Origin of the sequence: Colwellia sp. C2M11 (assembly GCF_018860915.1) — a bacterium.
GTDB lineage: Bacteria > Pseudomonadota > Gammaproteobacteria > Enterobacterales > Alteromonadaceae > Colwellia.
On the sequence record NZ_JAHKQD010000044.1, the window covers coordinates 115,344 to 173,014 of the forward strand.

Annotated in this window: 45 protein-coding genes and 4 tRNA genes (2 of these 49 cut by a window edge); 33 read left to right on the plus strand and 16 right to left on the minus strand. The window is 35.8% G+C overall.

The window, feature by feature from the left end; genetic code table 11:
• Positions 1-2,085: the 5' portion of a hypothetical protein gene (locus tag KO509_RS12350; protein WP_215973581.1), read on the minus strand. Its footprint begins 12 nt before the window's first position; the window shows 2,085 of its 2,097 coding nt (coding positions 1-2,085); its start codon is at positions 2,083-2,085; its stop codon lies beyond the left edge, outside the window.
• An 825-nt stretch (positions 2,086-2,910) separates the two neighbouring features.
• Entirely contained in the window at positions 2,911-3,081 is a 171-nt protein-coding gene (locus KO509_RS12355) for a hypothetical protein (RefSeq protein ID WP_215973582.1), read from the minus strand.
• A 746-nt stretch (positions 3,082-3,827) separates the two neighbouring features.
• Between KO509_RS12355 and KO509_RS12360 the strand changes: the two genes are divergently transcribed.
• From KO509_RS12360 to KO509_RS12370, 3 genes are all read left to right on the plus strand, one after another.
• Complete coding sequence (locus tag KO509_RS12360) at positions 3,828-4,055, plus strand: hypothetical protein (RefSeq protein ID WP_215973583.1); 228 nt, start codon at positions 3,828-3,830, stop codon at positions 4,053-4,055.
• Between the two features lie 422 nt (positions 4,056-4,477).
• The gene (locus KO509_RS12365) at positions 4,478-4,777 is read left to right on the plus strand and encodes a hypothetical protein (protein WP_215973584.1); all 300 of its coding nucleotides are present in this window, start codon (positions 4,478-4,480) and stop codon (positions 4,775-4,777) included.
• A 43-nt stretch (positions 4,778-4,820) separates the two neighbouring features.
• Positions 4,821-5,129, plus strand: coding sequence for a helix-turn-helix transcriptional regulator (locus KO509_RS12370; RefSeq protein WP_215973585.1), 309 nt, complete (start codon positions 4,821-4,823; stop codon positions 5,127-5,129).
• Between the two features lie 535 nt (positions 5,130-5,664).
• Here the strand turns inward: KO509_RS12370 and KO509_RS12375 are convergent.
• The 5 genes from KO509_RS12375 to mutY all read right to left on the minus strand — a co-directional run bounded on the left by KO509_RS12375 (position 5,665) and on the right by mutY (position 7,952).
• A tRNA-Thr gene (locus KO509_RS12375) sits at positions 5,665-5,740 on the minus strand.
• 170 nt (positions 5,741-5,910) lie between these two features.
• A tRNA-Thr gene (locus tag KO509_RS12380) sits at positions 5,911-5,986 on the minus strand.
• A 102-nt stretch (positions 5,987-6,088) separates the two neighbouring features.
• Positions 6,089-6,164: transfer RNA gene (locus tag KO509_RS12385), tRNA-Phe, on the minus strand.
• A 328-nt stretch (positions 6,165-6,492) separates the two neighbouring features.
• Complete coding sequence (locus KO509_RS12390) at positions 6,493-6,768, minus strand: oxidative damage protection protein (RefSeq protein ID WP_215973586.1); 276 nt, start codon at positions 6,766-6,768, stop codon at positions 6,493-6,495.
• A 62-nt stretch (positions 6,769-6,830) separates the two neighbouring features.
• On the minus strand, positions 6,831-7,952 hold the full coding sequence (gene mutY / locus KO509_RS12395) for an A/G-specific adenine glycosylase (protein ID WP_215973629.1): 1,122 nt from the start codon (positions 7,950-7,952) through the stop codon (positions 6,831-6,833).
• Positions 7,953-8,167: 215 nt separating this feature from the next.
• Between mutY and KO509_RS12400 the strand changes: the two genes are divergently transcribed.
• Together KO509_RS12400 and trmB are read left to right on the plus strand one after the other, a co-directional pair.
• Positions 8,168-8,506 (plus strand): YggL family protein, encoded by a 339-nt coding sequence (locus tag KO509_RS12400; RefSeq protein WP_215973587.1) that lies wholly within the window; start codon positions 8,168-8,170, stop codon positions 8,504-8,506.
• A 140-nt stretch (positions 8,507-8,646) separates the two neighbouring features.
• On the plus strand, positions 8,647-9,384 hold the full coding sequence (trmB, locus tag KO509_RS12405; RefSeq protein ID WP_215973588.1) for a tRNA (guanosine(46)-N7)-methyltransferase TrmB: 738 nt from the start codon (positions 8,647-8,649) through the stop codon (positions 9,382-9,384).
• A gap of 9 nt (positions 9,385-9,393) precedes the next feature.
• Here trmB and KO509_RS12410 read toward each other — a convergent pair whose 3' ends face one another.
• The gene (locus KO509_RS12410) at positions 9,394-9,750 is read right to left on the minus strand and encodes a hypothetical protein (RefSeq protein WP_215973589.1); all 357 of its coding nucleotides are present in this window, start codon (positions 9,748-9,750) and stop codon (positions 9,394-9,396) included.
• Between the two features lie 292 nt (positions 9,751-10,042).
• Here KO509_RS12410 and KO509_RS12415 point away from each other — a divergent pair, with 292 nt between their 5' ends.
• The 9 genes from KO509_RS12415 (at position 10,043) to KO509_RS12455 (ending at position 24,265) form a co-directional block, all read left to right on the plus strand.
• Positions 10,043-11,593: an ATP-binding protein gene (locus KO509_RS12415; RefSeq protein ID WP_215973590.1), complete on the plus strand. Its 1,551-nt coding sequence runs from the start codon at positions 10,043-10,045 to the stop codon at positions 11,591-11,593.
• A 222-nt stretch (positions 11,594-11,815) separates the two neighbouring features.
• Entirely contained in the window at positions 11,816-13,372 is a 1,557-nt protein-coding gene (locus KO509_RS12420) for a SulP family inorganic anion transporter (RefSeq protein WP_215973591.1), read from the plus strand.
• Positions 13,373-13,423: 51 nt separating this feature from the next.
• A complete protein-coding gene (locus KO509_RS12425) occupies positions 13,424-13,744 on the plus strand; it encodes a DUF1289 domain-containing protein (RefSeq protein ID WP_215973592.1) in 321 nt (106 codons plus the stop codon).
• A 111-nt stretch (positions 13,745-13,855) separates the two neighbouring features.
• A tRNA-Phe gene (locus tag KO509_RS12430) sits at positions 13,856-13,931 on the plus strand.
• Positions 13,932-14,176: 245 nt separating this feature from the next.
• On the plus strand, positions 14,177-15,364 hold the full coding sequence (locus KO509_RS12435) for an amino acid aminotransferase (protein ID WP_215973593.1): 1,188 nt from the start codon (positions 14,177-14,179) through the stop codon (positions 15,362-15,364).
• Positions 15,365-15,798: 434 nt separating this feature from the next.
• Positions 15,799-20,700 (plus strand): response regulator, encoded by a 4,902-nt coding sequence (locus KO509_RS18300; RefSeq protein ID WP_215973594.1) that lies wholly within the window; start codon positions 15,799-15,801, stop codon positions 20,698-20,700.
• A 15-nt stretch (positions 20,701-20,715) separates the two neighbouring features.
• Positions 20,716-21,549: a CheR family methyltransferase gene (locus KO509_RS12445; RefSeq protein WP_215973595.1), complete on the plus strand. Its 834-nt coding sequence runs from the start codon at positions 20,716-20,718 to the stop codon at positions 21,547-21,549.
• 17 nt (positions 21,550-21,566) lie between these two features.
• Positions 21,567-22,145 carry a chemotaxis protein CheB gene (locus KO509_RS12450; RefSeq protein ID WP_215973596.1) on the plus strand — a complete coding sequence of 193 codons (579 nt, stop codon included), beginning with the start codon at positions 21,567-21,569 and terminating at the stop codon, positions 22,143-22,145.
• Positions 22,142-24,265, plus strand: a complete 2,124-nt coding sequence (locus KO509_RS12455; protein WP_215973597.1) for an EAL domain-containing protein — start codon at positions 22,142-22,144, stop codon at positions 24,263-24,265. Before KO509_RS12450 ends, KO509_RS12455 begins: the two co-directional genes overlap by 4 nt.
• A 24-nt stretch (positions 24,266-24,289) precedes the next feature.
• Here KO509_RS12455 and KO509_RS12460 read toward each other — a convergent pair whose 3' ends face one another.
• On the minus strand, positions 24,290-24,952 hold the full coding sequence (locus KO509_RS12460) for a hemolysin III family protein (RefSeq protein ID WP_215973598.1): 663 nt from the start codon (positions 24,950-24,952) through the stop codon (positions 24,290-24,292).
• Positions 24,953-25,103: 151 nt separating this feature from the next.
• A complete protein-coding gene (locus tag KO509_RS12465) occupies positions 25,104-25,322 on the minus strand; it encodes an EF-hand domain-containing protein (protein ID WP_159818065.1) in 219 nt (72 codons plus the stop codon).
• 357 nt (positions 25,323-25,679) lie between these two features.
• Here KO509_RS12465 and KO509_RS12470 point away from each other — a divergent pair, with 357 nt between their 5' ends.
• From KO509_RS12470 to KO509_RS12550, 17 genes are all read left to right on the plus strand, one after another.
• Complete coding sequence (locus tag KO509_RS12470) at positions 25,680-27,125, plus strand: alpha/beta hydrolase (protein WP_215973599.1); 1,446 nt, start codon at positions 25,680-25,682, stop codon at positions 27,123-27,125.
• A gap of 43 nt (positions 27,126-27,168) precedes the next feature.
• The gene (locus KO509_RS12475) at positions 27,169-27,924 is read left to right on the plus strand and encodes an ATP-binding cassette domain-containing protein (protein ID WP_215973600.1); all 756 of its coding nucleotides are present in this window, start codon (positions 27,169-27,171) and stop codon (positions 27,922-27,924) included.
• Complete coding sequence (locus tag KO509_RS12480) at positions 27,921-29,117, plus strand: ABC transporter permease (RefSeq protein ID WP_303495260.1); 1,197 nt, start codon at positions 27,921-27,923, stop codon at positions 29,115-29,117. Before KO509_RS12475 ends, KO509_RS12480 begins: the two co-directional genes overlap by 4 nt.
• A gap of 129 nt (positions 29,118-29,246) precedes the next feature.
• Positions 29,247-29,765 (plus strand): sigma-70 family RNA polymerase sigma factor, encoded by a 519-nt coding sequence (locus tag KO509_RS12485; RefSeq protein WP_252727541.1) that lies wholly within the window; start codon positions 29,247-29,249, stop codon positions 29,763-29,765.
• Positions 29,758-30,477 (plus strand): hypothetical protein, encoded by a 720-nt coding sequence (locus KO509_RS12490; protein WP_215973601.1) that lies wholly within the window; start codon positions 29,758-29,760, stop codon positions 30,475-30,477. The genes KO509_RS12485 and KO509_RS12490 overlap by 8 nt, the downstream gene beginning before the upstream one ends.
• Positions 30,478-30,850: 373 nt before the next feature.
• Positions 30,851-32,107 (plus strand): serine hydroxymethyltransferase, encoded by a 1,257-nt coding sequence (gene glyA, locus KO509_RS12495; protein ID WP_215973602.1) that lies wholly within the window; start codon positions 30,851-30,853, stop codon positions 32,105-32,107.
• Positions 32,108-32,245: 138 nt separating this feature from the next.
• Positions 32,246-32,725: a transcriptional regulator NrdR gene (nrdR, locus tag KO509_RS12500; protein ID WP_215973603.1), complete on the plus strand. Its 480-nt coding sequence runs from the start codon at positions 32,246-32,248 to the stop codon at positions 32,723-32,725.
• 43 nt (positions 32,726-32,768) lie between these two features.
• Positions 32,769-33,947, plus strand: coding sequence for a bifunctional diaminohydroxyphosphoribosylaminopyrimidine deaminase/5-amino-6-(5-phosphoribosylamino)uracil reductase RibD (ribD, locus tag KO509_RS12505; protein ID WP_215973632.1), 1,179 nt, complete (start codon positions 32,769-32,771; stop codon positions 33,945-33,947).
• Positions 33,948-34,013: 66 nt separating this feature from the next.
• Complete coding sequence (locus KO509_RS12510; protein WP_215973604.1) at positions 34,014-34,685, plus strand: riboflavin synthase; 672 nt, start codon at positions 34,014-34,016, stop codon at positions 34,683-34,685.
• An 80-nt stretch (positions 34,686-34,765) separates the two neighbouring features.
• Complete coding sequence (gene ribB, locus KO509_RS12515; protein WP_215973605.1) at positions 34,766-35,875, plus strand: 3,4-dihydroxy-2-butanone-4-phosphate synthase; 1,110 nt, start codon at positions 34,766-34,768, stop codon at positions 35,873-35,875.
• 222 nt (positions 35,876-36,097) lie between these two features.
• The gene (locus KO509_RS12520; protein ID WP_252727543.1) at positions 36,098-36,469 is read left to right on the plus strand and encodes a hypothetical protein; all 372 of its coding nucleotides are present in this window, start codon (positions 36,098-36,100) and stop codon (positions 36,467-36,469) included.
• Positions 36,470-36,592: 123 nt separating this feature from the next.
• Positions 36,593-37,978, plus strand: a complete 1,386-nt coding sequence (locus tag KO509_RS12525; RefSeq protein WP_215973606.1) for a TolC family protein — start codon at positions 36,593-36,595, stop codon at positions 37,976-37,978.
• Positions 37,975-39,543 (plus strand): efflux RND transporter periplasmic adaptor subunit, encoded by a 1,569-nt coding sequence (locus tag KO509_RS12530; protein ID WP_215973607.1) that lies wholly within the window; start codon positions 37,975-37,977, stop codon positions 39,541-39,543. Before KO509_RS12525 ends, KO509_RS12530 begins: the two co-directional genes overlap by 4 nt.
• A gap of 17 nt (positions 39,544-39,560) precedes the next feature.
• Positions 39,561-42,728: an efflux RND transporter permease subunit gene (locus KO509_RS12535; protein WP_215973608.1), complete on the plus strand. Its 3,168-nt coding sequence runs from the start codon at positions 39,561-39,563 to the stop codon at positions 42,726-42,728.
• A 111-nt stretch (positions 42,729-42,839) separates the two neighbouring features.
• On the plus strand, positions 42,840-45,491 hold the full coding sequence (locus KO509_RS12540) for a TonB-dependent receptor (protein WP_215973609.1): 2,652 nt from the start codon (positions 42,840-42,842) through the stop codon (positions 45,489-45,491).
• Between the two features lie 36 nt (positions 45,492-45,527).
• Complete coding sequence (locus KO509_RS12545; RefSeq protein WP_215973610.1) at positions 45,528-46,250, plus strand: PepSY domain-containing protein; 723 nt, start codon at positions 45,528-45,530, stop codon at positions 46,248-46,250.
• Entirely contained in the window at positions 46,247-46,978 is a 732-nt protein-coding gene (locus tag KO509_RS12550) for a PepSY domain-containing protein (RefSeq protein ID WP_215973611.1), read from the plus strand. The genes KO509_RS12545 and KO509_RS12550 overlap by 4 nt, the downstream gene beginning before the upstream one ends.
• A gap of 200 nt (positions 46,979-47,178) precedes the next feature.
• On the opposite strand, the gene KO509_RS12555 is transcribed toward KO509_RS12550, so the two are convergent.
• The 4 genes from KO509_RS12555 to pepA form a co-directional block, all read right to left on the minus strand.
• The gene (locus tag KO509_RS12555) at positions 47,179-47,388 is read right to left on the minus strand and encodes a cold-shock protein (protein ID WP_159818093.1); all 210 of its coding nucleotides are present in this window, start codon (positions 47,386-47,388) and stop codon (positions 47,179-47,181) included.
• 494 nt (positions 47,389-47,882) lie between these two features.
• Positions 47,883-50,738 carry a valine--tRNA ligase gene (locus KO509_RS12560; RefSeq protein WP_215973612.1) on the minus strand — a complete coding sequence of 952 codons (2,856 nt, stop codon included), beginning with the start codon at positions 50,736-50,738 and terminating at the stop codon, positions 47,883-47,885.
• 73 nt (positions 50,739-50,811) lie between these two features.
• A complete protein-coding gene (locus tag KO509_RS12565; RefSeq protein ID WP_215973613.1) occupies positions 50,812-51,285 on the minus strand; it encodes a DNA polymerase III subunit chi in 474 nt (157 codons plus the stop codon).
• A gap of 24 nt (positions 51,286-51,309) precedes the next feature.
• Positions 51,310-52,818: a leucyl aminopeptidase gene (gene pepA / locus KO509_RS12570; protein WP_215973614.1), complete on the minus strand. Its 1,509-nt coding sequence runs from the start codon at positions 52,816-52,818 to the stop codon at positions 51,310-51,312.
• A 218-nt stretch (positions 52,819-53,036) separates the two neighbouring features.
• On the opposite strand from pepA, the gene lptF reads away from it, so the two are divergent.
• The gene (gene lptF, locus KO509_RS12575; RefSeq protein ID WP_215973615.1) at positions 53,037-54,188 is read left to right on the plus strand and encodes an LPS export ABC transporter permease LptF; all 1,152 of its coding nucleotides are present in this window, start codon (positions 53,037-53,039) and stop codon (positions 54,186-54,188) included.
• Positions 54,188-55,255, plus strand: a complete 1,068-nt coding sequence (gene lptG / locus KO509_RS12580; RefSeq protein ID WP_215973616.1) for an LPS export ABC transporter permease LptG — start codon at positions 54,188-54,190, stop codon at positions 55,253-55,255. Before lptF ends, lptG begins: the two co-directional genes overlap by 1 nt.
• 96 nt (positions 55,256-55,351) lie before the next feature.
• Here the strand turns inward: lptG and KO509_RS12585 are convergent, their stop codons facing one another.
• Together KO509_RS12585 and KO509_RS12590 are read right to left on the minus strand one after the other, a co-directional pair.
• On the minus strand, positions 55,352-55,852 hold the full coding sequence (locus KO509_RS12585) for an RDD family protein (protein ID WP_215973617.1): 501 nt from the start codon (positions 55,850-55,852) through the stop codon (positions 55,352-55,354).
• 148 nt (positions 55,853-56,000) lie between these two features.
• A protein-coding gene (locus tag KO509_RS12590; protein ID WP_215973618.1) for an efflux RND transporter permease subunit crosses the window boundary here: on the minus strand, positions 56,001-57,671 show its 3' portion. Its footprint extends 1,380 nt past the window's final position; only the last 1,671 of its 3,051 coding nucleotides appear in the window; its start codon lies off the right edge, out of view; it ends in the stop codon at positions 56,001-56,003.

The window sequence follows — 57,671 nt, forward strand, 5'->3', positions numbered from 1 at the left end:
CTTATTTTTATATTCACCGTTAAGGAATAATTTGCCGTCATCAGATATTGAAAAGTAAGGGCGTTTTCCCTTTTTAGCCCTTTTGATTAATTCAAAATTTGTGAGTTTACTACTTTTGCCTGTGCTATAACCTATTGATTGATAAGACCTGTCTAATTCATCACCAAGATCTGTTGCTGTTAGATCAGGTTTGTTTTTTAAAGTGTTTAAGACTTCGTATTCTTTAGGCGGAATTTGAACGTTTCTCTCTATAATCTCTTTATGCTCATGATTAATTATAGGCCTCAGTAAAACTTCACCTTGGCATTTTTGGCATGGAAAGTTATGTTCTATGAATATTGCTTTCTTTTCAATATCGTAAACTTCACCACATTTACTACAGATTAATTCTTTAGAACTCTTCATCCAATCTGCAATGACTTTGTTATAGTCAAAAACTCTTTCAATTCTAAACTTTCGGTCGCTTTTATCATCGAAAATTATATTGTGATCCATGCACAAACCATAATTAAGAGAGAATATACTGATATTTTCGCCATCTTTATCTTTTTGTTGTGAGTATTTAGTAATGAAAAAATTAAATTCTAATGTTTTTAAAACTTCTTCCATTCCTTCTGAAACGTGTAAATAATTCGAGGGTGCTGTATTTGTCGTATATGCTTCAAATATTTTTGCTGGAGATGCACCTATTTGCCTTTTATTTGCGTTTGCTTTTTCAATAATACGCTTTAGTAGTTCGAGTAAGTGATATTGTTCAAAGGATTCATCATAGCTTTTGTATTCAATATATTCGCTTTTAGTCAAAATGTACTCAATATCATTTTTATAATGTTGTCGTGCGGACTCCTGTATTATTCTTTTGGTTATTTTTTTCTCTAAACTGTTTGTTTTTTGAAGAGCTATTTCTAATATTTTCCCCATAATTCGAGGCACGTTTGAGCTTACTTGAAATAGTAGTTTATAAAAATCCCCCATAGAAAAAGAAGACGAAACATCAAAGAATTCCGACAGTTTTTTATTTTTAAAGTAGTAATCAAACCTTGCTTCGATTAATCTTTTTGTGTATTTAATTGCAGATTCTTCAGCTTTATCTACACTGCCAAGAGAATATAAATCATAATAATCTAGCGGATAGGTCTTTACTTTTTGCCGATCAATGGAAGGTAAAAAATCTCTTCCTGGGTACAACGATATTTTGAATTTAAAATATTCATCAGAAAGGTTATTTAATGGACCAACTATAAAGTCTGTAAATACCTCCATCGAGTCTTTGTCTATTTCAGACATATCATCAAGGCAAATGAATACGTTATTAATAGGAATGCGTTGTAGAAGGGCTTTTAAGTCATCCATGAAACCTATGATGTCGAAAAAGCGGCTTAATACTTTAACCATTTCATTAGAGTCAATATCTTCGCATTGATTTGATTCTGCCATTTGACCAGAAAGGTTAGCTGAATCATTGGATAATTTGAATCCAATGGTATTATTCTTTGCTGTATTTTGTTTACTCGAAGTTGATTGTGATATTTGTTGTGAAGCAGTTGTGTCTCTATAAAGAGGCTTCTTAACACTTTCAAACAATTGGTTAAGTTCTAATTCAAATTCTTCTTTAGTAATACCGTTTGAAGAGAAAAAGCTCACCAGTTTGTTTTGAAAAACGCCTTTTTTGATTTCCTTTTTTAATTCATTGATTATTTTTTCTATAAAAAAAGCATATAAGTTCAACTTTTCTTTACTCTGATTAGAAAGACCAATGTCGACATTTTGAATACTTAGATCTGACTTTTTTGTTTGCTCAAAAAGCGCCTTAACATCCACGTATAGAGATAGTTTATCTTTAGTTTTTCTAACTTCGTGCTGAAACCTGTTAATGATTGTTGATTTACCAGTACCTTTCCGCCCCAATAAAAGGGTTGTGTTGTTTTTCATCATTGATTTTAAAATTAGGTCTTTACCTAGTGGATCAACATACAAATCTTCAATGATATTTGCACCAGTTGAGCTTTTTAATTCAGCTCTACGATATTTACTTAATGAATCTGTAAGTTCTAAAAAAGTATCTGAAAAGGTATTTGATAGCATGTTGTTAGTTTTTTGCTGAATAAATTAGTGAATATTTGAATGATGTTGGGGAGAAAATTAAATAATTCAATAGCTAATAATCTATCTATCCGATTATTTTTAAATCAATAAGTAAATATGAATATTTAAATGGTAAAAATTTAATACCTTATAATCAGTTTAGATAAGGTAACTACCGTTGTATTTTATCATTAAATCGAGTTATTACCATATCCGTACTAAACAACTGAACTCTAATAATCGACTTGGTTACGTGGTAGGTGATTGATATTAGCTTGAAGCATTAATACTTACCCTAGTGAATCAGAGCAAGTGACACTCAATCCGTTGATGTCGTTGGTGAAACAAGGCTTATAAAGCCATAAGCACTAAATTTGAAATTAAGATCCTATTTTTAAGCATGAATATTGGTGAAATTTCGATAAATACCTAGATTAAATTTAAGGTATTAACATGACACTATCTGATATAAAACCTATTAAACCAACACCACCGAAGAAACCATGTAACCCCAAACAGCCAATTAAAGGTTTAGTTCTTATTGATACAAGAAAAAGCAGATAGTTTTTGTATAACTTTTGCTGATTAAGTATTTGACACTGATTAACTAGCAATAAGAAGTTCTTAATAAAACATCTGGTATTTCTGTTTTTGATTTAATTAAATTGGAGGCTTACTTTACGACCATCGAATAAAATATTTAGGTAACCTTCTTCATTTAAAATTGCAGTTAGGTGGCTACCGTATTTAGGAGAAATAAATTTATCTAAATGTTTTTTCCATAATCTCTCATGAAATAACCCAATCCACTTTTAGGTGGTTCTGTCATGTTAAACCACCAATAGCTAGCTGACCTTTAAAATGTGTTAGCACAGCATTAACCAATTCGCTTGGTAAGAAAAACTCATTATCCGTAATTTTTAGTTTAAAGCCTTTTTCGATATTACCTTGATAACTAAACTCAGATCTGCCACTAGGTGTTTTAATACTTTTCATATATCCCCCGATAAGTAAAACAGGAGATTAACAAATACTTTTATATTAAGCAGTTAGTTAATGAAAATATATTCGTTAATTGAGCGTGTAAAATATTATAACTCTTTGGTTAAACGTTGGCTTTTAATCTAATTGGATAGACAGTATACATATAACATTTAGATGCTGATATAGATATTAAAAATCAACATGAAGTTGATGAATACACTGGTTTATTACTTGAAAATATTGCAGGTTGTGAGTGCTTATTGGATCAGAATACTCCATACATGAGTATTTCAGTATTTTTATTAAACAGAGATATAATACTTTAAGTTATTCTAATTAAATGAAGATAGTCGAGTATGTTAGGTATGATTTTCATAAATACTGCTATTACTAACCTCTAACAGCTCTATCAAAACACTGATAACCAATCACAACATGATCTAATACTTCAATATCAAAGCGTTTAGCTACTTCCTTGAGGTCTCTTCACAGAATTATTTCTGTTGAATCAGTATATTAAAGTTTTAGCTAATATAATTATTAAAAACTGTCTGTTGTGTCTGCTTTTAATCTTAACAAGGCTCTTTCATAATAAAGTTAATAAAAGTTAATATTTTTAACTATTGTCCTTTATTAACTTTGTGGTTTGATATAAGATTCATAATGTCATTTATATCTGACACAAGTTAACACCTTACAGTCAATGTGACTGCCTCCTATTTTTAATTAAATTAATTTATAGGAAATAGTAGAACGTTATGAATTTAAATTACCGTTTACTGGCAGTCAAAGAAGCTGTGGAAGTTTTAGAGAAAGCGTTAGAAGCAAGTAAAAAACATAATGATGAAGAGCTAATGATGGAAATAGAACAATCTATCAAGGAGCTAAAATTATTTATGTCTTCACAAAACAAGCAAGAGTCTAGCAAATTGCTAACTCGTGCTTTTCATCTAATTAAGATATTGTATTTTATGTTTGGTGAATAGTTTTACACAGCCGCTTCAATGAAGGATAGACAATCTTTTAAGACTTTTCTCTCTCAACTAAGGAGGTGTAATAGCAAAAATAAGTGCTAACAGTCACTATATAACTGTATGGAATTCAACAATGCTTGAATGTGCTCATAATCGAAAAACCAAAATATTAACAGGATGTCTATATAGTAGAATTTTTCTTTTGAAACCTATGAACAGCATAGTACTCAAAGGGATTAAGTGCTGAACGCATTTGATCAAGTCACAAAATGATTGGAGATGTATATGATACTAATTAAAACTCATATGTAATTCCATTGACCGTGTGTTCAGGAGAGTGGTCACTTTCCTGTCAAAAAATTCGCAAAAACTGACTAACTTGCAATTTTTGGGTGTTAATTTAAGAAACGATTAACTTCTAAGTCTAGGTGAAAATGCTCGATTCCAAACATGAATTCTCAATAGTAATTGATACATTACGAGATGCAGTAGATGAAATACTTGAGAGGCAAGTATTCTGTGATGTTTTTGGACGATCGTTATTTTTTATAGATGACTTGAAGCCCTTACCTAAAATAAAGGTGAAGGTGGCAATAAGTAAGAGCAAAGCCGAAAAAATCGTTGAGTCAAGATATAAACAGATTAAACTAAACTTAGAAAATAGGTCAGAGCCTTTTTTAAGTAATGCTCTTCAATGGGCTGAAACTGCTCATTACAAATCAAGACTGATGTGATTTTATTGTTGTTGTAGCAATTTTAATTAAATCAGGAAATCACATGTCAAAAAAACAACTTAATTTTTCAGGCTATAAAATAAAAGGCCTTAGATTAACCAAGCAACTTAGTCCTATTGATGTTGCTAAAGAACTAGATATTACACCTACTTACCTTTCTTTAATTGAGAATGGTAAGAAAAAACCTTCCATGAAGGTGATTACCAAGGCCGCAAAACTATTTAACATAGAAGAAGACTCTTTTATTGATAACAATGATTTAATCGATGAATTAAAGGCACTAACAGAAGAAAAAGATTTGGCTGATATTATTCATGCGTTTGAAAGCATAATGCATGGGAAACTAAAATAATTTAAGAAGTAGAAGAACCAGACAATACTTTACATAACTTACTTTATATAAAATTAACTAATTATTAATACACAAAACCAGTTTGATAATAATTCATCTGTTTTATCTGCTATTAACTGGTAAAGTTAAATCAACAATAACTCAAACCAACGGATATCACTGGTGCTAATACCCAGTTCGGATATTTACACCATCAACTAATTTACCCTAATAAAATTCACCCGCAGTTTTAGTGAGTTGTATACCAACCTATATACCCTAAGCAACGGATCAAATCCTTTTTTCACCGTAGAAATCACTTAATAAACTTTTTTATTCTGATGGAATTACCCTAATATCCAATGTGCCCTAATTGAGTTTATTCAAAACAGGGTGTATTTTGTGCCTATTGATATCACGAAATAAATAATAAACTGACGTGTACACCACTAATAGTGCAGGGTAGATAAAATATTGGTGTAAGTGAAAATTGATTTAGAATTTAACCAATCGCTAGATACAAAAAAGCCCTAACCGAAGTTAGGGCTTGAATGAATGGTGCCGACTGCCGGAGTCGAACTGGCGACCTACTGATTACAAGTCAGTTGCTCTACCAACTGAGCTAAGTCGGCACACGAAAACGTGTGCGATAATTATAGTCTATTGAACTAATTATCTTGGCACCGAACCAATATTAAACTAATTGGTTCTACTAAAAATTAAACTTCGATGATTATAAATCAACGAATTTGTATTGCTAAATAAAAAAGCCTCAACATATATGCTGAGGCTTTGTTATAAATGGTGCCGACTGCCGGAGTCGAACTGGCGACCTACTGATTACAAGTCAGTTGCTCTACCAACTGAGCTAAGTCGGCACACAAAGCTGTGTGCAGTATTACTAATTTACAAAGATAATACTTTGGCACCGAAATAATACTTTTTATTATTAATTAATAAATGAGCACCATTTCTGTAAATGGTGCCCCGACCCGGATTTGAACCAGGGACACGAGGATTTTCAATCCTCTGCTCTACCAACTGAGCTATCGGGGCATTGCTTTTCGAAGTGTTTTCGTTACCTCGTTAAGACGAGCGCTATTAGACTGTTTTTCTCTTTGTTCGTCAACTGTTTTTTTATAAGTTTTTCATTAAAAAGGTTTGTTTGCTGTTTTTTTGCGCTTACTGCTGTTTATTTAACTATTACAGTGGCTTTTTAATAATAACTTGCCTGCTAAAATGAATATGGTAATGAATTTATTAAGTGAAGCGCCATATATATTTTCTAGCTAAAAATATTAATTAGGCTTCATTTTCATCATTACCAATAACTTTTAACTTTGTTTATTGGCGATAATATAATGACGATACGAAAAAATATGGGTTATTTTGATGAAGGAGGAACATAACCTTCGATGTCTGGCTCTATACCGTCAAATAGATAAGCAACCATAGCGCTTTCTAAAAACTTGCGATCGTCAGCATTCATCATATTCATTTTCTTTTCATTAATCAGCATTGTTTGCTTCTTTTGCCAATGTCCCCAAGCTTCTTTAGAGATATTATCAAAAATACGTTTACCCACTTCACCTGGGTATAGTTGAAATCCAAGACCTTCTGCGTCTTTTTTTAGGTTCTGACAAAAAACTGTGCGGCTCATAATTCTCTCTTGTTAGTTATAAGGTTTTCGTGACGTTTATTATTGGCATTATCTAGACAGTGCTAGTTATTTTGAAGTAAGCCAATAAGTTTTTTTGTTGATGCAGCTAAACCTACGCTAGCTTCGCTGTGTAAATCATACCATTTTTGTTTTCTAGGTTCGCTAACTTCTTGAGTATTAATTTCCTGATTACTGCACTGAGAATGTGAATTGGACGTTACTTGAATACAGTCAATTATAATAGGAGAAATATCCAGATGGAAATGACTAAAGGTATGTCTAAAGGTGACTAATTCTTGCCATGAATTTTCTGCGGTTGTGGCCTGTAAGCCTAATGATTGCAATAAACTATTAATATCATCTTTGTCACTTACTTCATAAAAACACCATAAACCTCCCCAAATACCTGCTGGAGGGCGTTTTTCCATTAATACACTATCGCTTGTTGGCGTTGTTATTCTAGGAATAACCATAATGGTATTTTTTTCAGGAATTTTTTTCTTAGGTTTTTTTTGAGGAAATTCAGCTTGTAGATTACTAGCCATTGCTAAGCAACTTGTTTGTACTGGGCATACTTCACATGTTGGCTTACTTCGAGTACACACAGTTGCACCTAAATCCATCATGGCTTGGGTATAAAAACCAGTATCGGTAGTAGGTGTTAAAATTTCACTTAATTGCCATAGTGCTTTGTCAAATTTAGCTAAGCCATTATGGCCTTCTACTAAATAATTTCTAGCTAATACACGCTTTACATTACCATCAAGAATAGGGTGGTATTGATTTAACGATAAACTTAGAATTGCACCAGCAGTTGAGCGTCCTATACCTGGTAGTGCAATTACCTGTTCAATATTTTCAGGAAAAATACCTTTATGCTCACTTACAATGAGCTTAGCTGCTTTGTGTAAATTACGTGCTCTGGCGTAATAGCCCAAACCTGTCCAATGGTGTAGTACATTGTCTTCATCTGCATTAGCCAAGCTAGTTATGGTGGGAAAGCTCTCCATAAAACGTTGGTAATATGGAATAACCGTTGCTACTTGGGTTTGCTGAAGCATTATTTCAGACACCCAAACACTGTATGGCGTTTTATTTTGCTGCCACGGTAAGTGTTTTCTGCCTTGATGGTGATACCAAGTAACTACTTGAGCTGCAAACTGCTTAGCAGATGCTGTGGATATATTTACATCTTTTTTTAAGGGAGTGGAAATTGGAGTATTGATGGTAATAAACTTCACTTTTAAGTATGTAAGCGCAGTGTAACTAATTATTTTGATTGACTCAAAAGAGTTTGTTTTTAAAGAAAGTGATAGTTGAATAAATTAGTTTTATTGCTTGGGATGAAGTCTGTATAATAGCGGTAATTATTTTTAGTAACTATTATTAAGGCTATGCCATGAAAGTTGATGCAAAGAACCGAAGTCAGCGTATACGTAAAAAATTAAGAGTTGATGAGTTTAAAGAATTAGGTTTTGACGTTGCTTGGAAACTAAATGAAGGCATAACTAGCGATGAACTTGATGCATTTATTGATAAATTCTTTAGTGAAGTGATTCAACCGAACGGATTAGGTTTTGGTGGTGAAGGTGATACGTTGTGGCATGGTTTAATTTGCACACAAAAACTAGGTTCATGTACAAATGAACATAGAGCTGCGGTTGAAAAATGGTTAACCGATAACGGTGCTACTGCAGTAGCAGTGAGTGAACTTTACGATGTATGGTGGGCTGAATAGCCTAAAGTTATTTAAAAACATTTTTACATGGTGCAATAAGTGGCAAATATGCTTAATACTTAGCTTGAAATGTTTTATTTACTCCTTGATGCTAGAGATGCCAGCGTTTATTGCTTTAAATCAAATAGAAAGATAGAAAAATGACTGAAAAAGAAAATGAAAACCGCATTCACAAAACGATAGAGGAAGCGGAAAAAGAAGGTAAGTACATTCGTAAAGTACGTAGCTTTGTTAAGCGTGAAGGTCGTTTAACTAAAGGGCAAGAACGTGCTTTAAATGACCATTGGCAAACTATGGGGTTAAATCACAGTGATGGTTTAATTGATGTAGAGGCATTATTTGGCAATGATAATCCTGTCGTTTTAGAAATTGGTTTTGGCATGGGAAAATCATTAGTTGAAATGGCTAAGGCAGCACCAGAATTAAACTTTATTGGTGTTGAGGTACATAAACCTGGTGTAGGGGCTTGTATTTCTTTAGCAGCTGAAGAAGGGGTTGAAAACTTAAAAGTATATGAGCATGATGCCATTGAGATTTTAGCTGATTGTATTCCTGATAATAGCCTGACTACAGTACAGTTATTTTTTCCTGATCCTTGGCATAAAAAGAAACATCATAAACGCCGTATTGTACAAGCTGATTTTGTTGAAGCTATTCGTAAAAAGCTAAAAGTTGGTGGGGTTTTCCATATGGCGACAGACTGGGAGAATTATGCAGAGTGTATGCTTGAAGATATGCAAAATTCACAAGGCTATAAGAACTTATCTGATACTAATGATTATGTTCCACGTCCAGACTCAAGACCACTAACTAAATTTGAAAGCCGTGGTCACCGTTTAGGTCATGGTGTTTGGGATATTCAATTTTCTAAAATGTAGTGTTTCTATTTATGTATTCTTTGTTGAAGGTAAGTACTTACTTTCAACAAAGAACAAGTGTTGTGCATTACGTAAGTTACCTGAATCTTTAAGCCATTGCTCTGTAATTATTTCTCGTTGTAAGGCTGCATGCAATATGCGACTTTTATATTGGCACCAGTAATATATTGTTGCCTCTTGGTGATATTCGTTATTTGGAAATATATCACTGCGGCTTTCTGCCATTTCTTCAATAATACTCGCGATAACCTGCTCTTTTAGTTCATCCTCAATCTTTTGCTTAAAGCGTGTAAAACGCTTAGCTTTAATTAATTGCCAAATTAACCACACCATTGAGGCTAGGGCAAGTACAGCTATAATTTGCATTTATTTTCTCATGTAATAATTATGAAAGGATAGTAACAACTTTTAACAGTAAAATATCTGATTATTTTAGTTGTCTTGCCAGGATTGTAAACACGTTTCAATATTACTTTAAAAATACTCTTTGTGTTCGATGCTTATTAATAAATTCCTTCTCTTTTATTTAGTGCAAAGGGATTTTACGTGATTATTTTATTTTCGCCTTATTATTTATAATTGTTTACATTGACTTTTATCATTAACACACCTTAAATTAAGGTTTATGGATGAAAAATAATGTCAATGAGCAGCATTAATGAATAAAGCAGTAAAAATCAATGACAAACTTACCAAGCGGTTATTAGTTTATATTTTATTATGCAGTACGCTTGTTTCTGTATTTTCAACGATTGTTCAACTTTATTCCTCTTTCCAATATGACGTAGAGCTATTAGAACAGCGCTTTAAAAATATAGAAAAAAGTTATATACCATCTATCGCTACTAGTTTGTGGGATTTTAATGAGCCTTTAGTCGCACAACAAGTACAGGGTATTGTTGATTTACCCGATATCGGCTTAGTTGTGGTTAAAAATGATTTTGATTATTTATATGAATATGGTGATGGTAGTTTCACGGTTAAAAAGTTTGTTGAATATCCAATAAAATTTGAAGGTAAACACGTAGGGACCTTACAAGTTTACGGCACTTATCAAGATATTTACCATCGATTATGGCAACAAGCTGGATTTATATTAGCAGCTGAGTTTATTAAGATATTCATTTTAACTTTTATTATTATTATTATCGTCAATAAAATCGTTGTTAGACACTTAGTTCAAATTACTCACTATACTCAAGAACTTGCTAGTTATAATTTAGATAAAGAGTTAGTTCTGTCTAATAGGCCACAAAAAGAAGATGAGTTAGATTATTTGGTACGTGCGATAAATAGTATGCGCATTAAGCTGAAGGATGAAATATTTAAGCTGGAAGATGCGGAAAACGCTTTGCTAGCGTTAAATGGTGAATTAGAAGTTAAAGTTCATGATAGAACGGCTAAATTAGAGCAAAGTAATCAACAATTACAAAGTTCTTTCGACAATTTAACATTAGCACAAGATCAATTAGTACAATCTGAGAAAATGGCATCTCTTGGTCAGTTAGTGGCGGGTGTTGCTCATGAAGTAAATACACCTCTAGGGATTTGTGTTACATCAATCACCGCATTAAAAGAAAAAGTTGAAGCTCTGCAAGAAGCCATTGAGTCACAGGAGTTAACGAAATCATTTCTTACCGAAACATTAAGCTTATTGATGGAATACGAGCAAATAATTGAGCGTAGTTTAAATAAATCAGTGGAGCTTATTCGAAGTTTTAAATCGGTTGCTGTTGAACAGCATACGGATCCTGAAGTTAATATTAATTTATCTCAACATGTTTACGATGTAGTAAACACGGTTAAAACACTCTTTAAACAGAAAAAATATACTATTAATATTGAGGTCGATAAAGACATTAGCTTAATAACTTACCCGAGTGCTTGGAATCAAATATTAACGAACTTCCTAATGAACTCTCATATCCACGGGTTTGAAGAGCGAATTGAAGGGGAAATCTCAATAGAATTCACTAAAAATAATGGTTATTTAACATTGCTTTATAGTGATAATGGTAAGGGTGTGCCTGATGCACTTGAAAAGCGTATATTTGATCCATTTGTTACAACAAAGCGTGGACAAGGTGGCTCTGGTTTAGGCTTGAATATTGTTTTTAATTTGGTTAATACTAAATTAGGTGGAACAATTAAACTACTTGAAACCGAGCAAGGTAGTAGCTTTAAGGTAAAAGTACCAGTTAAAGACTAGGCTATTTAACTTATAAATAATACATGCTATGTAGCGGAGCTAATATCGTTCTAAAAACAAGCATATATTGACTTTTTCACATTAGATCTATAGTATTCTCGCGCCTTAAATCTAACTGAAACTCTGTATATATCTAAGCTTGTTAGCTTTAGGTGTCTTCGCTGTTCTTAACTTCATGAATACGTTTATACCAACGTATTCAATATAACCAATGAGATAAAAATGTTTGAATTACATACCAGTAAAGTGTCAAACCTGAGAAATGATGTTTTGTCGGGCTTAACCGTCGCTTTAGCTTTGGTGCCAGAAGCTGTCGCTTTTGCTTTTGTTGCCGGTGTAGAGCCTTTAGTTGGACTATATGCTGCTTTTATGGTTGGCTTAATTACTGCTATATTCGGTGGCCGACCAGGAATGATTTCAGGGGCAACAGGTGCTATGGCTGTTGTTATGGTTAGTTTAGTGGCTATTCATGGGGTTGAATACCTTTTTGCTACGGTTGTCTTAACCGGGTTGCTGCAAATACTGGCCGGACTATTTAAATTAGGTAAGTTTATTCGCTTGGTACCGCACCCTGTAATGTTGGGATTTGTTAATGGTTTAGCGATTGTTATTTTCTTAGCACAACTTGGCCAATTTAAAGTTACTAATAGTGCAGGCGAATTAGAGTGGCTTCAAGGCACTCCAATGATGATAATGGCAGGGTTAATCTTATTAACAATGGCGATTATCCATTTTTTACCTAAATTAACTAGGGCAATACCTTCATCACTGGTAGCTATTGTTGTTGTTACTGTATTAGTACAGAGTTTAGGGCTAGATACCCGTACAGTGGTGGATTTTTTACGTGATATGACTAACGACCCAACGGCTTCTATTGCTGGTGGTTTGCCACAATTTTCTATTCCGAATGTACCTTTTAATCTTGAAACCTTAAAAATTATCTTACCTTTTGCACTGGTACTTGCCGCTATTGGTTTAATTGAATCGCTATTAACCTTAACACTTATTGATGAGCTAACTGGAACTCGTGGTCAAGGTAATAAAGAGTGTGTTGCTCAAGGAGCTGCTAACACGGTAACTGGTTTCTTTGGTGGTATGGGGGGGTGTGCCATGATTGGGCAATCTATGATCAATGTAAATTCTGGTGGTAGAGGCCGAGCTTCTGGTATAACTGCGGCTATTGCATTACTTGGCTTTATTTTATTTGCTTCAGGTTTAATTGAAATGATCCCGTTAGCTGCGTTAGTTGGGGTTATGTTTATTGTTGTTATTGGTACTTTTGAATGGTCAAGCTTCCGTATATTGAAAAAAGTACCTAAAGCTGATGCTTTTGTTATCGTACTGGTATCTGGTGTTACCGTTGCTACTGATTTAGCAATAGCTGTGGTAGTAGGTGTTATTGTTTCTGCATTAGTTTTTGCTTGGGAACATGCTAAACGAATAAAAGTTAATCGTAATACTGATGAACAAGGTTCAACTGTTTATGAAGTGATTGGTCCTATTTTCTTTGGTTCTGTTTCGACCTTTTTGGAGCAATTTGATGTTGAAAAGGACAGTGATGATGTTGTGATTGAATTCAAACGCTCTCGTGTTGCTGATCATTCGGCAATAGAGGCTATTGATACTTTAGCTGAACGTTATCTTGCTAAAGGTAAAAAATTGCATTTAAAACATTTAAGTCAAGAGTGCCAGGTGTTATTAGAAAAAGCAGGAGACTTAGTTGAAGTAAATGTGATTGAAGATCCTGAATATCATATAGCAACAGATAAGCTAGGCTAGAAGGATTCTTTTTTGATGTTATAAGGTCTTCTTATATAAGGTTTAACAAAAATGCAGCTAGAGTTCTTTGATATTCCAAGTCCTTGTGTGGAAGTATGTCAATCGAATGAAAAGGGCTATTGCCTTGGCTGCATGCGTACGCGTGAAGAAAGAAAAGAATGGGTTCATCTTGATAACGATACAAAACAAAAAGTAATCAAACGCTGTATTCAGCGTAAAAAGCGTCAAAAAAATAAAGAAAATCCGAAAGCTATTGAAGTAGCTAAAACTTTACCAGAGCAGCAGGTAGAGCAGCCTTCATTGTTAGATGAACCTAAAAAAATAACTTTATCTGATGACAAAGCGTTAGATTTTGGCGATTTTGAACTATAGCTTTTAGGCTTCCTAGTGAAAAGGAAGAAGAAAACGGTTGCTAGCTTATATAATTATAGCTATTATACGCGTTCTTTGAAGCACCTAGTTGCTGAAAAGTTTATCTATAATGCCCCGATAGCTCAGTTGGTAGAGCAGAGGATTGAAAATCCTCGTGTCCCTGGTTCAAATCCGGGTCGGGGCACCATTCTATAGTTTATACTCAATTACTATAACACAGTAAAACAAGTACTATTATCTTTGTCGCTTTATCGTAGAATACCTCTTCAAAATAACCTCTCAATTCTAATTCATCAACGATATATTTTTATTAAACAAATATAAATATTTATATTCAATATTAGTGCATGATTATTCAAATAGCTTGAGGTATAATTATTTATATTGTCATTTTAAATAATTAACCATTGTAATTAGAAAGGTATTAATCTTATGTTTTCGCAGTTAAAGCAGTTACCACCAGACCCTATCCTAGGTTTATCTGTCAAATTTAAAGCAGATGCCAATGCCAACAAAATCGATCTTGGCGCGGGTATTTATAAAGATGAAAATGGCCATACTCCCGTTTTATCTTGTGTAAAAGCAGCTGAAAAATTTCGTTTAGAAAATGAAAAAAGCAAGGCTTACTTAGGCTCTGCCGGATCTGCATTATTTAATGAAAAAATGACTTCACTTATGCTGGGTGATCATAAAGTTATTAGTGAAAATAGAATTCGCACTGTATCAACACCTGGCGGTACTGGCGCCTTGCGTACCGCAGGCGAATTTATCAAATCTTGTACTCCTGGTGCTACTATTTGGGTAAGTAACCCTACTTGGGCAAACCATCAAGGTGTTTTTACTGCAGCAGGTTTAACAGTTAAAACATATCCTTATTACGATTATGAAAATAAAACGTTAGATTTTGACGGTATGCTTGAAGCATTAAAACAAGTATCTAAAGATGATGCTGTGTTATTACATGCATGCTGCCACAATCCTAGCGGTATGGACTTAAATCAAGAACAATGGCAACAAGTGGCAGAGGTAGCTAAACAAGTTGGCTTTATGCCAGTTGTGGATATGGCTTATCAAGGCTTTGGTCAAGACTTAGACGCAGATGCTTTCGGTTTAAGATTGATGGCTGATACCGTTGAGCAAATGATTATCTGTAGTTCATGTTCGAAAAACTTTGGCTTGTATCGTGAGCGTATTGGGGCTTGTTCTATCATTGGTAAAAGTGCAATTGCAGCTGACATTATCAACTCGGTGTTACTTTCTGTGGTACGTGTGAATTATTCTATGCCACCTGCACATGGTGCTGCTATTGTAGAAACAATTTTAAGCTCCGCAGAGCTAACGACTCAGTGGCATGGCGAGCTAAAAGAAATGCGTGATCGTATTAACGGCATGCGTCAATTACTCGTTGATCAATTAGCTGCTAATGGCGTAACTCGTGATTTTAGTTTTATTACCACACAAAATGGTATGTTTTCATTTTTAGGTATTGATAAAGAGCAAGTACAACGTTTACAAGATGAATACAGTATTTATATTGTTGGCTCAAGCCGTATTAGTCTTGCGGGAATTTCACCTGATAATGTGAATTATTTAACACAATCTATCGCTAAAGTACTGTAATTAAATAATTTCAGTATGTCTTGTAGCATTAAAAGAAAAGCCTGTCGTTATTCTATTAACGACAGGCTTTTTATTGTCCATATTCTGAGGGATAATAATTTTAGCTAAGTATAAAGCCAACAAACAGTAAAGTGATTTGATTATGCTACCATTAATAGTTAAATAACTTTTCTTAATTATTGCCTTGTATGTGAAAGTATTCTGTATGATCAAAGACACTGCCTAGACAGAATAGTGTTTATAACATACTCTAAAATCAAAGCATGAAGGTTTCTTCTAGCAACTTTAGTATAAAAGTTGATTTATTACTGATAATTACAAGTTGAATAAATTTTTTGAGATTGAAATAACACAATAGACTTAGTGTAATATAACAGTAAAAACTTATCCTTATTACTTACTATTCCTAAATAATCATTTAAAGAGAAATTTTTGTGACCAAAGCTAATAACCGTATGACGATTAAGCAAAATTTAATTTTTGGCTTTTCTGCTATTAGTGCCATTTTATTTGCGGCTGTATGCACAACGTTAATCCTGACGAATATTATAAATAAAACAACGAAAGAAATTGTTGAAGAAAGAATGCCCTCAACAGAAAAGAGTTCTTTCATGCTAACGGGGATTAATAGCTCGTTGGCTTCTCTTGGTGGTTGGTTAATTACCGGTAATGAAAGGTTCAAAAAAGATAGAAATAATACTTGGGAAGTTATTGATTTAACAACGATAAAAATAGATTCTTTGTCAACTAAATGGGAGTCACAAGAAAGTATTGAGAAGTGGAGCGAAGTAAAGCTATATTTAGAAAAATTCAAACAGATACAGCAAAAGGTTGAAGATATCGGTCATACCTTGGAAGAAAAGCCTGCTAATAAAATTCTAATTGAGCAAGCTAACCCAATTAAATCAGACATGTTTCGTTTTATATCACTTATGATTGATTCTGAAAAAAATCATGTCCCTGATAGCGTACAAAAAATATCCATATTAACAGCACTTCGTGCTTCGATGGGTTACGGGGGGATGATACATAATTTTAAAAACTATGTATTGCGCGGTAATGATAAGTCTCACCAAGCTTTTGAAGAGTCCATTAACAAATCACGCGCGCTTTTAGATGAATATATAAAGTATCCAATGAGTGATGAAGAGCTGCTTGCGGTTGATATTATTAGCCAAGTTATTACTCATTATTCTGAAAATAGTATGCTTATTAAAGTTGTTGAAAATGAAGGTAATACACCAGAAATAACGGATAATGAAGTAAAAGTTGATGATAGTACCGCTATTGAAGCTTTAACTTTTCTTGATAATGTAAATGCTTCTGCAACTTCAGGTAAACAGCAAATAGCCTCAAAAATGCGTGTTTTATTAGGATATAATGGATTTATTCATCACTATAAAAACTATTTACTTCGTAAAACGGCTAGTAGAAAAAATCAAGCTGAGATTGCTTTAGATGAAGTAGTGAAAGTGATTAACTTATATCGCTTGCAAAATTTAACCTCAAGTGAACGTTCAGCACTACAAGACTTAGAAAGAGTCGTAAAATCCTATCGTATCTTATTAATCAATGCAGAAAAACTCGTTTTAAGTGGAGCAGATGCAAGAGCGATAGATAGAAGTGCTCGTATTGACGACCAGCCGGCACTAAAAGCATTGGCCTTTATTGATGAGTCAATTGCCAATTCATTACGTGATCCAGAGGAAGCGATAAAACTTCAATCTGCTACATTGCAAGATCGTGCTCGATTACTGGGTACTATGTCTGATTTTAGGAATACATTAAGTTCAACTTTTGATGAATTACAGTCATTTCTTATTACGGGGCAAGAAGAGCATTATCAATTGTTTCAAACGCAATGGCATAGTAATACTGAAGAGTTTACTATGCTCAAAAAGCTTCAATATTTAATGTTACCAGAGCAGCTAAGTGCCTTTGAAAAGCTAACAGCCTCACGTGAAATTTTTACTCCATTACCTGAACAAATGTTTGATATTCGTCGCTCTGAACGTTGGAATATGACTAATTATTTACTTGCCACTGAAGTTATGCCACTTACAGAGAAAATACTCGGGTTACTTGCCGGTGAGCGAAATGAAGAAGGGAGACGTGATGGGGGGTTAGCCAAAAGTGAACGAGTACAGCTTGCGATGATCGCAAAAGATAATGCTTATTCAGTGGCTCAACTGAATGCAATACAATGGTTATTGCTATTAACTGGGTTGGGTACGGCGTTCTTTATTGGTAAAAAAACTGAAAAATCAATTACAGAGCCATTAAAGAATATTACTGAAGCGATGACAAAAATTGCATCTGGTGGATCTGTTATTAATATAGAAGAATCGAATCAAGCAGGAGAAATTGGGCACTTAACTAAAGCTGCTAGCATATTTCAGCAATCAGCCTTGAAAACCGAAGATGAAAACTGGAAAAAAACACAAATTGCACGTATTTCGGAAAAAGCTCAACAATCTGACACCTTGGATGATTTTTGTCGAGAGGTTATTGATCAATTAACGCCATTAATAAACGGAGCGGTTGGCGTGTTCTATCTTTATAAACCTGAAGCAGAGCTTTTACAAATAGAAGCTAGCTATAGCTTTGTTCAGAAGGAAAGTATTCAAACAAGCTTCAAATTAAGGGAAGGCATTATTGGGCAATCAGCCTTTGAGCAGCAAAATATAATTTTATCTCCTGTACCTGAAGATTTTATTACCGTGTCCTCTGCATTAGGTGATTCGCAACCCGCAACATTAATCGTGTTACCTGTTATTTATCGAAATAACTTACTAGGCGTTATTGAAATAGCAAGTTTTGATTCTTTATCGCAACTAAATCATGAGTTGCTCGAAGAAATCATACCTGTGATTGCACTCAGTTTAGAGAAACTCAACCAAGTTATTAATGCGAAAACATTATTAGAAGAAACCAAACGTCAAGCTGAGCAATTGCAATTATCTGAAGAAGGGTTAAGAGCTTCCGAAGAAGAGTTAAGAGTATCAGAAGAAGAGTTGAGAGTTATTAACGAAGAGCTCGTTGAAAATAGTCGAGGCTTAGAAGAGAAAACACTACAATTAGAACGTGCACAATTAAAACAACGTAAAATTAACCAAACACTATCTGAGCATAATAAAGAAATTCAAGCGCAGCAAAAAGCGTTAGAAAAAGCATTAGCTGAAAATCAACAGAAAACAGAAGAAATCAGACAATCGAGTCGCTATAAATCTGAGTTTCTTGCCAATATGTCTCATGAATTAAGAACACCATTAAATAGTTTATTGATTTTGTCTAAATCATTAGCAGAAAATGATGATGGTGATCTTAATGAAGATAATGTCGAAGCTGCTGAAATTATCCATGAAAGTGGTACATCTTTATTGCATCGAATTAATGAAATTTTAGATTTGTCTAAAGTTGAAGCAGGACAAATGTATATTCATAGTAATGCGATCATATTAGATGAACTTAGTCATAGTATTAAGCGCTCTTTTAAACATGTAGCGGCAGAAAAGAAGCTTGATTTTAATGTAACATTAGATGAAAACCTACCCGAATCAATCACATCAGATGTAGATAAAATCGTACAAATATTAGATAACTTGATCGCTAATGCTATTAAGTTTACTAAAGAAGGTAGTGTCACTTTATCAATAAAAATTCCAGAGTCTCTGCCTAATAATATCGATGAAGATATAACTGAGCCAGTGCAATTTGCCATTATTGATACCGGTATTGGTATTAATAATGAACATTTACAAAGTATTTTTGAACCGTTCCGTCAAGAAGACGGCTCAACTAGTCGAGAATATGGAGGTACAGGCTTAGGTCTTTCAATCTCTAAAAAGTTTGCGGAATTACTTAATGGAGTTATTTTTGTTGAAAGTGAAAAAGGTAAAGGCAGTGTGTTTAGCCTTATTTTACCTAGACATTTAATTACTGAAGAACAGCAGAATGAAAAAGAGCTTATTAATACTCAAGATAAGGTATCACTAGATAACGTTAATATTCCATTAAATGATGATAACATACAACCTGATGTACAGAGTGAAACTAAGGTTGAATTAGATGAAGATAATCGATTATTAGCCGATATCGATCTGTTTATTGACGATGATCGTGAAAATTTAACAGAAAATGATCAAGTTGTCTTGGTGGTAGAAGATGATATTCATTTTGCGCAAATATTAGTTAAACGGATAAATAAGCAAGGCTTTAAAGCAATTGCGACCGGCAATCCATATGACGCTTTATGCTTGGCTAAGTTATTACAACCTATGGGGATTGTACTTGATGTCGAGTTGCCTCAAATGGATGGTATTGAAGTGTATAAACAATTAAATGCTATTGCTAAAACACACGACATACCTGTTCACTTTATGTCAGCTTCTAATGCCGCACTAAGAGCACAAGCCATAGGTGGAGCAAATTACTTTACTAAGCCGGTTACCCGAGAGCAAATAGATGAAGCAATTCATGGTTTTTCAATTAATTGTAATAATGAATTACAAAGCGTATTAATTATTGATAGTGAGCCTGAAACACGGAGTTTTGCGTGTGAGCAATTTCAGACAAAAGAAGGGATAGAGGTTTTTGAGGCAGCCACAGGGGAAGAGGCCTTAACACAATTACAAAAGCATAATATTGATTGTATTATTTTAGAACTTAATTTACCTGATATTAATGGTACAGAATTACTAGAAAAAATTAATGCTTTGTCTGAAGAGCCAATGCCGCAAGTTGTTATTTATTCATCGAAAGATTTATCTGATGAAGAAGTGAGAGTGTTAAGACAATTTACGGATAGCTTAATATTAAAAGACGGTAGTTTTGTCGAAAGGTTACAAGACGAAGTTATGTTGTTTTTAGATAGTGTTAAAGAAAATCAAGGGAAAGCCTCTTCTGAACATGCACTTGATAAGTATCCAAATTATAATACCGATGCAAACCCTGCTTATGAAACTGCGCTTGAAGGTAAAACAGTACTCGTTGTTGATGATGATATGAGAAATACTTTTGCATTATCAAGAGCGTTAAGTGATAAAGGCATGAAAGTACTGATGTCAAAAGACGGCGCGCAAAGCTTAACAATGTTAGAACAAAATCCTCAGGTTGATATTGTGTTAATGGACTCTATGATGCCTGGCATGGACGGGAATGAAGCAACAAAAATTATTCGTAGTAAAGAGAAGTATGCTGATATGCCTATATTAATGGTTACTGCAAAAACGATGAAAGGCGATCGTGAGGCTAGTATGGTCTCAGGAGCTAGTGATTATCTATCTAAACCTATTAATATGGATAAATTATTATCAATGATGAGAGCTTGGCTATAACTATAGGAGTAAAGGATGGCTACTAGTATTGAAGATATTGAAATTCAATTGTTCCTTCAGGCGGTTAAACTTCGATATGGTTACGATTATCAAGATTACACTCATGCCTCTTTAAAACGACGTTTACGCTTATTAAAAAATAATAGTAAAGTTGAATTTATTAGCGATATGATTCATAAAGTTTTACATGAAGATGATTTTTTAAAGGAAGTGATTGATCATTTTTCGGTAACTGTTACTGAAATGTTTCGAGATCCTGACTTTTTTAGAGATTTACGAACCTATGTATTACCGGCGCTGAAATCCTATCCACGACTTAATATATGGATCGCTGGTTGTGCAACAGGTGAAGAAGTTTTTTCATTAGCGATATTGCTACATGAAGAAGGGCTATTACAACGCTCTACTATTTATGCAACGGATATAAATAAAAAAAATTTAGATATTGCTAAAAGTGGTATTTTTGCTTTAGAGCGTGTTCCTGATTATACGAGAAACTATCAAGCAATGGGAGGGAAAGCCTCTTTTTCTGATTATTATCATTCTCGATATTCTCGTGCAAAGTTGGCGGACTGTATTTTGGAACATATTGTTTTCAATGAACATAACTTGGCAGCGGATAGTGTTTTTGGTGAAATGCAATTAATCTTGTGTAGGAATGTTATGATTTATTTTAATGAAACATTACAAGATCGATCTATTGCTCTATTTTATCAAAGTTTAGTGCGTAGTGGATTTCTGTGTTTAGGTACGAAAGAGTCCTTACGTGCTTTTAAGCAAAAAGAACAATTCACCACAATATCGAAAGTAAATAAAATTTATCATAAGTTATTACCAACCATAGGTTGAACGAAAAGGATTTTGAAATGACTTCTTATATTGCTGTTATTATCGGGTGCTCAACCGGCGGTGTTAACGCGCTTTGCAAAATATTATCAGGAATACCTAAGGAATTTCCACTGCCTATTATTGTCGTATCGCATTTATCTCCTAATGCAATTAGCATGTTATCAACCGTTTTAGATAACAATACTGAGTTAAGCGTTATAGATGCAGAAGAGAAAGTTTTACCTAAAGCTCATCATGTTTATACCGCGCCGCCTAACTATCATTTATTAATTGATGATAATGGTAAGTTTGCTTTAAATGTGGATCCTAAAGTTTGTTTCTCTCGTCCTTCTATAGACGTATCTTTTGAAACAGCTGCTGAATATTATCGAGAAAACTTAATTTCTATTATTTTAACCGGTGCAAACTCAGATGGCACGGAAGGTGCTAGGATGGTTAAAAATAATGGTGGTTTAGTTATAGTACAAGCACCAGAAACGGCTGAAGCTAAATCAATGCCTGAAAGTGTTATAAACGCAGGTTACGCTGATCATATTATCCCTCTACAAGATATTTCAGCTAAGTTGTTAGAATTAACGAATTGGAAACCTATATGAATGTTGATAGTACACCTAAGATACTTATTGTAGACGATACACCTGCGAACTTAGTTGCTTTAAAATTACTCTTGAAAAAAGTAAAGGCCGAGGTGATCAAAGCAAGTTCAGGTGCAGAAGCGTTACAGTTAACACTAGAGCATGATTTTGCGCTTATTTTATTAGATGCACATATGCCTGAAATGGATGGCTATGAAACTGCTGAAATATTAGGCTCTACCTTGGGTACGAATACCATTCCTATTATTTTTGTAACGGCTGCTTATAAAGATGAAGTGCATCGTTTAAAAGGTTATCGGTCAGGTGCGGTAGATTATATTCAAAAACCGATTGAAGATCATATTCTTATCTCTAAAGTTAATGTGTTTTTAGAGTTATATAATCAGAGTTCTGAGTTAAAATCGCTCAGTGAGAATCTTGAATTATTAGTACAAGAGCGTACCGAAGAATTACGTAGAACCAATAAGATCGCTAGTATTGGAGGATGGAAACTTAGCTTAGATCTTAAATATGTTATTTTATCAGATCAAGCGTTAGAAATACTGAATATTACTGAGTATTTAGCAGAGCAAGAAATTCCAATTAATGAATTTATGAAAAAAATTCATGAAGACGATAGGGAAGGAGCTTTGCTTGCATTTAGTAAAATTCTTAAACATCCTAGAAAAGAAATTACCTTTGAATTTAGGTTTGTTGGCAATGAAGAAGAGCTTCGTACAGCCAACATCATTATCAACGCGATGAAAGATAAGTCCATTTCATTTGTTGGCGCAATACAAGATATTACCGACCGAAAAGAGTCAGAGCGTGCGGTGCAGTTTATGGCGCAGTATGATGCATTAACCCAACTACCTAATCGCTATTTATTTAATGATCGTTTAGATATCGCTTTTGCTACCGCGACAAGGTTGAAAACAAAAGTTAATTTAATAATGATTGATCTTGATCATTTCAAAGATATTAACGATACCTTGGGTCACCCTATTGGTGATTTATTATTAATAGAAGTTGCGAAACGTTTACTTGGTTGTGTTAGGGATACTGATACTGTGGCCCGATTAGGCGGGGATGAATTTGCGATTATTGCACTTGAAACACAAAGTGGGTTAACAATTAACACCCTAACAGAGCGTTGTTTGCAATCATTAGCTCAACCTTTTCAACTTGATGGTCATACAGTACACACAGCAGGTAGTATAGGGGTTGCTGTTTTTCCTGATGATGGCAAAAATCAAGAAAAAATCATTAAGTGTGCAGATATCGCTTTGTATGAGTCAAAAGAAAACGGTCGCAATGGTTATCATTTTTATAATCAAAAGATGGATGAATCAATTCATTTGAGGATAACGGAAGAAAAGCAATTAGCAAAGGCGATTGAAGAGGAGCAGTTAGAGCTCTATTACCAACCGCAAGTCGATCTTAAGACGAATCAAGTTATTGGTGCTGAAGCTCTCGTTCGCTGGAATCACCCAGATAAAGGTTTGCTCCTACCAGCAGATTTTATTCCTTTGGCTGAGGAAATGGGACTTATTATCCCTATGGGGAAATTAATTTTTAAGTTGGCAGCAAAACAAATTAATTTTTGGAGCCAACATGGTATTTTAGATATTAAAATAGCCGTAAATTTATCCGTGAAACAGGTACATTATTGTGATTTCATTGACATGATAGAGAGTACTATTTTGGAATTAGACTCAGGCGCTGATATTCTTGAGTTAGAGATCCCAGAGATGGCCATGTTTGAAGGGGCGCAAAACAGTAATGATATATTTGATAAATTGAGGGAAAAAGGGATCACGTTAGTTGTCGATAATTTTGGTACAGGCTTTTCGTCAATGCTCAATTTAAAGCAGATTTCTGCAGAGTTCTTGAAAATAGATCGTCTTTTTATTAAGAATGTCGCCAATGATGCTGTAGATGCAAAAATATTTAAATCAATAATAGAGTTAGCTCATACATTGAAAATGAAAGTTATTGCAGAAGGAGTAGAGACATCGAATCAGCTTGATTATTTATTGAATAATGGTTGTGATGTCGCTCAAGGCTTTATCTACAGTAAGCCTATTCCAGCTAATGAATTTATTGATTGGTTAAAAAGGTATAAAAATAGGGCTACCTAATGTGCTTATGCAGGTGTAGACAGGTTAAATATACCAATAAATCATTAGAAAATGACAAGTTGCACCGCCTAAAACAAATAAGTGCCAAATAGCATGGTTAAAAAGAATCTTTTTTTGAACATAGAAAAAAACACCTAGTACATAAACCAGACCACCTATTGCTAATAAATTAACGGCATTGCTAGGAAGAATATTGTATAACTTCTCTATGATAGTAAAAGATATAAATCCCATACCAAGATAGGTAACTAGCGATGTTTTTTTATATTTATCACCAAATTTAATTTTGAAGAATATCCCTCCTAACGCAATAAACCAGATAACGGCCATTAAACTATAACCTAAAGTACCTTTCATACTTAGTAATAATAGTGGTGTATAAGTCCCCGCTATAAGTAAATATATAGCGCAATGATCGAGCAGTTTAAATAACTTTTTTGAACGCTCATTTGTAACACCATGGTAAAACGTTGAAGCACAAAAAAGTGCAAACAAGCTTGTACCATAAATACTAAAACTGATAATGCGCATAGTATGATTACTAATAGAATAACTTACTGATGTATTAGTAACCGAGTTATTTAGTAATAAAAATAATGCGACAAGACTAAGTAAGGCACCCAAGCCATGGCTTATGGTATTAGCTAGCTCTTCATTTTTACTATAGTGAGATACTTTACTGGTCATAACTCTACCTTTTTATTAGCCTTGCAGCTTAAATTATTATGAGATTAACTATTTTGAAACTAAAAGTTGGTAGCGCTATACAAATAAGTATGCAAAGAAATATTTAGCTCTCTTTTTGAGAGCTAAGGTATGAAAGGAGTTACAAATACAATTACAGAGCTAATTCTATAACCATTTCTTTTAATTCATCTTTAGAGATAGAATTACTATGATTTTTATCAAAGCGATTAAAAATAGACTCACACATACGAATGCCCTTGTCTTGTAATAACACATCAATAAGTTCAACGAATTCAGAGCGGCTAATTACACCATCTTTATCTTCATCAAATACTTCAAATAACTCATCTACCCATTGATTTAATTCCATGGGGGGTCCTTAGGTAATTAGAGGGAAATTAATATCTAAATGTTATCTTTTATTCAGACGTTTGGGAATGACTATTTAAACTTAATTTAGGCTTAATAAAACCTGTTATTATTTTTTATATTTATCGATTATTTATTGTGTTTTTTATGTAATGTATTTTGTGTTAACAGGATGACGGTATTAGTATAAATTATTTTTAATCAATTGGTTATGGCGTTGTTTTATTGGAAGTGTGATTCTAATAACTAGCTTATCTTTGTTATAAATTTATTTATTTTTGAATTTTTTTTATTTTTTATGTAATAAATTTAAAAGAATTGAGACTAAGTGTTTAACGCTTTATTAAGGAAATATAATATGAAAGTAACTTGGAAAAGATTATTAACGTTAAGTTTACTGTCTATCACAACAATGAGTTGGGCAAATACTGATGGATTAACGTTGGAAAATTGTCATTTAGGTGAAATACGTTCACAAGTTAAATGTGGCAAGCTCGAAGTACCTGAAAATTATCAAAAACCAGATGGTGATAAAATAACAATTAACTTCGCAGTATTACCAGCAATTGATGATAGTGAGTATAAGGTACCCTTAATGTTTTTAGCAGGTGGTCCAGGTCAAGCTGCGGTAGAACTTGCTACAGGGTTGAATCAAGTCTTTCGTGAAGTACGTAAAACACGCGATATTATTTTAGTTGATCAACGTGGAACTGGTGAAAGTCATCCACTATCTTGTGACTTAGAGGAAGAAGGAAGTGTTTATAGCACGCTAACAGAAGACTTTAAAGAAAGCGATATTGTTGACTGTATTAGCCAGTTTGAAGGTGATTTAAGTCAGTTTAATTCAGAAAATGCTATTCGTGATTTTGATAGTATTAGAGCAGCTTTAGATCATAAAAAACTTAATGTTTATGGTGGTTCTTACGGTACACGTGCTGCTTTAGTTTATATGCGAATGTTTCCCGAATCACTTGAAAGTGTTGTATTAGACAGTGTTGGCCCTATTGAAGTACCTATTGGATTATTTGGGCAAAGTGTTGCTCGTTCATTTAATTTATTAATAGAAAACTGCAAAAAAAGTGAATCATGCAATAGAGCCTTTCCTAATGTAGCCGATGAGTTTGACGAAGTGAAAGCGCGTTTAGCTAAAGCTCCTGTAATCCTCGATATTCAACATCCACGGTTAGGAACGCCAACACAATTCAAGCTCGATGATAGTAAATTTACTAATAATTTACGTATGCAGTTGTATAGCATGGGAGGACGATCTTTAGTTCCGCTCATTATTAATCAAGCTTATTTAGGTAACTATGAGCCATTAATTGGCTTAATGGCTAGCACTGAAGGTGAGCAACAGGTGTATACTGGTTTACATTTTAATATTGTTTGTAATGAAGATGCTCCTAAAATTTCTGCAGAAATGAGAGCAAAAGATGCTAAGAACAGTTTTGATAATGCTGTTTCTAGCGATCTTATTTTTGACAGAATATGTTCGCTGTTCCCACAATATCGACCAAGTGATAGCTTCTATCAACCGGTTACTGCAGACATTCCTACTTTAATTCTCTCTGGAAATTTAGATCCAGTAACACCACCAAGTAATGGCGATTATTCAGCTAAGTCTTTGCCTAATAGCCACCATATTATTGTTGAAAATGCTTCACATACTGTTGCAATGAATACATGCGCAAATAGGATAATTAATGAATTCTTGACTAGTAAGTCACCTAACAAACTTGATGAGTCTTGTTTAAAAGAAGTTCCTCAAGAGACTTTTATGACAAGCGTTAACGGCATTCAGTAATGCGTTTTCAACAGCATTAAATGGCATAGACAAGGAAATACTAATGATTGAAGTAAATAATTTACATAAACAATTTATTGATAAGAAAAATAAAAAAAATACTGTGAAAGCGCTAGATGGACTATCTTTTACTGCCAAAGATGGTGAAATTACCGGAGTATTAGGGCCAAACGGTGCTGGTAAAACAACGTGTCTACGTACGCTTTATGGCTTACTTTCTGCTGATGAAGGTTTTGCCACTATTGATGGCATTAATGTCACCGATAACCCACTAGAAGCACGTTCAAAGTTAGGGATTTTTCCTGATAAATTTGGTTTATATGAACGTCTTACTGCATATGAGCAAATTGATTATTTTGCAAGCTTACATGGTATGTCAGGACAAACTAAGAAAGATGCTATACAGCAAGTGATTGAAGATTTAGATTTAGAGGAGTTAGCGCACCGTAAAACAATTGGTTTTTCACAAGGGCAACGGATGAAAGTAACACTAGCTCAAGCATTAGTTCATCAACCAAAAAACTTTGTACTTGATGAACCTACGCGTGGTTTAGATGTTATGAGTACACGTATATTACGTAATCATCTTGCTAAGTTTAAAGCAAAAGGACACTGTATTTTATTCTCATCGCATGTCATGCAGGAAGTCGCTGCGTTGTGTGATCGAGTGATCATTGTTGCTAATGGTCGATTAGCTGCTCAAGGGACACCCCAAGAATTATGTGAATTAGCCGGTGAAACACAGCTTGAAGATGCATTTGTTAAATTGATTGGCTCAGATGAAGGAGTATCAGCGTGAATATTGTTAACTCGAACTTAAATTTACATATCATTCAATTTAAAGCGCTTATTTTAAAAGAATATAAAGAAGCTTTTCGTGATAAACGAGCCTTAATAGTGGCGTTAATGATGGCCTTTTTAGCGCCGGTGGCAATTGTTTTGATGTCAAAAATAATGATTGAAAAGTTAGTTGATGAACCACCTGTTTACGTCAAGTTTTCAGGTGTTGAATACGCGCCTAAGTTAATAATGCACTTTGCTGACAATAATTTATTAAACTTTGCTGATGTGCCTGAAGATGAAAAAGCAACGTGGGATCAGCGCAATATTGTTATTAATATTCCTGACGATTATGCAATTAATATGGCGGAAGGAAAGCCGATTAAGTTACATTTACAAGCAGATTTTAATGATAAAGCTGTTACCCCTCCAATTAGAAGAATTAATAATGCAGTAAGAGAATTCTCATTATCAATTGGTTATAAAAGGCTACTATTGCGTGGTGTGGATGTACGTTTGTTAAATCCAGTTAAATTAGTTGAGCAAGATACCGCAAAACCTGATGCTACTTTTATTATGATTTCAATGATGTTGGGAATTTATCTGATGATGGCCGCATTTATGTCTGGCTTATCTGTAGCCATTGACTCAAGTGCCGGAGAACGAGAGCGTAATGTACTTGAAATGTTATTGTGTCAGCCAGTAAGTACCTTAAAAATAGTATTAGCTAAGTTGATTGGCTCTTCAACCATTTCGATCATTGGTGTGGTTTTAGTATTAGTACTCACGTCGATTTCAGTGGGTTTTGTTGACTTAACTAAAATTGGAGCGACTTTTAGCTTAGATATATCAACTGCAGCGCTTTTATTATTATTATTATTGCCTATTTGTTTTTTTGCCTCGGCTTGCCAATTATTTGTCGCGTTTCAAACGAAGAGTTTTAAAGAAGCACAATCAACAGTTGGTATGCTTATAGGTATTCCTGCCTTTATCCCTTTTGTTGTTTCAATGATGGATGATCGACCAGAGTGGTTAAATTGGTTACCAATAGCAGGTCAGTCAATGATCATTGAAAATATTTTCAAAGGTGTTGAGGTTAATTGGTTGGCGGTCTTTGCGACTAGTGCTGTGACTATTGCTATTACCGTAGCCTTCATTTTGGCGTTAGCTAAAAAACTGAAGTCAGAAAAAGTTGTCATGGCATTAAGCTAGACTGTGACTTCGCGAATGATCGAATAAAGGGTGATCTACAAGAAATTATTATGTTAAATTTTAGCAAATTAATAACGTATTACGCTCAATGTTATTGTAGTCAGTGTTGTTGAGTGTAAGGAAAGCGGATTGGATCATCAAAAAATATTTACGCAATGGATGACGGAGCATGAAAAATTGCTGCGTCATATCATTACGGGTTTTGAAGCAGAAGTTGCCATTCAAGATGAGCTTTTTCAAGATATAGCGTTAAATATCTGGCGAGCTTTACCAAAGTTTAGGCAAGATTCTGCGGTAAAAACTTTTGTTGCACGTATTGCTCATAATGTATTAGCAACGCATGTCGCTAAAACAGTTAAAACGGTTAAAACTGCTGATATAGAAAACTGTGCTGAAGCTGAATATGTAGCAGCTACACAAAAAACACCTTATCAAGCGCTTAGTCAAACACAACGACAGTTTCGTTTATCGCAAGCGATCAGACAACTTAACCTTGAACAACGACAAGTGATTACACTTGCATTAGAAGGGATGAGCTATCAAGAAATGGCTGATGTTTTAGTGATAACCCCCAATTTAGTTGGTGTTAGGCTACAACGCGCTAAGACATTATTAACAAAGTTGTTGGAGGGTGCAGAAAATGGATAAAACACCATTTGAAAGTGATGAAAGCTCGTCTGTCGAGCCTAACAAACTAGATACAGATCATAGTGGTGATGTTGAAGCTAACAATATTGATACATCTTTATTAGCTAATGAAGGTGTTTCACCAGTGCTAGATAAAAAAAATCCATCACATGATGAATTATCATTAGATGAGGATTGGCTAAGGCTTTCTCAAGATTGGCAAGAGCAACCTTTTGAAAAAACAGATATTAAAAAATTATTAAAACAAACGAAAAAGCGAACCTTACAAGCTAAGTTTTTGTTGTCGTTGAATGTTTTGGCTACGATAGCAATTGTTATTATGTTAATAGTTGCTGTCTACCAAGGTGACTGGGGCACGGCAAGTATTATTTACTTATCATTTGGCAGTGTGGCGTCAATAATTTTTGTTTATTATGAAATAAAAATACGACTGCATACTTGGCAGCAGAGTTCTGATAGTCCTGATAAAGCGATTGCCAATGCCATTGCCGGAGTCGAGTCGTCTATTAAGTATATTAGGTTAACCAAATTGTCATTTTGGTTATTTTTACCTCTTGTTAATTGGTATATTTATGCAACGATTACAGAGTCAGAAAAGTCACCTTGGCCGCCTTTTTTTGTTATTAATATTTTTCTGCTTGTCATGTGGTTAATAACACATTGGTTTCAAAGAAAGCGTGTTAAAGAGTTATCAGAGCTGTTATCTATCTAATGATTACTTGTTACCATAGTTCTTAGTTGTTTTGTTTATAATGCCAAATGTATGATGTATATTGATTATTATTCGGTATACTCGTTGTTTTTGTATTTTATATTTTGCTGTGCTATTGTTTTTTAGCTTGCGGTATAGTTTTTTTTATTAGTGAAAATTGTTATTGGGCTACTAAGCCTTAATCACTTAACAATAATACGCTATAAAGCAGTGCTAAATACACTAAGGCTAGCTTGTTTTACCGTGTACAACTAGGTAAAAATCAGGCAAAATACCGCCATTATTTTTTTGAATGTTTAAGTAAATCCTGTTATTTGCTTAAATATCGTTTCAGCCTAGTGCTGACTTTTATATTTGCGAAGAAGGGAAAAACATGTTTACACGTGATATGAATATTGCCGATTTTGATGCGGAACTATATCAAGCAATGAGCAAAGAAGTTGTGCGTCAAGAAGAGCATATTGAGCTAATTGCTTCAGAAAACTACTGTAGCCCTCGTGTACTTGAAGCACAAGGTTCACAATTAACGAATAAATATGCTGAAGGTTACCCAGGCAAACGTTATTACGGTGGTTGTGAATACGTAGATATTGCTGAGCAGTTAGCAATTGATCGTGCAAAAGAGTTATTTGGCGCTACTTATGCCAATGTACAACCACATGCTGGTTCTCAAGCTAATGCTGCTGTTTTCCAAGCATTAGTATCACCTGGTGGAAAAGTATTAGGTATGAGCTTAGCGCATGGTGGTCATTTAACGCATGGTGCTAGTGTAAGCTTTTCTGGTAAATCTTATGAAGCTTTCCAGTATGGTCTTCACCCTGAAACAGGTGACATTGACTATGAAGAACTTGAACGTTTAGCTAATGAACATAAGCCTGAAATGATCATTGGTGGGTTTTCTGCATTCTCTGGTATTGTTGATTGGGCACGTATGCGCAAAATTGCTGACAGTGTTGGTGCATACTTCTTCGTTGATATGGCACACGTTGCTGGTCTTGTTGCTGCTGGTCTTTATCCTAACCCTGTACCACACGCACATGTAGTAACTACAACAACGCATAAAACATTAGCGGGCCCTCGTGGTGGTTTAATCATTTCTGGCTGTGATGACGAAGCTATTTACAAAAAATTAAATAGTGCTGTTTTCCCTGGCGGACAAGGTGGCCCATTAATGCATATTATCGCTGCTAAAGCGGTTGCATTTAAAGAAGCGCTACAACCAGAATTTAAAGTTTATCAACAAAGTGTACTTGATAATGCTAAAGCTATGGTTGCGGTATTACAGGAACGTGGTTATAAAGTTGTATCCAATGGTACTGAAAACCACTTATTGTTACTTGATTTAATAGATAAAGATATTACTGGTAAAGATGCTGATGCTGCTTTAGGTAAAGCTCACATTACGGTTAATAAAAACTCAGTACCTAACGATCCTCGTTCTCCGTTTGTTACTAGTGGTTTACGCTTAGGTACTCCTGCTATCAGTCGTCGTGGTTTTGGTACTGAAGAAACTAAAGCACTAACAGGTTGGATTTGTGATATTTTAGATGATATCAACAATGAAGAAACTATTGCTAAGGTACAAGCAAACGTTAAAGAATTATGTTCACGTTTCCCTGTATACAAGTAGTCAAACATTAGCTTTTTAAGTTAAAGTAATTCACAAATTATTGTGAATTTATATTAAAATGGTCGCAATTAGCGGCCATTTTTGTATTTATTTTTCGAACTTGTCGTATGAAACTTATTCACGTATCGCAGGTAAACCATGTTTTGTCCATTTTGTAGTGCACAGGAAACTAAAGTCATAGACTCTCGTTTAGTTTCAGACGGTCATCAAATCAGACGTCGTCGTCAATGCTTAGCTTGTCATGAACGTTATACAACCTTTGAAACAGCTGAATTAGTTATGCCTCGTATTATCAAGCGAGATGGTACACGTGAGCCGTTCAATGAAGATAAAATGCGTAGCGGCTTAATGAGAGCGTTAGAAAAACGTCCGGTTAGTACTGAACAAGTTGAACTGTCGATTAATAAATTAAAATCACAGATGCGCGCTACTGGTGAGCGAGAAATTACGAGTGAAATGCTGGGAAACTTGCTGATGACTCAGCTAAAAGAGTTAGACAAAGTTGCCTATCTGCGTTTTGCTTCTGTTTATTTGTCCTTTGAAGATATTAGTGAATTTGCTGATGAAATAGCTCGCCTAGGAAAAGAAAGTCCAAGGAGAGGCAAAATTGGTAAATAAATCGCCGACAAAAGAAGAATTAACAACAACTTGTGGTGATCAAATGTATAGCAGAGAAGATCATCAATACATGGCCTTAGCAATTAAGCTTGCTAAACAAGGGCGCTATACAACATCACCAAATCCTCGGGTAGGTTGTGTATTGGTCAATAAACTTGACGGTAAAGAGCAAGTAATTGGTACCGGCTTTCATCAAAAAGCAGGGCAGGGTCATGCAGAAGTTAATGCATTACTTGATGCTAAACTTAATTACCCTCACCTTATTGAAGGGGCAACCGCGTATGTTACTTTAGAGCCGTGCAGTCACTTTGGTAGAACACCACCTTGTGCCCAAGGGCTAATTAATGCCAAAGTAAAACGGGTTGTTGCCGCTATGGTTGATCCCAACCCTGAAGTTTCGGGCCGTGGCCTAGCAATGCTTCAAGAAGCTGGGATTCAAGCTGAATTTGGGCTTTTAGAAAGTGACGCAAAAGCACTAAATCTTGGCTTCATTAAAGTCATGACCCACTCTTTACCTTATGTTCGGGTTAAGTTGGCGGCGAGTCTTGATGGTAAAACTGCGATGAAAAGTGGTGAAAGCAAGTGGATTACGTCAAGCGACGCAAGATGCGATGTACAAAGATTAAGAGCGCAAAGCTGTGCTGTAATTTCGGGTGCAGATTCTATTTTAACTGATAATGCTAAAATGACCGTACGTTGGTCTGAGTTGGGAATATTAAAAGATAGCTACCCTGAAGGTACGGTTCGCCAACCGGTTAGAGTTGTTATTGATAGTCGTAACCGGCTTACACCTGAGTTAGATTTTTTTAAGCAAGTATCGCCGGTTATTTTAGTTCGAAGAGAATTAGATGAAATAGGCCTTGAAAACATTCATAAATGGCCGCATTTTGTAGAACAAGTCCAAGTTTCTACGATTAAGACTAAGTCAGGGAAAGACAATATTGATTTAGCTGCGTTATTGATATTGTTAGCAGATCGCGGTTTGAACGATGTATTAATTGAATCGGGAGCTCGCTTAGCAGGAGCTTTTATCGAACAAAACTTAGTTGATGAGTTAATCTTATACCAAGCACCTAAACTTATGGGGGCAGAGGGTAAAAGTTTAGTTGAAATGCCGAATGTGAATAAATTACTAGAGGCTAAATCATTATCAATTACCGACGTGCGCCAAGTAGGCTGTGATATTCGAATTACAGCAACACTAGAAAAAGAAAGCGCCTAAATAGATATTATTTCTGCAACAGAGGCTTAAATAATATATCTAACTATAAAATAAATGAGAGTAGCTATGTTTACCGGAATTATTGAAGCCATTGGCACTATTAAAGCAATAAATATAAATGCTCAAGGAGCGCGCTTAGTTATTGCTAGTAATAACCTTGATATGAGCGATGTTAAATTGGGTGATTCAATTTCTACTAATGGCATTTGCTTAACGGTTGTTGAATTTGATCAAAATAGTTATAGTGCTGATGTGTCAAATGAAACATTACAGCGTACAGGCTTTGCTCATTATAATGTTGGCATGCAAGTTAATCTAGAAAAAGCTATGTTAGCAAGTACCCGTTTTGGCGGGCACATGGTGTCAGGGCATGTTGATGGTGTGAGTGAAGTTTTATCTATTACCAATAATGGTAATAGTATCGAATATTGGCTTTCAATGCCTGCAGATCTAGCTCATTATATTGCAGAAAAAGGCTCCGTTACTATTGATGGCACAAGTTTAACCGTTAATGCATTAGATGAAAGTTCAAATAGTAAATTTAGATTAACTATTGTGCCGCATACGGTGAAAGAAACAATTTTTGCTCATTATAAAGTGGGTACAAAAGTTAATTTAGAAGTAGATTTAATCGCACGATATTTAGAGCGTTTACTTACAAAAGAAGCAACTGAAATGCCAGCTGTTACATCAAATGTGACTGAATCTTTATTGAAAAAGTCAGGCTTTATTAAATAATAAATAACTTACGCTTTTAGCTAAATTTTTAAAATTATTATCAAATAAGTAATCAACAACAAGTAATCAAAGAGAACCTAATGAATTTAAATACCCCACAAGAAATAATCGACGATATTGCTTTAGGTAAAATGGTTATTTTAATGGATGATGAAGACCGAGAGAATGAAGGTGACTTTATCATGGCTGCAGAAAAGGTAACACCTGCTGCAATTAACTTTATGGCAACTCATGGTCGTGGGCTTATTTGTATGCCAATGACGCAAGAAAAGTGTGAAAAGTTAAAATTACCTTTGATGGTAGATAAAAATGACGCACAGTTCAGTACAAATTTTACTGTTTCAATTGAAGCGGCGACCGGTGTTACAACGGGTATTTCAGCTGGTGACAGAGCTACAACAGTACTTGCTGCTGTAGCTAAAGATGCGACGCATTTAAGTATTGTTCAACCGGGACATATTTTTCCATTGATTGCTAAAGATGGTGGCGTACTTAACCGTGCAGGACATACTGAAGCAAGTGTTGATTTAGCACGTATGGCTAACTTAGAGCCGGCAGCGGTTATTGTTGAAATTTTAAATGAAGATGGCACCATGGCGCGCCGTCCAGATCTAGAAATCATTGCTGAAAAACACGGTATAAAAATGGGTACCATTGCTGATCTGATTGAATTTAGAAATGAGACAGAAACAACGATTGAACGTGTATCACAATGTAAATTACCGACCGCTTTTGGTGAATTTGATTTAATCGTATTTAAAGATACCATCGATGGTCAAGCACATTTTGCTTTAACCAAAGGCGAAATTAAAGCTGATGAACCTACGCTAGTAAGAGTACATTTAGAAAATACTTTTAGAGATTTGTTATTTAGCCAGCGTGAAAGTGTCGCAAAATGGCCTATGGCAAGTGCCTTAGAAAAAATAGCGAAAGAAGGCGGGGTTTTAGTGCTATTGGGTAAACATGAATCACCAGCAGAATTAATTAATTTAGTTGAAAAATATGCTAAAATTGATGCAGGCGAAACGGTAAAAGAAGTTAATCGTCATGTTGGCTCGCGCAATGTTGGTGTTGGCTCACAAATACTTGCGAATTTAGGTGTGAGTAAAATGCGTTTGTTAAGCTCACAAACTAAATATCATTCGTTGTCAGGTTTTGGCTTAGAAGTTGTTGAATATATTCCTGAGTAATAAACCTATACCCGTTACCAATCAAGATGCGTATTTCAGAGTGCTTGAATGATAACGGGTATATACTTGCTTTAACGTATTTTGACTTTTTGATGAAAGTAAAAGTAAGGTGATAGGGTCTTGTTTATAGCTAGCCTATTTTTTGCTAGCTTAGCCTACAAGCGATAAGACCCTATAGTGGTACATTTAATGATTAACACGAAACGCAAATAGTAATATTGCATGAAACCAGTACGTAACAACATAGTTATAGTGATGCTGATGCTAGTGGCCTTTATCGGTCAAGCAATGGCAAGCACTGCTATGTCTTATTCTGGCGCTTCTTGTGTTGATGGGGATATGGCGAATACAATGCCAATGATGTCTCATGATCATATGTTACTTGATGATAGTGATAAAAAAACAGCGATGATGGCTTCAATGGATTGCTGCCAAGATGATTGTAAATGCCCTAGTAATGGTTGTTTAAGCCTTTCATTTTTACTGAATACATCCCTTAACTCCCAAGTTTTTTCAGATAAAAAAATTACACAGTTCCCCTCTCTAAATAAATCACAAGCTAGCTCTTCACTATATCGCCCACCCATTTCGTAACTTCACGGCACACTTGTGCCTAAAATTCTTATAAACCGTGTCTCTCTACATTAATTACTCATAATGTGTGAGCTAACATAATTGAATTATTCTCAACATTTACGCATGTAAAGAGAAAGAAGTATGAATAAATATAACGCCTTATATAAACGCATCACTGTCTTCGCAGCTATGCTCATTATCGTATTCTCAAGTCATAGTTATGCCGCTGAGCAGGGATTGAGCTTTACTCAAGCGATTAAAATCGCGCAAAAAAATGATCCTTGGCTTGATGGCAGTCGTCATAAACAAAAATCAATTGAAGCTTTAAGCTTTGTTGCCAATACACAGCCGGATCCTAGCGTGTCTGTTACTTTTGTTAGCTTGCCTACCGATGGCTTTAACTTTGACCAAGAAAACATGACACAATTTAAAGTAGGTGTTTCTCAGATGTTTGGTCGTGGTGATAGTCTGGAAATACGCAGTAAACAATTACAATTGCAGTCACAAGAGCAACCGTTTAAACGTAAAGATCGAGAAAATAAAGTTGCAGTTACTGTAGGTAGTTTATGGCTTGATTTATATCGAGTACAGGAGAGTATTCGTATAATCGAAACAAGCCGCAATTTGTTTGAACAGCTAAGTCAGTTGGCCGAATCGAGTTATAGCAGTAATTTAGGTGGAACACGGCAAGTTGATATTGTGCGTGCTCAACTTGAACTAACTCAGTTAGAAGATAGATTAAATCAGTTAAAGCTTGAGCAAAACCGTTACCAAGGCATGCTAGAGCAATGGCTAAGCCATTATTGGACAACAGGATCTTTATCAGAAGATTTAGATACGAACAACAATACGTTAATAAGGCTCATTGGTAGTGAACTTCCGCAATTAGATCTTTACCGGAAGGAAGCTCTTTATGATGAAAAACAGCTAAAACCTAGCCAGTTAGCACTAATTTTAGCTCGTCACCCGGCAGTACAAGCCGTTGATAAAAATATTGAAGCTACTCGTATTGGGGTAAATTTAGCGGAACAAAAATATCAACCACAATGGGGCGTAAATGCTAGCTATGGCTATCGTGCAGATGACTCTTTTGGTAATAGCCGAGCCGATCTTTTCTCGATAGGTGTTGTGTTCGATCTTCCTTTATTTACTGGTAACCGACAAGACAAAGAAGTGAGCTCTGCCATTGCTAACACTGAAGTGATCAAAACAGAGAAACTATTATTAATTCGTCAGTTGATATCGGCTTTTGCTAGTGCGAAAGGTCAATTTTTTCGTATTAAAGAAAGGCAAACACTCTATATAGAACGGTTACTACCGCAAATTCAGCAACAAGTTCAGGCTTCTCTAACGGCCTATACAAATAATGAAGGTGACTTTTCTGAAGTAGTACGTGGACGTATTGCAGAGCTTAATGCTCAGATCGAATTTTTAACAATTAATACCCAAGAACAAAAAATCATTTTAGAAATTAATTACTTTCTTGCTGATAACGCAATGAAGTCAGACATGAGTGCTAAATTATGAGCGTAAACCCAACAAATAAAAAGAGCTTAATAATAGGAATTATTATTGGTTTAACGTTAGCTTTATTAATTAGTTTTATTGTGATGTCGTCTATGATGAATAAATTACATAGTCCGACAACAGTTGAGGCAAAGGAAGAAGAACCACTTTATTGGGTTGCACCAATGGACGCAAACTTTAAAAAAGATAAACCTGGTAAGTCACCGATGGGGATGGATCTTGTTCCTGTTTATGATGATGGCGGCGCAGGTCCTGATGAAGGTGCTGGTACAATCCACATTTCTTCCAATGTTGAAAATAACTTAGGTGTAAGAGTTGCTAAAGCAGAAATAAAACCTTTAAATTCGATAATAAATACTGTTGGTTATGTCACTTACAACGAAGAACAACTGGTTAATGTTCATTCTCGTGTGCAAGGCTGGATTGAAAAGCTTTATATCTCAGCAGTAGGCGACCCTGTTACAAAAGGCCAAGCCTTATACGATATTTATTCTCCTGAATTAGTAAATGCACAAGAAGAATTCTTACTGGCGTTAGATCGTAAGAATAATCGACTTATTAGTGCAGCTCAAAATCGTTTAGCAGCATTACATTTACCCCAAGAAGCGATTAAAAGATTACGTGCTACACGTGAAATTCAACAGAATGTAACTTTCTATGCAATACAAAGTGGTGTTGTTGAAAGTTTAAGTGTTAGAGAAGGTGTATTTGTTAAACCTGAAACCATGATGTTATCAATTATCGATTTGAGCCAAGTATGGGTAAAAGCAGAAGTATTCGAACGTCAAGCTTCATTATTAGCAATGGGGAATGATGTTGTGATGACGTTAGATTATTTACCTAATAAAGAGTGGCAAGGAAAAGTCGAACACATACATCCCATGCTCAACCCTAAAACTAGAACAGCAATTGCACGTTTACGATTTGATAATACCAACAACGAACTTAAACCTAACATGTTTGGACAAATTACTATTCAAACCTCAGGTAATGAAAGTGCGCTACTTATCCCGAAAGAAGCACTGATCAGAACGGGCAAACAAAATCGTGTCGTGCTTGCATTAGGCGAAGGTAACTACAAGTCTATTGAAGTTAAGGTAGGGCGCTATAATGAAAACAGCGTTGAAATATTAGCAGGCTTAGCTGAAGGTGAGAATGTTGTAAGTTCAGCTCAATTCTTATTGGATTCTGAATCAAGTAAAACTTCTGATTTTAAACGTATGGAACCTGAAAACATTGAAGAAGAAATTTATGAAGCATCATCCGTTTGGGTAAATGCTCAAGTAGAAAGCACTATGGCTGATCATAGAATGTTAACCCTAATTCATGATCCTATCCCTGAATGGAGCTGGCCAGAAATGACCATGGATTTTACGGCGATAGATGCGGTAGATTTTTCTCAGCTAACAGAAGGTCGACATGTTCGCGTTAAAATAAGTAAAAAAGTAACAGGAGGTTATCAGGTTATAGACATTGATGTATCTGATACTGAAATGCTTGATCAGCAAATGTCTGATGGCCTAATGCCTAATGACAAGTCTGTCATTGATCATTCACACCACTAATATAGGAGTTTATATTTATGATTGCTTCTATAATTCGTTGGTCCGTTGGGAACCGTTTTTTTGTGTTACTAGCAACCTGTTTATTGGTGGCTGCAGGGTTATATTCTGTTAATAAAACGCCGATTGATGCCTTGCCAGACTTGTCTGATGTACAAGTCATAATAAAAACAAGTTATCCAGGCCAAGCACCTCAAGTGGTGGAAGAGCAAGTCACTTATCCTATGACTACCGCTATGTTGTCAGTACCAGGGGCTGTTACTGTGCGAGGTTACTCTTTTTTCGGTGATTCGTATGTTTATGTGATTTTTGATGAAGATACCGACTTATATTGGGCTCGCTCACGCGTACTTGAATATTTAAGTCAGGTTGTGCCTAATTTACCCAGTAATGCTAAATCTCAATTAGGCCCTGATGCCACAGGTGTAGGCTGGATTTATTTATATGCCCTTATCGATAAAACAGGGCAACACGATTTAAGTGAACTACGCAGTTTACAAGATTGGTTTTTAAAATATGAGTTACAAACCCTGTCAGGTGTATCAGAAGTTACCGCTTTAGGTGGTATGGTTAAACAATATCAAGTCCATGTTGATCCTGAAAAGCTACGCGCTTTTGGTATTCCGCTTTCTCATATTCAAAGGGCTATTCAACAAGGCAATCAAGAAATTGGGGCTTCAGTTATCGAGATGGCTGAAGCCGAATACATGGTGCGAGCGACAGGTTATTTAAAAAGTATTGATGATCTAGAAAATATTCCTTTAGGTGTTAACGACAATGGTACACCTTTGCTGTTAAAAGATGTCGCCGATATTGGTACAGGTCCACAAATGCGTCGAGGTATTGCCGAACTTAATGGTGAAGGCGAAACTGTTGGTGGCATTGTGGTTATGCGCTTTGGTGAAAATGCTCAACAAGTAATTAATCGCGTAAAAGCAAAACTTGAAGAACTTAAAAAAGGTCTCCCTGAAGGCGTTGAAATTGTGCCTGTTTACGATCGTTCAGCGTTGATTGAACGTGCGGTAAATAATTTAGGTTTTAAACTGCTAGAAGAGTTTGGTGTTGTCGCTTTAGTTTGTATTGTTTTTCTGTTTCATGTGCGTTCATCTTTGGTGGCTATTGTAAGTTTACCTGTGGGAATTTTAACAGCTTTTATCGTTATGCATTTTCAAGGGCTTAACGCTAACATCATGTCGCTTGGTGGTATTGCGATTGCGATTGGTGCCATGATAGATGGAGCGATCGTTATGATAGAAAACATGCATAAGCATATGGAAAAGCTAACATCCCAAGGGAAAAAATTAACCAATGAAAACCGCTGGCAAGTGGTTATTGATTCAGCCAGTGAAGTTGGACCTGCATTATTTTTCAGTTTGATGATCATTACTGTTAGTTTTATCCCAGTATTTACCTTAGAAGCACAAGAAGGGCGAATGTTTGCGCCATTAGCTTTTACTAAAACTTATGCCATGGCTGCTTCTGCTGCATTGGCTATCACTTTAGTTCCTGTTCTTATGGGCTACTTCATTCGCGGCAAAGTATTACCTGAGCATAAAAATCCAGTAAATAGATTTTTAACCTATCTTTATATGCCTGCTTTAAAAACAGTGTTACGTTTTCCTAAAATCACGTTATTAGCAGCTTTGGTTGTACTGGTTATTGGAATATACCCATTAAATAAAATTGGCAGTGAATTTATTCCACCGCTCGATGAAGGCGATTTAATGTATATGCCAACAACGTACCCTGGAATATCTATCGGGCAAGCTCGACAATTATTGCAACAAACCGATAAGTTGATCAAAACAGTACCAGAAGTTAAAACAGTATTTGGTAAAATGGGCCGAGCAGAAACCGCTACCGATCCTGCACCATTAACTATGATTGAAACCTTTATTCAGTTTAAACCGAAAGATCAATGGAGAGCTGGCGTTACTCCTGAAAGTTTAAAAGCTGAGTTAGACGCACTGGTTAAATTACCGGGTGTGACTAATGCGTGGGTTATGCCGATAAAAACTCGCATTGATATGTTAGCCACAGGCATCAAAACACCTGTTGGGATCAAAGTAGCAGGGGCTGATCTTTCTGTTATTCAAGATATAGGTAAGCAGCTAGAAGTTATCCTGCAAGAGGTTCCTGGTACGGCATCTGTTTATTCAGAGCGTGTTGCTGGCGGACGTTATGTGAAAATTGATATTCAACGCGCGAAGGCTGCACGTTATGGGTTAAATATAGCTGAGATACAGCAAGTTATATCAACAGCTATTGGTGGTATTAATGTCACAAATACGGTTGAAGGGCTAGAGCGTTATCCCGTAAATTTACGTTATCCTCAAGATTACCGCGATTCACCTGAGCAAATATCTTTGTTGCCTATTGTTACAGCTACAGGGCAGCGTATTTCATTAGGCGATGTTGCTAATGTCTTTATTGAAAATGGACCGCCAGGGATCAAATCTGAAAATGCACGTTTAAACGGTTGGTCGTTTGTTGATATAGAAGGTGTCGATATAGGTACTTATGTTGAAGCTGCTCAGCAAGTTGTTGCAGATAAACTAAAACTTCCAGCAGGTTATTCAATTGCATGGGCAGGCCAGTATGAATATATGGAGCGCGCTAAAGCTAAGTTAGCTTACGTTGTGCCATTAACCTTATTCATTATTATCATCTTACTATATTTAAACTTTAGAAATGTGATTGAAGTTGCGATGATCATGGGTACTTTACCTTTAGCAATGGTAGGCAGTATTTGGTTAATGTACCTTGAGGGTTTTAACTTTTCGGTAGCTGTTGGCGTTGGTTTTATTGCCTTAGCAGGTGTCGCTGTTGAAATTGGTGTCATTATGTTGGTTTATCTCAACCAAGCTTATAAAGAAATGCTTAATGATCATCAAGAACGAAACATAGACACGACAAAAGCGGATGTGCTGCAAGCTGTTTTACATGGCGCAGGTTTACGTGTTCGCCCAGTAATGATGACAGCAGCAGCGATAATTGTTGGTTTACTGCCTATTTTATACGGAACAGGAACGGGATCAGAAGTAATGAGTAGAATAGCAGCGCCTATGGTTGGCGGTATGTTAAGCGCGGTAATTTTAACGCTATTAATTTTACCTGCATTATTTTACCTATGGCGTATTAGTCATTTAAAAGCAATTACGGCTCAAGAGAATAAGGTATCTTCTTAATAATACAAGCTTATTTATTCTACCAATGCACTAAATGCGGCAATATGTCACACCCAATAATACGTTCTCATTGGTATCATCACATCAATTTTATTGACAGTGGTGATTCCCATGAAAAAATCTCTATTATTTACAGCTATGCTGGTCGCGTTTAACTGTAATCAATCTTATGCTGAAGTACAGAATGATGGTATAGAAAAAATGACGGTTACGGGCTCTCATATTAAAAGAGCTGATCTTGAAACGGCGAGTCCGCTTAGCGTTATTACCGCAGAGCAAATTGCATTGAGCGGTATTGTTAACGTAGAAGACTTATTACAACGTATGTCTTTCTCTGCTGGAGTTGCTGGTAATGCGACTAATGCCTATTGGACTAGTGGTGGCTATGGCACAGCACAAGTTAACTTACGTGGTATGGGAATAAAGCGTACTCTAGTCTTACTTAATGGCCGTCGTATGGTTAATGGGGGCACAGGTGCTAATAGCTCTGCTGACTTAAATACTATTCCTACCGGCATTATTAAACGTATTGAAATACTAAAAGATGGCGCTTCTGCTATTTATGGTGCCGACGCCGTTGCAGGTGTTGTTAATATTATCACTAAAGATGATATTGATGGTGTTACCTTTATGGCAAAAGCAGGGGCTAGTGATGAAGGTGATGGTGAACACCAAGAGTTCAACTTAAATATTGGCTCTACTTTTGATCGTGGTAATTTTATTTTAAGTGCGAACTATGTCAATACGGAAGCGGTAAGGCAATCAGATCGTATTGATTGTGCTAAAGAAGAAATAGTTCATGATGATGGTACAAGCGAACTTTCTTGTTTTGGTAGCTCAACCACTGAAGGGGGCAGAGCATTACTAGCCGATGGTCAAAGTGTACAATTCAACCAAGACACACAAGGTGATGGTAATGCTTATGAAGCATACGATTCGCAAAAACATGCTTTTACTTGGATACCTTATTTAAATGCAGTCAGTCCCAGTCAGCGCCTTAACCTAGCGGCAACGGTTAATTATCAGTTAACAGAGCAGGTAAATTTATTCACCGAAGCAATGTACAGTAATCGTCAGTCAGAGCAAATTGTTACGCCAAGAAGCCTCAGTAGTATTTATGTCTCTAAAGACTTTGATTATAACCCTACAGGACAAGATTTAGAGTTAACAAACAGGCGGAATACCGAATTTGGTGCTCCTTTTTTCTTTCAAGAAACTAACACTATTCGCTTAGTTTTAGGATTAAACGGCGAGTTTAGCAATAACTGGCACTGGGATACAGCGTATAACTATAGCCGTAATACGGGTAATGACGGTTGGACATTTGATTTAGACAGCGCCAAAGCAGCAGATACATTAAATGAAGATGTATGTAGCTATGAAGAGGGCGCAAGTATTCCGTGTGGTGATTGGTTTGGTGTAGATGAGTTGAGCCAAGAAGTGATTGACTATGTTAAATATCGAAGAGAAGGAAATGGCGGCAATGAAATGCGATCTTTCACTTTTAACTTAGGTGGTGATTTAACAGAGCTACCTGCCGGAACTTTAGCTTTTGCAACAGGGATAGAGCATAGATATGAAAGTGGCTGGCGTAATCCTGACTCAACAGTATTAAGTAACGGTGGCGAAGACACTATTGATGGTGATTTTAATGTAACAGAGGCTTTTGTGGAGTTTTCTATCCCGCTGCTTTCTGACCTACCTTTGATGAAATCGCTACACGCCGAAGTGGCTAGCCGCTATGCTGATTACAGTACGTTTGGCGATAAAACGACATACAAACTTGGTTTAACATGGCAAATTTTTGATAATCTAATGGTACGTGGTGTTAAATCTACTGCTTTTAGAATACCTATGCTAACAGAGCAATTTGGCGGCACTAATTCAGAAAATTTAAGAACTATTGACCCTTGTGAAGGCGCAACAGGTGCTATTGCTACCAATTGTTTAGCGGCTGGCGTTCCTGCTAACTTTGAACAAGACGGTACCACTGTATTGACAGCCGTTGGAGGAAACCCTGATGTTAACCCTGAGTCTGCTGATACACTGACTTTAGGCATTGTATGGCAAGCAAGCTTTCTTGAAGGTTTATCTGCAACAGTTGATTATTTTAATATCGAAATCGATGATGCTATTACTGCCGTGAATGGCTCAGATGTACTGAAACTGTGTTACACCGACCCCAATGCCTATAGTGAATATTGTGATAGTTTTTCACGCCATAGCGTAACAAATCAAGTTATCTCGCTAAATCAAAGACCAGTGAATGCTGCACAAGAAAAAGTTAGCGGTGTAGATTTTAACGTACAGCATAATGGGGAAATTAATGGTTTCAATACTAAAATTGAACTTGAAGCAACTCGTTTATTAGCTCACGAAAATACACCTTTACCAGGGCAGGCTATTAACGACCTTCTGGGTAAAATAACCGAAGATCAAGGTAGTTATACAAAATGGCGTGGTAATTTAGGTTTTACCTTAGAAGCTCAATCTTGGGCTACTCATTATGCTATTAGGTATATTGGTGGTGCTGATGATGTTAATGGTGGAGGTCCTATTGGGAGCTCAGTACCGAGTATTACTTATCATGATGTTCAAGCAAGTTATCAGGTGAATAATAACTTTAGTTTATCAGCGGGTATTGATAATCTCTTTGATAAGAGCGCGCCTTTCTTAACTTCTTGGAATGATGCTAATACCGATGTGATGACTTATGATTTGCTCGGTCGACGTGGTTATTTAAAACTGAACGTGAACTTTTAATTTAGTTTTAATGAATAATATTGAAGGAAGAATCTCATGTCATGGTATCGGAATAGCAGAAAATATCATAAATGGTTAATGCTGTTTGTTGGCTTTCAATTTGTTGTTTGGTCAGTATCTGGTGCCTTCATGGTGATTTTTGATCTTGATTATATTCATGGTGATAGCTTGATTGTTAATGAGCCAGGGGTGTTGAATAAGTCTCAAATTAATTATTCTATTGCCAAGCTCTATAGGCATTATCCTAATGCGAAAAATGTAGAGCTAACAAACTTACAGGGGAATGCTGTTTATCGTTTTAGTAACGATAAAGGCAAGCATCTACTCAATGCTGATACTGGGAGCTTACTTTCGCCTATTAATGAAAATTATGCCGTAGGCATCGCCAAATATTCATACATACAGCCAGATACAGCGATCAAACAGGTGAGTTTGATTACAGAAAATCCTCCTTTTGAATTAAGCGCTAGGCATTTACCTGTGTGGCGAGTTGATTTTGAGGGTTTTTCTAATCCAAGCCTATATATTAGTACGCTAACAGGAGAGATAGTCACAAAAAGACATCTCTTTTGGCGGATATTTGATTGGATGTTTAGTTTTCATGTGATGGATTATGTGGAAGAAGATGCCAGTAATAAGCTGTTATTTGTTTTTATTGTCTTATCGTTAGTCGCTAGCTTGTTTGGTTTAATACTCACTTATTTTTACGTATTCAAACGAAATAGCAATAAAAAGAAAATTGTAAAGGAGAGTGTATGAAATTAGTTAAATGCCTACACAAATGGCTCTCTGTTCTTGTTGCCATACAGTTATTTATTTGGCTTGGTAGCGGTTTGTTTTTTAATTTGATGGATTCTACTAAAGCTAAAGGAAATGAGAATCTAGTCAGCAATTTAGCGGTAAAGAAGATAGACCATAAGCGCCTATTAGAGCCAAGTTATATTCTTAGCCAATTCAATAAAGAACAGCCTCAAAAGCCGGTAAATTCAATAAAATTGATTCAATTAATTGATCAACCTTATTATCTACTTAATCATTATTTGGGTTTGTATCAACATTTTTATAATGAACATTCATTAGTTAATGCGTATACAGGTGAAATGAAAACTATTGATAAAATAATGGCGCAAACGTTAGCTATTAGCACTTATAGTGGTAGGGGAAATATAGGTGTAACTGAGAGGATATCACCGCCTATTGATGATTTTCCAAAAGAAAAAAACATTGTCTGGCGAGTTAACTTTGATGATGAGTTATATACCAGTGTTTATATAGATGCTAGTTCAGGGAGAGTCGTTGGGCATAGTAATGATGATAAGCGCTTTGCTGACTTTTTCTTTATGCTACATTTTATGGATTATGGAACATTAGGCAGTTTTAATAATTGGCAAATAATACTATTTTCAATATTAACATTAATGTTTTGTATCACAGGTTTTGTTTGGACGTTGGATTTACTAATCAAAGGACGTTATAAAATAAGGTAGGGGTTAGTAGCAGAGTATAGCAAGGGAAGAAAGCGAAGTAAGTTTGAATCGGCTAATCATTGCTAATATATTGGATCTGTAAACTATATTGAAGCAATAACATAAATCAGCAGAAACAAAAAAGCGAAGATTAACAGATGTTAATACTTCGCTTTTTACAGAATTAGATTCTCAAATGAGAAGGTCTACATAGCTATAAATTATACAGCTAGAACGTTTTCTGCTTCAGGGCCTTTTTGACCTTGTTTAACAGTGAACGTTACCGCTTGACCGTCAGCTAGAGTACGGAAACCGTCTCCAGAGATAGCGCTGAAGTGAACAAACACGTCAGGACCATTTTCTTGTTCTATAAAACCGAAACCTTTAGTTTCGTTGAAAAATTTAACTTTACCAGTAACTGAATCAGACATACTTACATTTTCCCGTAGTCATAAATAATATTAATGTGGTGCTTTCTTGAAGAGATAATTCTCAAAAAAAATAACACCGTTTTTACCCGAGTAAATGCCCTCTACCATAAGTAGTACAGGCAGAGGAAGGAAACAAACCATATTCGTAACAAAAAGTATTTGGAACAAACAACCAGTTTGCATTGCCTAAAATCCATTTGTTAAGAATAAACAAGTACCTAAGTACTTGGTAAATCTAAAACAAAAGTTAGTATCAACCTTCATCCGCAACACAAAAACTCAACGCAATTGCAGCATAGCACAGTTGTTTTTAATTTGCTTTATAAAAAGCTCAAATAGTTCAATTTTTTATGAAAATAAAAGGACTTAAGAAGGTTTTTATTCGTAAGTCGTTGTTTTTTAATGTAATGATATTTAAAAGATTAATTTGAATATTTTTAATTTCCGCCTACTCTACGGTGTTTTTCGTAGGCGGAAATTACTCTTTTACTAAATTATAGTGCTGCTATTTGAGCTTTTTGCTCTTGCATTTTTGCAAGGGTAGATTCAGCTTCAGCTAGTTTTGCTTCTTCTTTGGCGATAACCGCAGGTGGAGCTTTGCTAACAAAATTTTCATTACCCAGTTTGCCACGAACTCGAGTTGCTTCTTTATCTAGTTTATCAATGGCTTTATCTAAACGAGCAATCTCGGCTTCTTTGTCAATTAAACCAGCCATTGGTATAAGAACAGATAAATCACCAACGACAGCTGAAGCACAAGCAGGGCCTTGTTCACTTTCTGCTAACACAGTAATACTTTCAAGTTTTGCCAGCGAGCTTAAGAATTGTTCATTTTCATTTAAGCGACGTTTATCGTTCTCGTTTACGTTTTTAAGTAATACTGGTAGCTCTTTACTAGGTGAAATATCCATTTCGCCACGAATATTACGAATGGCAATAATAAATTGTTTAACCCACTCTAGATCGTCAATTGATTGTTGATCACATTTGCTGGCGTCAAATTCAGGAAATGCCTGAATCATAATTGAATCACCTTTTTTAGCAAAACCACTTAATGGCTGAACGCGCTGCCAAATAGTTTCAGTAATAAACGGCATAATAGGGTGCATTAAACGTAGTAATGCCTCTAAAATGTTGACTAATGTATGGCGAGTACCACGTTGTTGTACTTCATTACCTTTGAATAAAATAGGTTTAGTTAATTCTAAATACCAGTCACAGAATTGATTCCAAGTGAACTCATATAAAGCTTGTGAAGCAAGATCAAAACGGTAAGTATCAAAAGCTTCATGAACCGTTTTTACTGTTTGCTCAAACTGTCCTATGATCCAACGGTCAGCAAGAGACAATTCCATTTCGCCGCCATTTGCTCCACAATCAAATTCTTCAGTGTTCATCATTACATAACGACTAGCATTCCATAACTTATTAGTAAAGTTACGGTAACCTTCTAAGCGTTTCATATCCCAGCTAATATCACGCCCCGTAGTCGCAACCGATGTTAAAGTGAAACGTAAAGCATCAGTCCCGTGTGCTTCAATACCATTTGGGTATTCTTTGCGGGTTAATTTTTCTATTTTAGCGGCCAACTTAGGCTGCATCATATTGCCAGTACGTTTTTGTAATAAATCTTCAAGTGAAATACCGTCAATCATATCTAATGGATCAACTACGTTACCTTTTGATTTACTCATTTTATCGCCATTTTCATCGCGAATAAGGCCGGTCATGTATACTTTTTTGAAAGGTATTTGTGATTTACCATTTTCATCTTTATTGAAATGCATCGTCATCATGATCATGCGAGCAACCCAGAAGAAAATAATGTCAAAACCTGTTACTAGTACATCAGTAGGGTGAAACGTTTTTAGATCATCGGTCTCTTTTGGCCATCCTAACGTTGAGAATGTCCAAAGTGCAGATGAGAACCAAGTATCAAGTACATCATCATCTTGGCTTAATTTTATATCATCGCTAATGTTGTTATTAGCGCGTACTTCAGCTTCGGTACGACCAACGTAAACTTTGCCGCTTTCGTCATACCAAGCTGGAATTCTGTGTCCCCACCAAAGTTGACGTGAAATACACCAATCTTGAATATTGTTCATCCAAGCAAAGTACATATTTTCGTATTGTTTAGGAACAAATTCAATTTGACCGTCTTTCACTGCATCCACGGCAGGACCTGCTAATTTCTCAACACGTACGTACCATTGATCAGTTAAAAGAGGTTCAATGATAACACCTGAGCGATCGCCGTATGGCGCAACTAAATCATGGTCTTTCACTTCAACCAATAAACCTAATTCATCAAATTTAGCTACGATAGCTTTGCGCGCGACAAAGCGATCCATACCTGCGAATTCTGCAGGTAGTGCACCATCATAAGCATTTGATACTTCGCCTTTAGTGTCGTAAACCTCAGCTGTTGCTAACACTGCAGCATCTTTATTAAAAATATTGATTTGAGGTAGCGCATGACGTTTACCGACTTCATTATCGTTAAAGTCATGAGCAGGTGTGATTTTTACACAACCCGTGCCTTTGTCCATATCAGCATGTTCATCACCCACAATAGGAATTAAACGATTCACTAATGGTAGTAATACTTGTTTGCCAATTAGGTCTTTATAACGTGGATCTTCAGGGTTAACCGCAACACCGGTATCGCCTAACATGGTTTCTGGACGCGTTGTTGCTACCACTAAATAATCAAGACCCTCTGCCGTTTTTTGGCCATCAGCAAGTGGGTAACGTAAATGCCACATGTGGCCTTTTTTGTCTTTGTTTTCTACTTCTAAATCTGAAATTGCGGTATGGAATTTTGGATCCCAATTAACTAAGCGTTTACCACGATAAATAAGATCGTCTTCAAACAAGCGTACAAACACTTCTTGAACTGCTTCAGACATACCATCATCCATGGTAAAGCGTTCACGTGACCAATCGATAGAGTTACCTAAACGACGCATTTGCTTGCCTATAGTGCCGCCAGATTCGTTTTTCCATTCCCAAATCTTATCGATAAAGCCTTCACGGCCATAGTCGTGGCGTGTTTTATCTTCTTCAGCAGCAATCTTACGTTCAACAACCATTTGAGTAGCAATACCAGCATGATCACAACCTGTTTGCCATAAGGTATTTTTACCCTGCATACGTTGGTATCGAATTAAAGTATCCATGATGGTTTGTTGAAAAGCATGTCCCATATGTAAAGAGCCGGTGACATTAGGCGGCGGAATGGCAATGCTATAGCTATCGCCTTCACCTGTTGGGCTAAAGTAACCTTGCTCTTCCCAGCTGGTATATAAAGATTGTTCAATGTCGGTTGGGTTGAATGTTTTTTCCATCATTGTTCCGGTATAAAAAGTTGTTAATGGTAAGTTGAATTAAGACTTTACAGAATTTAAGGTGCAACCTATATTATTGTGGCTGTGCCACTACTTGATTGTTTACTTGAAAGCCCCATTGTCGACACGTTTTAAAACGCTCACGGGCTTTTTGTTTTAAGATTTCATCGCTAGGGACAAAATCAACAATAAATTGAAATTGATTTGCAAATGTAGGCATAGTTTCGGTTAAGTTGATTAAAACAGGGCGGCGACCACGTAACGGTTGATCGCTAATTTCTACCATAGCACCTTGTTTTGGTCCTTCTCCCGCCAAGTTATGAGGCACAAAACTATCAGTGTCAAATGCCCATAATAATTCATCAATTTGCTCAGCTTGCTCTTTATCTTGTGTATAAATAAATACCCGCTGGTTTTGACGATAAAAATGGCTTGCTTGTAAACAGGCATGATAAAGTGCTGAACTTTTATCTGTTGTTTCAGCATCTTTATCATTATTGTCAGTCTTCTCGTCATTGAGAAGGTAAAACATAACCTGTGTTTGCATGGTATTTGCCTAATTTAAACGAAACTACTCGTCCACTTCTTGACCTGCACGGTTAAGCATAAATTGCGTTAACATGCTAACAGGACGGCCTGTTGAGCCTTTATCTTTACCGCCACTGCGCCATGCAGTTCCAGCAATATCTAAATGAGCCCAGTTATATTTTTTAGTGAAGCGCGCTAAGAAACAAGCGGCGGTAATAGTACCTGCTTCTTTACCACCAATATTTGCCATATCAGCAAATGGACTTTCAAGTTGTTCTTGATAATCGTCCCATAAAGGTAAACGCCATGCTCTATCACCACTTTGTTCTGAAGCATTTAATAGCTCATGAGCAAGTGGGTTATGAGAGCTTAACAAACCTGTTGCATGTTTACCTAAGGCAACAACACAGGCACCTGTTAATGTAGCAACATCAATTACCGCTTCAGGATCGAAACGCTCAACATAGGTTAAAGCATCACATAAAACTAAACGACCTTCAGCATCGGTGTTTAATACTTCTACTGTTTGTCCTGACATTGTTGTTAGAATATCACCTGGACGATAAGCATTACTGCTTGGCATGTTTTCACAGCCCGCTAAAATACCGATAACATTAATTGGTAAATTCAACTCGGCTAAGGCATGCATAGCACCTAAAACACCTGCAGCACCGCCCATATCATATTTCATTTCGTCCATGCCAGCACCAGGCTTTAATGAAATACCACCACTATCAAAAGTAAGGCCTTTGCCAACTAGTACTAGTGGTTTTGAGTCATCATCAATGCCTTTATAGGTCATAATGCTCATTAAAGATTCATTTGCTGAGCCTCTACCTACTGCCAAGTATGACCCCATACCAAGCTCTTCCATTTCCTGTTCGCCAACAATAGTTGTTGATACTCTATCGTAATCATTGGCTAAAATTTTGGCTTGCTCTGCTAAATATGCCGGATTACAAATGTTTGGTGGCATATTGGCAACATTTTTACAGGTTGTAATACCTTCAGCAATTGCTAATGCGTGGCTAATAGCGCGCTCACCAATTGGTAGCTCTCGACGTGTAGGTACGTTAAATACTACTTTACGTAAAGGTCTACGAGGCTCTTCTTTATGAGTTTTTAAACTATTGAAACTGTATAAACCATCTTGGGTTGCTTCTACCGCTTGGCGAATTTTCCAATAAGTATCACGACCTTTAACATGAAGTTCAGATAAGAAACATACTGCTTCCATTGAACCTGTTTCATTTAGTGTATTAATAGTTTTTTTGATTATTTGGCGATATTGACGTTCGTCTAATTCACGTTCTTTACCACAACCAACCAATAAAACACGTTCACTAAGAATATTAGGTACATGATGTAATAATAACATCTGTCCTGACTTACCTTCTAAATCACCTTTACGCAAAAGATTGCTTATATAGCCTTCACTTATTTCATCAAGTTGTTCTGCTGTTGAACTAAGACGACGAGGCTCAAACACACCAACAACAATACAGGCACTACGTTGCTTTTCTGGGCTACCGCTTTTTATACCGAACTCCATGAAGTTCTCCTTTTACGTTTAATGAGGGTATCTCTTGCTAAAACTAGTAAAAAATTGCACTCTTAACTATTCAAGTGATAGTGCTAAGGGCTATAATTATAGCTACATATATCAATTAATTTTATATGTCGACTATATAGTTTAGTTATGAAAACGGCAAGTTTACTAGAAAAACTTGTCGATTGTCAGAAAAAACACAGTTTTAATGGGATCTTTTTGTGATCATTTTTCGTTATTTATTAAAAGAAGTGGCAAAAACGCAGCTAGCAGTATTTTTTGTGTTGATGACCATTTTTATCAGTCAAAAATTTGTTCGTGTCTTAGGGGACGCCTCAGAAGGTAGTATTCCTGGGCAAATGGTGATGACATTTATTGCACTTAAAGTTCCTGATTTGGCAGGTATGATGCTGCCTTTAAGTTTATTTTTAGGTATTTTATTGGCGTATGGCCGCATTTATGCGGATAACGAAATGACCGTACTACATTCTTGTGGAGTGAGTGAGTGGTACGTTGTACGAGTGACGTTAGTGCTTGCTTTTGTTACTGCTATTTTTACCGGTATATTTACTTTATATTTAGCCCCTATGGCATCAGAGTATCAATACCAAGTAACAGACGAGTTAGCCGCAGATTCGGGCTTGAGCTCTTTAATCGCCGGACGTTTTCAAAAAACTGGTAATGAAAAAGCGGTTGTTTTTATTCATGGTAAGAATCGCAATGACAATAGTTTTGATAAAGTATTTGTAGCTCAATTGCCTAACGTAAATCATCCAGAAGAGAGTATTATTAATTCTAGTTTGGTTTATGCAAAAAAAGGACAAGTGCTTGAGGAAGATTCAGGATCTCAACGCTTAGTACTAACCGAAGGTATGCGTTATCACAAAGATGCAACTAACGGGGTCTTTCAGGCAGTTACGTTTGATAAATACTATATACAAATTCAAGATCAAGAAGTAGAACAAAAACATCGTAAGCTGAGTGCTTTACCTACACAACAACTATTTAATTCAACAGACGTTAAGACTGCAGCTGAGTATAGTGCAACCATACAATGGCGTATCGCTTTTCCGCTTGCATGCATTATTTTAACCTTTATTGCTGTGCCTCTTAGTGTTGTTAACCCTAGACAAGGTAAATTTGCCAAAATGTTGCCGGCATTAATGTTATTTTTAGGATATTTTTTATTATTAACGGCAATGAAATCTGGGGTAGAGCGACAGGCGCTACCCTCAGCTGTTGGTCTTTGGCCTATTCATATTAGTGCTTTATTTTTAGGTATTATTCTTTTAATGAAAGAGCGTAGTAGCGGCAGAAAGATTAAAGCAAAACTGCCTAGTTTTAAGCGTAATAATGTTCGAGGCCAGATCTAATGAAAATATTAGATGTTTATATTGGGCGTATTGTCGCATCCACTACTTTTTTAACTTTGGCCGTTTTTGTTAGTGTTAGCGGTATTATAAAGTTTGTTGAACAAATGCGTGCTGTGGGGCGAGGTAATTATGATTTATCGCATGCTGCACTTTATGTTCTCTATTCTGTTCCTCGAGATATAGAAGTCTTTTTTCCCATGTCAGCATTAATTGGCGGATTAATTGGCATTGGTATGTTAGCGAGTAATAGTGAGCTGGTAGTCATGCAAGCAGCTGGCTTATCACGTTTAGATATTATTAAATCGGTAATGAAAACAGCAATTTTACTTATTTTTGTTTCTATGGCTGTGGGAGAATGGTTAGCGCCTGAAGGAGAAGCAACAGCAAGAGAAATTCGGGCTCAGGCTATATCCGGTGGGAGTTTAATCTCAGCCAAAAATGGAGTGTGGGCTAAAGATGGCGATTATTTTGTTAATATTGGCGAAGTGTTAGAGCAAGGACAGTTAAAGAAAGTACAAGTCTATCGTTTTAATGATGACCTCAAATTAGATAGTTGGTTAAGTGCAGAGTCGGCAGTATATAAAGATGAAGCCTGGTTATTATCAAACGTGGTAAATACACAATTAAACGAGCAAAAAATTAGTAGTAGTAATATAGACAAACAAGTATGGGAATCTTCATTAACACCTAAAAAGTTAGGCGTGGTAACCGTAACACCTGAATCCTTATCGATACGAGGCTTAGTGGATTATTTAGATTATTTAGAAGCGAATGAACAAGATCCTAGCCGATATCAATTAGCGTTTTGGCGGAAACTGGTGCAACCTGCAACGGTTGCGGTAATGCTATTAGTTGCTTTGTCATTTATTTTTGGACCGCTACGCTCTGTTTCTATGGGCGCGCGGATTATGATGGGGGTTATTACGGGTATTATCTTCTTTGTTTGTAATGAAGTATTAGGCTCATTAAGCTTGGTGTACCAATTCCCACCATTAATAGGTGCTGTTTCACCAAGTATCATTTTTATTATGTTGGCTTGGTATTTTATGAATAAAAAACCAACATAATAAAATGATATATTTAACGCTCACCTTGAACAGCCGAATCTAAAATAGCTATATAAGAATTGATCCTGCTTTCTTGTTATAAAAGCTGGTGAGCTCTTATAGTCTGCCTTTATTCGCTTCTAATGACAAAACAACCACTTCCGTGTTAGTGAGTCTATCTTGTAAGCTGAGCTTATTTTTACGATCAAATATTACGGTTAAATTCCCTAAGCCAAGCAGAGTAGGGAGTAAACGTTTTATTCCTGTCATTTCAGTAATACGTGTACCATCTTGATTTTGTACACGTAAACGCCATGCCTTCATACCTAATGTTTGGCCTGTTCTTGACCAAAAAAACACAAAGAAAAAGCTTACCCAGGCAATATTCCAACCATAGATTAATACACTAAAAAGCAATGAAGAACGCTGTAAATCTATTGAGTGCTCGAAGCCTTGCATATCGATAAGCCCATACCTAATACATAAGTTAAAAATAAAAAAGGATATTGCACCGGCAAGCATATAAACGGCAATAGCAATAAGTAGATCATAAATCCAAGAGCCAAAGCGGCGACGGAATCCAGCGCGAGGAAATTCATTTACATCAGTTGAAGTCATACAAAGTGCTCAAAATACGAGTGGTAGCTTAACAAAAGCGTAGTCTATCAAAGACACTACAAGAGTTTAAGTAAGTAGTGTGTAATCGTGAAAATTAAGCTAAGTGAATACCTGCAAATGGCATTCACCTTCACTATTTTAAGTTCGTTTAGGATTCAGCCTTAACCTTATAAAATGTAGAATAAAGTACAGGCACAACAGCAAGTGTTAATATGGTACCAATACCTAACCCAAAAGCAATAACATTAGCCATACCATAGAACAATGGGTCTTTACTGATAATTAATGGTAGTAAGCCCATTACTGTTGTAATTGTTGTCATTGCAATAGGTCGTAATCGCGTTAAGCAAGCATCCACTAAAGCTTGGTATTGCGTTTTACCACTTTGAACTTCAATGTTAATGCGATCAATGAGTACGATAGCATTGTTAATGATAATACCAGCCAAGCTATATAATCCTAAAGTAACCATAAAACCAAACGGTGCTTGCATCACTAATAAACCAATTACAGCACCAATAAAAGAGAGCGGCATGGTTAAGGTAATTATCGCTGCTTTTCTAAAGGAGTTAAATTGAGCAACAAGTAGTATTAATATAAAACCAATCACCATTGGCATACTAGCACTTAATGCTTTTTGGGCCGCTTTAGATTCTTTAATTGCACCACCGTAGAATATTTCGTGATTAACGGGTAAGTCAGCTGCTAACAGTTGAATTTTTTCATCTATAACTTTTTGTAGATCTTCTGCAGCCATACCCGTATTACGTGCTTCAATGCTAATAGTACGAAACATATCTTCATGGTGTATAACAGAAAATTGATTTACAGGTACAAATGTTGCTACTTGGAATAACGGGATCGCTTTTCCTGTTTTTTCAGAATAGACATTAAGTGTGCGTAGTTTGTCTAAGTTATTACGTTCACTTTCTTGCGCGCGTAAAATGATAGGGATAATTTCATCACCTTCCCTATATTCTGTTATTTGCGCCCCTGAAAAATACGTTTGTAAGGCGTCGGCTATTTCAGATGATGTTAAACTTGCTCTTTTGGCTCGATGTTGATCAATTTTAACATCTATTTTAACAATCAAGTTTTCCCAATCGTTACGTATGTTAATAGTATTAGGAACTTGATGGAGCAAGTCCATAATTTGTTGTGCTTTTTGATAAATAACGTTTTTGTCTGGGCCTTTAACTTGAATTTTTATTGTTTTTGCATCAGATGGGCCTAAGAACATTTTTTTCACGCGAGCAGAAATATTGGGGAACTTGGCTTCAAGCTGTGTTCCTAATTCTGATACTCTTTTGGCTACGTCTGTACCTTCAACTACATTAAGCACAATAAAACCTTTATTTTGAGCTGGATCTTCAGGGTTAAGTGATAAGACAAAACGTGGTCCATTGAAGCCTACGTAGCCAGAATAATTTTCAATAAAAGCAAATTTTTCTTTGTTATCTAACCAGGTAAATATGTCTTTCATTTGGCGATTAGTTTCACGTGAAGAAGTACCGTTAGGTAAATCAATGTACATTAATATTTGCGTACGATCAGACTCTGGAAAGAATTGTTTGGCAACAAATTTCATTGAACCAATTGCGCCAACAAATAAAATTAATATTATGCTAATAAAGATTAGCCTGTGTTTTAATACGGAATGCAAAAAACCTTCATACATGGTGGATAACTTGCCTTTCACCAAACTGTTTTCTATTTCGGCTTTCGACGGTTTTATAAAATAGTAACAAAGAATAGGCGTGACACATAAAGCCAGTATCCAGCTTGTCATTAAGGTAATCAAAATGACGAGCGAGATTGA

What these genes read in the sequence shown, in the direction of transcription:
- KO509_RS12460 (WP_215973598.1), bottom strand. Translation starts at nt 24,952, where the DNA reads ATGACCAGTAAAGTATCTCACTATAGTAAAAATGAAGAGCTAGCTAAT.
- KO509_RS12445 (WP_215973595.1), top strand. Translation starts at nt 20,716, where the DNA reads ATGGCTACTAGTATTGAAGATATTGAAATTCAATTGTTCCTTCAGGCG.
- KO509_RS12490 (WP_215973601.1), top strand. Translation starts at nt 29,758, where the DNA reads ATGGATAAAACACCATTTGAAAGTGATGAAAGCTCGTCTGTCGAGCCT.
- ribD (WP_215973632.1), top strand. Translation starts at nt 32,769, where the DNA reads ATGTATAGCAGAGAAGATCATCAATACATGGCCTTAGCAATTAAGCTT.
- KO509_RS12355 (WP_215973582.1), bottom strand. Translation starts at nt 3,081, where the DNA reads ATGAAAAGTATTAAAACACCTAGTGGCAGATCTGAGTTTAGTTATCAA.
- KO509_RS12420 (WP_215973591.1), top strand. Translation starts at nt 11,816, where the DNA reads ATGTTTGAATTACATACCAGTAAAGTGTCAAACCTGAGAAATGATGTT.
- KO509_RS12525 (WP_215973606.1), top strand. Translation starts at nt 36,593, where the DNA reads ATGAATAAATATAACGCCTTATATAAACGCATCACTGTCTTCGCAGCT.
- KO509_RS12475 (WP_215973600.1), top strand. Translation starts at nt 27,169, where the DNA reads ATGATTGAAGTAAATAATTTACATAAACAATTTATTGATAAGAAAAAT.
- KO509_RS12470 (WP_215973599.1), top strand. Translation starts at nt 25,680, where the DNA reads ATGAAAGTAACTTGGAAAAGATTATTAACGTTAAGTTTACTGTCTATC.
- KO509_RS12555 (WP_159818093.1), bottom strand. Translation starts at nt 47,388, where the DNA reads ATGTCTGATTCAGTTACTGGTAAAGTTAAATTTTTCAACGAAACTAAA.
- KO509_RS12540 (WP_215973609.1), top strand. Translation starts at nt 42,840, where the DNA reads ATGAAAAAATCTCTATTATTTACAGCTATGCTGGTCGCGTTTAACTGT.
- KO509_RS12465 (WP_159818065.1), bottom strand. Translation starts at nt 25,322, where the DNA reads ATGGAATTAAATCAATGGGTAGATGAGTTATTTGAAGTATTTGATGAA.
- KO509_RS12455 (WP_215973597.1), top strand. Translation starts at nt 22,142, where the DNA reads ATGAATGTTGATAGTACACCTAAGATACTTATTGTAGACGATACACCT.
- ribB (WP_215973605.1), top strand. Translation starts at nt 34,766, where the DNA reads ATGAATTTAAATACCCCACAAGAAATAATCGACGATATTGCTTTAGGT.
- KO509_RS12365 (WP_215973584.1), top strand. Translation starts at nt 4,478, where the DNA reads ATGCTCGATTCCAAACATGAATTCTCAATAGTAATTGATACATTACGA.
- lptG (WP_215973616.1), top strand. Translation starts at nt 54,188, where the DNA reads ATGAAAATATTAGATGTTTATATTGGGCGTATTGTCGCATCCACTACT.
- KO509_RS12435 (WP_215973593.1), top strand. Translation starts at nt 14,177, where the DNA reads ATGTTTTCGCAGTTAAAGCAGTTACCACCAGACCCTATCCTAGGTTTA.
- KO509_RS12360 (WP_215973583.1), top strand. Translation starts at nt 3,828, where the DNA reads ATGAATTTAAATTACCGTTTACTGGCAGTCAAAGAAGCTGTGGAAGTT.
- KO509_RS12565 (WP_215973613.1), bottom strand. Translation starts at nt 51,285, where the DNA reads ATGCAAACACAGGTTATGTTTTACCTTCTCAATGACGAGAAGACTGAC.
- glyA (WP_215973602.1), top strand. Translation starts at nt 30,851, where the DNA reads ATGTTTACACGTGATATGAATATTGCCGATTTTGATGCGGAACTATAT.
- KO509_RS12510 (WP_215973604.1), top strand. Translation starts at nt 34,014, where the DNA reads ATGTTTACCGGAATTATTGAAGCCATTGGCACTATTAAAGCAATAAAT.
- KO509_RS12415 (WP_215973590.1), top strand. Translation starts at nt 10,043, where the DNA reads ATGAATAAAGCAGTAAAAATCAATGACAAACTTACCAAGCGGTTATTA.
- KO509_RS12390 (WP_215973586.1), bottom strand. Translation starts at nt 6,768, where the DNA reads ATGAGCCGCACAGTTTTTTGTCAGAACCTAAAAAAAGACGCAGAAGGT.
- KO509_RS12535 (WP_215973608.1), top strand. Translation starts at nt 39,561, where the DNA reads ATGATTGCTTCTATAATTCGTTGGTCCGTTGGGAACCGTTTTTTTGTG.
- KO509_RS12450 (WP_215973596.1), top strand. Translation starts at nt 21,567, where the DNA reads ATGACTTCTTATATTGCTGTTATTATCGGGTGCTCAACCGGCGGTGTT.
- KO509_RS12560 (WP_215973612.1), bottom strand. Translation starts at nt 50,738, where the DNA reads ATGGAAAAAACATTCAACCCAACCGACATTGAACAATCTTTATATACC.
- KO509_RS12550 (WP_215973611.1), top strand. Translation starts at nt 46,247, where the DNA reads ATGAAATTAGTTAAATGCCTACACAAATGGCTCTCTGTTCTTGTTGCC.
- KO509_RS12410 (WP_215973589.1), bottom strand. Translation starts at nt 9,750, where the DNA reads ATGCAAATTATAGCTGTACTTGCCCTAGCCTCAATGGTGTGGTTAATT.
- KO509_RS12585 (WP_215973617.1), bottom strand. Translation starts at nt 55,852, where the DNA reads ATGACTTCAACTGATGTAAATGAATTTCCTCGCGCTGGATTCCGTCGC.
- KO509_RS12370 (WP_215973585.1), top strand. Translation starts at nt 4,821, where the DNA reads ATGTCAAAAAAACAACTTAATTTTTCAGGCTATAAAATAAAAGGCCTT.
- trmB (WP_215973588.1), top strand. Translation starts at nt 8,647, where the DNA reads ATGACTGAAAAAGAAAATGAAAACCGCATTCACAAAACGATAGAGGAA.
- pepA (WP_215973614.1), bottom strand. Translation starts at nt 52,818, where the DNA reads ATGGAGTTCGGTATAAAAAGCGGTAGCCCAGAAAAGCAACGTAGTGCC.
- KO509_RS12545 (WP_215973610.1), top strand. Translation starts at nt 45,528, where the DNA reads ATGTCATGGTATCGGAATAGCAGAAAATATCATAAATGGTTAATGCTG.
- KO509_RS12400 (WP_215973587.1), top strand. Translation starts at nt 8,168, where the DNA reads ATGAAAGTTGATGCAAAGAACCGAAGTCAGCGTATACGTAAAAAATTA.
- nrdR (WP_215973603.1), top strand. Translation starts at nt 32,246, where the DNA reads ATGTTTTGTCCATTTTGTAGTGCACAGGAAACTAAAGTCATAGACTCT.
- KO509_RS12520 (WP_252727543.1), top strand. Translation starts at nt 36,098, where the DNA reads ATGAAACCAGTACGTAACAACATAGTTATAGTGATGCTGATGCTAGTG.
- KO509_RS12425 (WP_215973592.1), top strand. Translation starts at nt 13,424, where the DNA reads ATGCAGCTAGAGTTCTTTGATATTCCAAGTCCTTGTGTGGAAGTATGT.
- KO509_RS12530 (WP_215973607.1), top strand. Translation starts at nt 37,975, where the DNA reads ATGAGCGTAAACCCAACAAATAAAAAGAGCTTAATAATAGGAATTATT.